The sequence below is a fragment of the Mucilaginibacter agri genome (assembly GCF_009928685.1).
In the GTDB taxonomy this organism is placed as follows: Bacteria; Bacteroidota; Bacteroidia; order Sphingobacteriales; family Sphingobacteriaceae; genus Mucilaginibacter; species Mucilaginibacter agri.
Window position 1 is genome coordinate 1 of the sequence record NZ_WWEO01000038.1, and the last position, 57,671, is coordinate 57,671.

At 41.8% G+C, this 57,671-nt stretch carries 52 protein-coding genes and 5 tRNA genes (1 of these 57 running past the window's edge); 47 read left to right on the forward strand and 10 right to left on the reverse strand.

Annotation, left to right across the window (positions count from 1 at the left end; genetic code table 11):
• Positions 1-347 precede the first annotated feature (347 nt).
• From rpsU to rpoC, 17 genes are all read left to right on the forward strand, one after another.
• A complete protein-coding gene (gene rpsU / locus GSY63_RS03295) occupies positions 348-539 on the forward strand; it encodes a 30S ribosomal protein S21 (protein ID WP_074487938.1) in 192 nt (63 codons plus the stop codon).
• 87 nt (positions 540-626) lie between these two features.
• Entirely contained in the window at positions 627-1,511 is an 885-nt protein-coding gene (locus tag GSY63_RS03300) for a tyrosine-type recombinase/integrase (RefSeq protein WP_166584402.1), read from the forward strand.
• A gap of 13 nt (positions 1,512-1,524) precedes the next feature.
• Entirely contained in the window at positions 1,525-1,878 is a 354-nt protein-coding gene (gene hpf / locus GSY63_RS03305; protein WP_166584403.1) for a ribosome hibernation-promoting factor, HPF/YfiA family, read from the forward strand.
• A 171-nt stretch (positions 1,879-2,049) separates the two neighbouring features.
• A tRNA-Thr gene (locus GSY63_RS03310) sits at positions 2,050-2,122 on the forward strand.
• A 79-nt stretch (positions 2,123-2,201) separates the two neighbouring features.
• A tRNA-Tyr gene (locus GSY63_RS03315) sits at positions 2,202-2,284 on the forward strand.
• Between the two features lie 86 nt (positions 2,285-2,370).
• Positions 2,371-2,443 (forward strand) — tRNA-Gly (locus GSY63_RS03320).
• Between the two features lie 99 nt (positions 2,444-2,542).
• Positions 2,543-2,614, forward strand: a tRNA-Thr gene (locus tag GSY63_RS03325).
• Between the two features lie 67 nt (positions 2,615-2,681).
• Positions 2,682-3,869 (forward strand): elongation factor Tu, encoded by a 1,188-nt coding sequence (tuf, locus tag GSY63_RS03330; RefSeq protein WP_166584404.1) that lies wholly within the window; start codon positions 2,682-2,684, stop codon positions 3,867-3,869.
• 75 nt (positions 3,870-3,944) lie between these two features.
• Positions 3,945-4,015: transfer RNA gene (locus GSY63_RS03335), tRNA-Trp, on the forward strand.
• A gap of 27 nt (positions 4,016-4,042) precedes the next feature.
• Complete coding sequence (gene secE / locus GSY63_RS03340) at positions 4,043-4,237, forward strand: preprotein translocase subunit SecE (RefSeq protein ID WP_166584405.1); 195 nt, start codon at positions 4,043-4,045, stop codon at positions 4,235-4,237.
• Between the two features lie 15 nt (positions 4,238-4,252).
• The gene (nusG, locus tag GSY63_RS03345; protein ID WP_166584406.1) at positions 4,253-4,795 is read left to right on the forward strand and encodes a transcription termination/antitermination protein NusG; all 543 of its coding nucleotides are present in this window, start codon (positions 4,253-4,255) and stop codon (positions 4,793-4,795) included.
• 191 nt (positions 4,796-4,986) lie between these two features.
• A complete protein-coding gene (gene rplK, locus GSY63_RS03350) occupies positions 4,987-5,430 on the forward strand; it encodes a 50S ribosomal protein L11 (RefSeq protein ID WP_166584407.1) in 444 nt (147 codons plus the stop codon).
• A gap of 23 nt (positions 5,431-5,453) precedes the next feature.
• A complete protein-coding gene (rplA, locus tag GSY63_RS03355) occupies positions 5,454-6,152 on the forward strand; it encodes a 50S ribosomal protein L1 (RefSeq protein ID WP_166584408.1) in 699 nt (232 codons plus the stop codon).
• Positions 6,153-6,154: 2 nt separating this feature from the next.
• On the forward strand, positions 6,155-6,676 hold the full coding sequence (gene rplJ / locus GSY63_RS03360) for a 50S ribosomal protein L10 (protein WP_166584409.1): 522 nt from the start codon (positions 6,155-6,157) through the stop codon (positions 6,674-6,676).
• Between the two features lie 57 nt (positions 6,677-6,733).
• Positions 6,734-7,114: a 50S ribosomal protein L7/L12 gene (rplL, locus tag GSY63_RS03365; protein ID WP_166584410.1), complete on the forward strand. Its 381-nt coding sequence runs from the start codon at positions 6,734-6,736 to the stop codon at positions 7,112-7,114.
• Between the two features lie 193 nt (positions 7,115-7,307).
• Entirely contained in the window at positions 7,308-11,111 is a 3,804-nt protein-coding gene (gene rpoB, locus GSY63_RS03370) for a DNA-directed RNA polymerase subunit beta (protein WP_166584411.1), read from the forward strand.
• A gap of 125 nt (positions 11,112-11,236) precedes the next feature.
• Complete coding sequence (gene rpoC, locus GSY63_RS03375; protein ID WP_166584412.1) at positions 11,237-15,526, forward strand: DNA-directed RNA polymerase subunit beta'; 4,290 nt, start codon at positions 11,237-11,239, stop codon at positions 15,524-15,526.
• A 305-nt stretch (positions 15,527-15,831) separates the two neighbouring features.
• Here the strand turns inward: rpoC and GSY63_RS03380 are convergent, their stop codons facing one another.
• Positions 15,832-16,425 (reverse strand): hypothetical protein, encoded by a 594-nt coding sequence (locus GSY63_RS03380; RefSeq protein WP_166584413.1) that lies wholly within the window; start codon positions 16,423-16,425, stop codon positions 15,832-15,834.
• Positions 16,426-16,690: 265 nt separating this feature from the next.
• Between GSY63_RS03380 and GSY63_RS03385 the strand changes: the two genes are divergently transcribed.
• The 15 genes from GSY63_RS03385 to GSY63_RS03455 all read left to right on the forward strand — a co-directional run bounded on the left by GSY63_RS03385 (position 16,691) and on the right by GSY63_RS03455 (position 30,899).
• Positions 16,691-17,002 carry a DUF3467 domain-containing protein gene (locus GSY63_RS03385; protein WP_166584414.1) on the forward strand — a complete coding sequence of 104 codons (312 nt, stop codon included), beginning with the start codon at positions 16,691-16,693 and terminating at the stop codon, positions 17,000-17,002.
• Between the two features lie 364 nt (positions 17,003-17,366).
• The gene (locus GSY63_RS03390) at positions 17,367-17,912 is read left to right on the forward strand and encodes a hypothetical protein (RefSeq protein ID WP_166584415.1); all 546 of its coding nucleotides are present in this window, start codon (positions 17,367-17,369) and stop codon (positions 17,910-17,912) included.
• A 22-nt stretch (positions 17,913-17,934) separates the two neighbouring features.
• Positions 17,935-19,101 (forward strand): glycosyltransferase, encoded by a 1,167-nt coding sequence (locus GSY63_RS03395; protein ID WP_166584416.1) that lies wholly within the window; start codon positions 17,935-17,937, stop codon positions 19,099-19,101.
• Positions 19,102-19,132: 31 nt separating this feature from the next.
• Complete coding sequence (locus tag GSY63_RS03400; RefSeq protein ID WP_166584417.1) at positions 19,133-20,260, forward strand: XrtY-associated glycosyltransferase XYAG1; 1,128 nt, start codon at positions 19,133-19,135, stop codon at positions 20,258-20,260.
• A 117-nt stretch (positions 20,261-20,377) separates the two neighbouring features.
• Positions 20,378-21,163, forward strand: a complete 786-nt coding sequence (locus tag GSY63_RS03405) for a glycosyltransferase family 2 protein (RefSeq protein ID WP_166584418.1) — start codon at positions 20,378-20,380, stop codon at positions 21,161-21,163.
• 1 nt (position 21,164) lies between these two features.
• Positions 21,165-21,734, forward strand: coding sequence for a WcaF family extracellular polysaccharide biosynthesis acetyltransferase (locus GSY63_RS03410; RefSeq protein ID WP_166584419.1), 570 nt, complete (start codon positions 21,165-21,167; stop codon positions 21,732-21,734).
• Positions 21,728-22,996 (forward strand): WcaI family glycosyltransferase, encoded by a 1,269-nt coding sequence (locus tag GSY63_RS03415; protein WP_166584420.1) that lies wholly within the window; start codon positions 21,728-21,730, stop codon positions 22,994-22,996. The genes GSY63_RS03410 and GSY63_RS03415 overlap by 7 nt, the downstream gene beginning before the upstream one ends.
• Before the next feature lie 74 nt (positions 22,997-23,070).
• Positions 23,071-24,186 (forward strand): GDP-mannose 4,6-dehydratase, encoded by a 1,116-nt coding sequence (gene gmd, locus GSY63_RS03420; RefSeq protein ID WP_166584421.1) that lies wholly within the window; start codon positions 23,071-23,073, stop codon positions 24,184-24,186.
• Positions 24,187-24,195: 9 nt separating this feature from the next.
• Positions 24,196-25,143: a GDP-L-fucose synthase gene (gene fcl / locus GSY63_RS03425; protein WP_166584422.1), complete on the forward strand. Its 948-nt coding sequence runs from the start codon at positions 24,196-24,198 to the stop codon at positions 25,141-25,143.
• Between the two features lie 50 nt (positions 25,144-25,193).
• Positions 25,194-26,504 (forward strand): UDP-glucose dehydrogenase family protein, encoded by a 1,311-nt coding sequence (locus GSY63_RS03430; protein WP_166584423.1) that lies wholly within the window; start codon positions 25,194-25,196, stop codon positions 26,502-26,504.
• Between the two features lie 89 nt (positions 26,505-26,593).
• Positions 26,594-27,574 (forward strand): UDP-glucuronic acid decarboxylase family protein, encoded by a 981-nt coding sequence (locus GSY63_RS03435; RefSeq protein WP_166584424.1) that lies wholly within the window; start codon positions 26,594-26,596, stop codon positions 27,572-27,574.
• A 100-nt stretch (positions 27,575-27,674) separates the two neighbouring features.
• Positions 27,675-28,268: a D-sedoheptulose 7-phosphate isomerase gene (gmhA2, locus tag GSY63_RS03440; RefSeq protein WP_208094452.1), complete on the forward strand. Its 594-nt coding sequence runs from the start codon at positions 27,675-27,677 to the stop codon at positions 28,266-28,268.
• A 24-nt stretch (positions 28,269-28,292) separates the two neighbouring features.
• Positions 28,293-29,144, forward strand: a complete 852-nt coding sequence (gene rfbD, locus GSY63_RS03445; RefSeq protein WP_166584426.1) for a dTDP-4-dehydrorhamnose reductase — start codon at positions 28,293-28,295, stop codon at positions 29,142-29,144.
• Between the two features lie 3 nt (positions 29,145-29,147).
• Complete coding sequence (rfbA, locus tag GSY63_RS03450; RefSeq protein ID WP_166584427.1) at positions 29,148-30,008, forward strand: glucose-1-phosphate thymidylyltransferase RfbA; 861 nt, start codon at positions 29,148-29,150, stop codon at positions 30,006-30,008.
• A gap of 144 nt (positions 30,009-30,152) precedes the next feature.
• A complete protein-coding gene (locus tag GSY63_RS03455; protein ID WP_166584428.1) occupies positions 30,153-30,899 on the forward strand; it encodes an HAD-IIB family hydrolase in 747 nt (248 codons plus the stop codon).
• A 9-nt stretch (positions 30,900-30,908) separates the two neighbouring features.
• Here the strand turns inward: GSY63_RS03455 and GSY63_RS03460 are convergent, their stop codons facing one another.
• From GSY63_RS03460 to GSY63_RS03485, 6 genes are all read right to left on the reverse strand, one after another.
• The gene (locus tag GSY63_RS03460; RefSeq protein WP_166584429.1) at positions 30,909-31,757 is read right to left on the reverse strand and encodes a DUF4114 domain-containing protein; all 849 of its coding nucleotides are present in this window, start codon (positions 31,755-31,757) and stop codon (positions 30,909-30,911) included.
• A 316-nt stretch (positions 31,758-32,073) separates the two neighbouring features.
• Complete coding sequence (miaA, locus tag GSY63_RS03465; RefSeq protein WP_166584430.1) at positions 32,074-32,982, reverse strand: tRNA (adenosine(37)-N6)-dimethylallyltransferase MiaA; 909 nt, start codon at positions 32,980-32,982, stop codon at positions 32,074-32,076.
• Between the two features lie 46 nt (positions 32,983-33,028).
• A complete protein-coding gene (locus tag GSY63_RS03470; protein ID WP_166584431.1) occupies positions 33,029-33,694 on the reverse strand; it encodes a plasmid pRiA4b ORF-3 family protein in 666 nt (221 codons plus the stop codon).
• A gap of 35 nt (positions 33,695-33,729) precedes the next feature.
• Entirely contained in the window at positions 33,730-35,148 is a 1,419-nt protein-coding gene (locus tag GSY63_RS03475) for a CCA tRNA nucleotidyltransferase (RefSeq protein ID WP_166584432.1), read from the reverse strand.
• 66 nt (positions 35,149-35,214) lie between these two features.
• Positions 35,215-35,781 (reverse strand): L-threonylcarbamoyladenylate synthase, encoded by a 567-nt coding sequence (locus tag GSY63_RS03480; protein WP_166584433.1) that lies wholly within the window; start codon positions 35,779-35,781, stop codon positions 35,215-35,217.
• Positions 35,774-36,886 (reverse strand): glycosyltransferase family 4 protein, encoded by a 1,113-nt coding sequence (locus GSY63_RS03485; protein WP_166584434.1) that lies wholly within the window; start codon positions 36,884-36,886, stop codon positions 35,774-35,776. Before GSY63_RS03485 ends, GSY63_RS03480 begins: the two co-directional genes overlap by 8 nt.
• Positions 36,887-37,046: 160 nt before the next feature.
• Here GSY63_RS03485 and GSY63_RS03490 point away from each other — a divergent pair, with 160 nt between their 5' ends.
• Positions 37,047-37,466, forward strand: coding sequence for a hypothetical protein (locus GSY63_RS03490; protein ID WP_166584435.1), 420 nt, complete (start codon positions 37,047-37,049; stop codon positions 37,464-37,466).
• An 83-nt stretch (positions 37,467-37,549) separates the two neighbouring features.
• Here GSY63_RS03490 and GSY63_RS03495 read toward each other — a convergent pair whose 3' ends face one another.
• On the reverse strand, positions 37,550-38,368 hold the full coding sequence (locus GSY63_RS03495; protein WP_166584436.1) for a 2,3,4,5-tetrahydropyridine-2,6-dicarboxylate N-succinyltransferase: 819 nt from the start codon (positions 38,366-38,368) through the stop codon (positions 37,550-37,552).
• 55 nt (positions 38,369-38,423) lie between these two features.
• Positions 38,424-38,864, reverse strand: coding sequence for a hypothetical protein (locus GSY63_RS03500; protein ID WP_166584437.1), 441 nt, complete (start codon positions 38,862-38,864; stop codon positions 38,424-38,426).
• An 83-nt stretch (positions 38,865-38,947) separates the two neighbouring features.
• Here GSY63_RS03500 and GSY63_RS03505 point away from each other — a divergent pair, with 83 nt between their 5' ends.
• The gene (locus GSY63_RS03505; protein ID WP_166584438.1) at positions 38,948-39,370 is read left to right on the forward strand and encodes an RNA-binding S4 domain-containing protein; all 423 of its coding nucleotides are present in this window, start codon (positions 38,948-38,950) and stop codon (positions 39,368-39,370) included.
• 13 nt (positions 39,371-39,383) lie between these two features.
• On the opposite strand, the gene GSY63_RS03510 is transcribed toward GSY63_RS03505, so the two are convergent.
• Entirely contained in the window at positions 39,384-39,908 is a 525-nt protein-coding gene (locus tag GSY63_RS03510; protein ID WP_166584439.1) for a DUF892 family protein, read from the reverse strand.
• A gap of 711 nt (positions 39,909-40,619) precedes the next feature.
• On the opposite strand from GSY63_RS03510, the gene GSY63_RS03515 reads away from it, so the two are divergent.
• The 13 genes from GSY63_RS03515 to GSY63_RS03575 form a co-directional block, all read left to right on the forward strand.
• Positions 40,620-41,093 carry a MarR family winged helix-turn-helix transcriptional regulator gene (locus tag GSY63_RS03515; RefSeq protein WP_166584440.1) on the forward strand — a complete coding sequence of 158 codons (474 nt, stop codon included), beginning with the start codon at positions 40,620-40,622 and terminating at the stop codon, positions 41,091-41,093.
• A 9-nt stretch (positions 41,094-41,102) separates the two neighbouring features.
• Positions 41,103-41,453: a helix-turn-helix domain-containing protein gene (locus GSY63_RS03520; RefSeq protein ID WP_166584441.1), complete on the forward strand. Its 351-nt coding sequence runs from the start codon at positions 41,103-41,105 to the stop codon at positions 41,451-41,453.
• A gap of 80 nt (positions 41,454-41,533) precedes the next feature.
• The gene (locus tag GSY63_RS03525) at positions 41,534-44,368 is read left to right on the forward strand and encodes a TonB-dependent receptor (RefSeq protein WP_166584442.1); all 2,835 of its coding nucleotides are present in this window, start codon (positions 41,534-41,536) and stop codon (positions 44,366-44,368) included.
• A gap of 115 nt (positions 44,369-44,483) precedes the next feature.
• The gene (locus GSY63_RS03530) at positions 44,484-45,851 is read left to right on the forward strand and encodes a hypothetical protein (protein WP_166584443.1); all 1,368 of its coding nucleotides are present in this window, start codon (positions 44,484-44,486) and stop codon (positions 45,849-45,851) included.
• Positions 45,852-46,037: 186 nt separating this feature from the next.
• Positions 46,038-46,781 (forward strand): dioxygenase family protein, encoded by a 744-nt coding sequence (locus GSY63_RS03535; protein ID WP_166584444.1) that lies wholly within the window; start codon positions 46,038-46,040, stop codon positions 46,779-46,781.
• 72 nt (positions 46,782-46,853) lie between these two features.
• Positions 46,854-47,366 (forward strand): hypothetical protein, encoded by a 513-nt coding sequence (locus tag GSY63_RS03540; protein WP_166584445.1) that lies wholly within the window; start codon positions 46,854-46,856, stop codon positions 47,364-47,366.
• A 1-nt stretch (position 47,367) separates the two neighbouring features.
• The gene (locus GSY63_RS03545) at positions 47,368-48,063 is read left to right on the forward strand and encodes a pirin family protein (RefSeq protein ID WP_166584446.1); all 696 of its coding nucleotides are present in this window, start codon (positions 47,368-47,370) and stop codon (positions 48,061-48,063) included.
• Positions 48,064-48,480: 417 nt separating this feature from the next.
• Entirely contained in the window at positions 48,481-51,663 is a 3,183-nt protein-coding gene (locus tag GSY63_RS03550) for a SusC/RagA family TonB-linked outer membrane protein (RefSeq protein ID WP_166584447.1), read from the forward strand.
• A gap of 14 nt (positions 51,664-51,677) precedes the next feature.
• Positions 51,678-53,162: a RagB/SusD family nutrient uptake outer membrane protein gene (locus GSY63_RS03555; RefSeq protein WP_166584448.1), complete on the forward strand. Its 1,485-nt coding sequence runs from the start codon at positions 51,678-51,680 to the stop codon at positions 53,160-53,162.
• Positions 53,163-53,348: 186 nt separating this feature from the next.
• Entirely contained in the window at positions 53,349-54,596 is a 1,248-nt protein-coding gene (locus tag GSY63_RS03560; RefSeq protein ID WP_166584449.1) for an efflux RND transporter periplasmic adaptor subunit, read from the forward strand.
• Positions 54,597-54,611: 15 nt separating this feature from the next.
• A complete protein-coding gene (locus GSY63_RS03565) occupies positions 54,612-56,069 on the forward strand; it encodes a TolC family protein (RefSeq protein WP_166584450.1) in 1,458 nt (485 codons plus the stop codon).
• A 22-nt stretch (positions 56,070-56,091) separates the two neighbouring features.
• Positions 56,092-56,757: an ABC transporter ATP-binding protein gene (locus GSY63_RS03570; RefSeq protein ID WP_166584451.1), complete on the forward strand. Its 666-nt coding sequence runs from the start codon at positions 56,092-56,094 to the stop codon at positions 56,755-56,757.
• 21 nt (positions 56,758-56,778) lie between these two features.
• On the forward strand, positions 56,779-57,671 hold the 5' portion of the coding sequence (locus GSY63_RS03575) for an ABC transporter permease (protein WP_166584452.1). The gene runs 340 nt beyond the window's last position; 893 of the gene's 1,233 nt are visible here — the first part of the coding sequence; it begins with the start codon at positions 56,779-56,781; its stop codon lies off the right edge, out of view.

The following is a 57,671-nucleotide window of genomic DNA, read 5'->3' on the forward strand; positions in this document are numbered from 1 at the left end:
AGAATCAAGAATCGAGAGACAAGAATCAAGACAACAGAACTTCAAGCTAATTACCATTTTTCAGCATATGGTTGGTGTTGTCGCCGACCATTCCGCTTTCGCAGGGTCTCTCACGGAGGACCCTGCGCTTCAGGACAGACTTATTGCTAAGTATTGCAGGGTCCTCTGCGAGAGACCCTGCAGGGACAGAAAACACTTCCAATAAGATTCTTCACTATCGTTCTGAATGACAAATGGAGCGGTAATAACTATTCGAATCTCATCTCTAAATTTTACTTCCTGATATTATTTTGAAAATCAAATAATTCACTTATCTTTGCCGTCCCTGAAAGGAGGTATGAGGGTATATGATTATAGTAAACATTAAAGACGGAGAATCTTTAGACAAAGCGTTAAAACGCTTCAAAAAGAAATTTGAGAAAACCGGTGTATTGCGCGAACTACGCAGTCGTCAGGCATTCGAGAAAAAGTCTGTTTCCCGCAGACACGAGATCAAACATGCGATCTACAAACAAAACATGAACTTAGACCAGGCGTAATTTTACAACTTTGTAAAATTTACACTTTGTTTATCTAAATATTAAAACTATTTGTACATTGAATTTCTCAATGTATAAGTAGTTTTTATGTTTTTAGAGCGGTTTATCCACTACATTCAGCACGAAAAGCGCTACTCTGCGCACACGGTGACCGCTTACCAAAACGATCTGGAGCAATTTTTTGCCTTCCTGAGCCAAACTCCCGAACTTGAACTTACCGAAATAACCCATCACCATATCCGCAACTGGATTGTGGAGCTGATGAATGACGACCGCAGCGCGCGTACCGTTAACCGAAAGATTGCCACGCTACGCAAATACTTTAAGTTTCTGGTGCAGGAAAAACTGATTGAGGCAAATCCTGCATCGCGCGTGCAAACACCTAAAATTTCTAAGCAATTGCCCGTTGTGGTAGAGGATGAGAAGCTATCTAAAATGCTGGATGGCGAGGATATTTTTACGCCCGACTTTAAAGGCATGCGCGATAAGCTGGTAATAGAACTACTGTTTGGTACCGGTATTCGCCTGGCCGAGCTTTTGGGCATTAAAGAGACTGATTATAACTCTTACGAGGGTACTATAAAAGTACTGGGGAAGCGTAATAAAGAACGCCTGGTTCCGGTAAACACCCAGCTAAAGGCCCTGCTGGCCGATTACATAGGGTTAAAAAAAAGTGAAATTTTTAATAACAAATCGTTAACGCTAATCGTTACAAATAAGGGAGCCGATGCTTATCCGAAACTAATTTATTTAATAGTGCATAAATATCTGTCAGGCATATCAACACAGGATAAAAAAAGCCCCCACGTGCTCAGGCATACCTTTGCAACCACATTGCTAAATAAAGGAGCCGATTTAAACGCTATTAAAGAATTGTTAGGGCATGCAAGCCTCAGTGCAACCCAAGTTTACACCCACAACTCAGTGGAACGTTTAAAATCTATTTATAAACTGGCCCATCCAAAGGCTTAAACAAGGAGGAAACATGAAAATTTCAGTTCAGTCAATTCATTTCAACGCCGACAAAAAATTGTTAGACTTTATACAGAAGAAAGTAAATAAGCTCGACCAATTTTATGATAAGATAATTAGCGGCGAAGTATACCTGAAATTGGAGAATGTAGAGGATGAATCAAATAAAATAACGGAGATCAAATGCCTGATACCTGGTAGCCAGTTATTTGTAAAAGAAAAGTGCAAAAGTTTTGAAGAAGCCACAGACTTGGCAGTAGAAAGTTTGCGCCGCCAGATTGAACGACACAAGCAGAAAAAAGCCGCTGCAGCAGAAACAGCCGCGAAAGTGGTGCTTACTGCAACAGCACTGGAAGACGAATATTAAAGATAAAAAGGCCTTTAAAATGGCCAAAATCGACGGGTTTTACGCCCGTCGATTTTTTTTGTAAAAAAATTTTGTTCTGGAGTAAAAATGTGTAGATTTGCATTCCCTTTTGAGAAGGTCATCAACGAAAGATGAAGACAACAAAAGGTGTTCTTTAAAATAGTAATAAAAGCCTCCTTAGCTCAGCTGGTAGAGCAACTGACTTGTAATCAGTAGGTCATTGGTTCGATCCCGATAGGAGGCTCAGAAAATTTTGATTTTCGATTTGTAATATGAAATTAAAAGTTCATATTTGCGACCCGAAACACACAAAAGGTTTCGATGGGGAGATTCCAGAGCGGCCAAATGGATCAGACTGTAAATCTGCTGTCTTACGACTTCGGAGGTTCGAATCCTCCTCTCCCCACAAACATCAATGAGTGAGTTGTTGATTGAGTGAGTAAGTGAGTTTTTATTCACTAACCCAGTCCTTCACTAACCCACTCATTGTTTGCGGAAGTAGCTCAGTTGGTAGAGCGATAGCCTTCCAAGCTATAGGTCGCGAGTTCGAACCTCGTCTTCCGCTCGGTAGGTTATTAAGTTACTGAGTTATTAGGTTTAGAAAGATTAGTGTCGAAGTAACTTAATAACATATAATAACTAATAACCTGAGCAAAAAACATAAGCCGACGTAGCTCAGGGGTAGAGCACTTCCTTGGTAAGGAAGAGGCCAAGGGTTCAAATCCCTTCGTTGGCTCGGAGTTTTATAGCAATATAAAGCAACAATTTAAATAGAAAATTAACCTACAAACATTTTATAAATCATGGCAAAAGAAAAGTTTGACCGCAGCAAGCCGCACTTAAACATCGGTACAATCGGTCACGTTGACCACGGTAAAACAACCCTTACCGCAGCTATCACTAAAGTTTTGGCTGACAAAGGTTTTTCAGAAGCTCGTTCATTCGATTCAATCGACTCTGCTCCTGAAGAAAAAGAGCGTGGTATTACTATCAATACTGCTCACGTTGAGTACTCTACTGCTAACCGTCACTATGCACACGTTGACTGTCCAGGTCACGCGGATTACGTGAAAAACATGGTTACTGGTGCTGCTCAAATGGACGGTGCAATTATCGTTGTTGCAGCTACTGATGGTCCAATGCCTCAAACTCGTGAACACATCCTGTTGTCTCGCCAAGTAGGTGTGCCTTCATTAGTTGTGTTTATGAACAAAGTTGACATGGTTGATGATCCAGAACTATTAGAATTAGTAGAAATGGAAATCCGTGAGTTATTATCATTCTACGATTTCCCTGGTGATGATATTCCTGTTATTCAAGGTTCAGCTCTTGGTGGCTTAAACGCAGAACCAAAATGGGTTGAAAAAATTATGGAGTTAATGGATGCTGTAGATAGCTACATTCCAATCCCTCCACGTTTAACTGACCTTCCTTTCTTGATGCCAGTTGAGGACGTATTCTCAATCACTGGTCGTGGTACTGTAGCAACAGGCCGTATCGAGCGTGGTGTTATCAACTCTGGTGACGCTGTGGATATCTTAGGTATGGGTGCAGAAAACTTAAAATCAACTGTAACTGGTGTTGAAATGTTCCGCAAGATCCTTGATAGAGGTGAAGCAGGTGACAACGTAGGTTTATTGTTACGTGGTATTGATAAAGAAACTATCCGTCGTGGTATGGTTATTTGCAAACCAGGTTCAGTAACTCCACACACAGATTTCAAAGCCGAAGTATACGTATTATCAAAAGCTGAAGGTGGTCGTCACACTCCATTCTTCAACAGATACCGTCCACAATTCTATTTCCGTACTACAGACGTTACAGGTGAAATTACCTTAGCAGAAGGTGTAGAAATGGTTATGCCAGGTGATAACGTTACGATCACTGTTTCTTTGATCAACGCAATCGCAATGGAAAAAGGTCTACGTTTCGCTATCCGTGAGGGTGGTCGTACAGTAGGTGCTGGTCAGGTAACTGAAATTTTGAAATAAGAAATTTCAAAAGGTTAATTAGAAACGTAAGTCTGCACGTGTAACAACTGCAGACTTATGTTTTCTTAATAATACACGGGAATAGTTCAACGGTAGAATAGAGGTCTCCAAAACCTTTGATCAGGGTTCGAATCCTTGTTCCCGTGCTTAATAACTTTGAATAAATAACAAAAATGTCTAACGTAGCTGAATATATCAAAGGCTCTTACGAAGAGTTAACGCAAAAGGTAACATGGCCAACCATGCGCGAGCTGCAAAACAGCGCAGTGTTAGTATTGGTTGCAGCTGTTATTATTTCAGCTGTAATTTTTGGTATGGACCAGATTATTGGTTATTTAATCAAGCAGTTTTATAGTTCACTTACTTAATATTAAAGGATACGAATGAGTGAAAATTTAAAATGGTACGTGGTTAGGGCCATTAGCGGGAAAGAAAAGAAAGTTAAACAATATTTAGATGCCGAAATTAATCGTTTGGGCCTTTCGCATTTAGTACCCCAGGTGTTAATACCTACCGAAAAGTACTACCAGATGCGTGATGGTAAAAAGATCGCTAAAGAGCGTAACTTTTTCCCGGGCTATGTATTAATGGAAGCTGCTTTAGATGGTGAGCTTGAGCACATCATTAAAAATATAAACAGCGTTATTGGTTTCCTGGGTGATAAAGCCGGAAATGCAATTCCACTTCGCCAGGCCGAAGTTAACCGTATTTTAGGTAAGGTTGACGAGATGACCACACAAGGCGAAACCATGAATGTACCATACTACGTTGGCGAAAACGTTAAGGTAATGGATGGTCCTTTCAACGGTTTCAGCGGTGTTATCGAAGAGGTGAACGAAGAGAAAAAGAAACTGAAAGTAATGGTAAAGATATTCGGTCGTCGTACGCCGCTCGAATTGAATTACATGCAGGTAGAGAAAGAATAATTAGTAGCGAGTAGTTAGTATCAAGTATCGAGATACAAGGATACTAGTATAAGCGAAGCAAAAAATATAGGTTAAAAGAATAGGTAAAGGGTCTTGATACTTGATACTGAATACTTGATACCAACGAAGAGTGTTTTAAATGTTACAGAGCTTCCACTTACTAACATTAAGTACAAATAAATTTAAGTAAAATGGCAAAAGAAGTCGGTGCGTTAGTAAAGCTACAAGTGAAAGGCGGCGCGGCAAATCCATCGCCACCAATTGGCCCTGCATTGGGTGCAAAAGGTGTTAACATCATGGAGTTTTGCAAGCAGTTTAATGCGCGTACCCAGGATAAACCTGGTAAAGTGCTTCCTGTAGTTATTACTGTGTATGTAGACAAGTCTTTTGATTTTATCATCAAAACACCTCCGGTAGCAATCCAATTATTGGAAGTTGCTGGTTTAAAAGGTGGTTCGGCAGAGCCAAACCGTAAAAAGGTTGCCAATGTAAATTGGGATCAGGTTGAAACTATCGCCAAAGATAAAATGACTGACTTAAATGCATTCACAGTTGAGTCTGCCATGAAAATGGTGGCTGGTACTGCACGCAGTATGGGAATTACCGTATCTGGTACAGCACCCTGGAATAATTAATTAACACAAATCAGTTAAAGAAAGTGGCTAGATTAACAAAAAATCAAAAAGCAGTACTCTCCAAAATTGAGGCTAACAAATCGTACACATTACAAGAAGCTACGGCTTTGGTAAAGGATATAACCACTACCAAATTTGATGCTTCTGTTGATATCGATGTACGTTTAGGTGTTGATCCACGTAAAGCCAATCAAATGGTGCGTGGTATCGCAACTTTACCTCATGGAACCGGCAAAACTGTACGTGTATTGGTGCTTTGTACTCCTGATAAGGAACAAGAAGCAAAAGATGCAGGTGCTGATTTTGTAGGTTTGGATGACTATATTGCTAAAATAGAAGGCGGATGGACTGATGTTGATATCATTATCACTATGCCTAGCGTTATGGCTAAAGTAGGTAGACTAGGACGTATCCTGGGTCCACGTAACTTAATGCCTAACCCTAAATCAGGTACTGTAACCCCTAACGTGGGTCAGGCAGTAACTGATGTAAAAGGTGGTAAAATCGACTTCAAGGTTGACAAAACCGGTATCATCCACGCCTCAATAGGTAAAGTATCTTTCGCACCTGAGAAGATTTATGAGAATGCATTAGAAGTATTGCAGGTTATCTCTAAATTAAAACCTTCTTCAGCAAAAGGAACATACTTTAAGAGCATTCACGTCTCTTCTACAATGTCGCAAGGAATCACAGTTGAAACTAAATCAGTAGCAGGAATTTAATCATGAACAGAGAAGAAAAAAACGACCTAGTTGTTGCTCTTGCTGATCAGATGAGAGAGTTCGGTAATTTTTATATTACTGATACTTCAGACCTGTCAGTTGAAAAGATCAACAAGATCCGTCGCAAATGTTTCGAAAGTGACATTACCATTAAAGTAGCTAAAAATAGCCTTATCCGTAAAGCTATGGAAGCTGTTGGTGGCGACTTTGAAGATGTATACGGCGTTTTAAAAGGTGCATCATCTATCATGTTCTCAAAATCAGCTACTGCTCCGGCAAAACTGATCAAAGAACTTAGAAGAGCAGGTGATAAACCAGTTTTAAAAGCAGCTTACATCGATTCATCAACCTTTATTGGCGATGATCAATTAAATGCATTAGTTGCATTGAAATCTAAAGAGCAATTGATCGGTGAGATCGTTGGCTTATTACAATCTCCTGCTAAGAATGTTATTTCTGCTCTACAATCAGGCGGAAACACAATTGCAGGACTTGTTAAAACATTACAAGAAAGAGAAGGTTAACCGAACACCTATAAAGTTCGATTTAAAAATTACGTAATTAAGAAAAATTTAAATAAAATGGCAGATTTAAAATCGTTTGCTGAACAGTTAGTAAACTTAACAGTAAAAGAAGTTAACGAATTAGCTCAGATCCTTAAAGATGAGTACGGTATTGAGCCAGCTGCTGCTGCAGTAGCTGTTGCAGCTCCTGCTGCTGGTGGCGATGCTCCTGCAGCTGCTGCTGAGCAAACATCTTTTGATGTTATCTTGAAAGAAGCTGGTGGTCAGAAATTAGCAGTTGTAAAACTTGTTAAAGACTTAACTGGTTTAGGCTTAAAAGAAGCTAAAGATTTAGTTGACGGTGCACCTAAAGAATTAAAAGCTGGTGTATCTAAAGAAGAAGCTGAATCACTTAAAAAGCAATTAGAAGAAGCAGGCGCTGTTGTTGAAGTTAAATAATTTTAACTTCAGGCGTTAGCCTTAAGCATAAGACTCCGACCTTTTTTGGTCGGGGTCTATTGCTATTTATATGGTTCTCATTTAATGAGATATGAGATTTTGAATGTGAGATGTGAGTTAAACAAGATGTTTTCTCCAGGCTCATATCTCACATCTCAAGTCTATCGAATAAATAAACTTAAATTATAATCCCTTGGCAAACAACAATAATCAAAGAGTAAACTTTGCAACCAGCAGGCACGTAATTGATTACCCTGATTTTCTGGATGTTCAGTTGCAATCTTTCAGGGAATTCTTTCAGTTGGAAACCACTTCAGACAACCGTCATACCGAAGGCTTGTTTAAAGTGTTTGCTGAGAACTTCCCGATCTCAGATTCAAGAAACATCTTTGTTTTAGAGTTTCTTGATTACTTTATTGACCCGCCACGTTATGATATACAAGAGTGTATCGAACGCGGATTAACTTACAGTGTTCCGTTAAAAGCCAAGCTGCGCTTATCATGTAATGATGAAGAGCACGAAGACTTTGAAACCATTGTACAGGACGTGTACCTGGGTACTATCCCGTACATGACTCCTAAAGGTACATTCGTTATCAATGGTGCCGAGCGTGTAATCGTATCTCAGTTACACCGTTCACCAGGTGTGTTCTTTGGTCAGAGCCGCCACACCAACGGTACTAAATTATACTCTGCCCGTGTTATCCCTTTCAAAGGTTCATGGATTGAGTTTGCTACAGACGTTAACAACGTAATGTATGCTTATATCGACCGTAAAAAGAAATTCCCGGTTACTACCTTACTTCGTGCTATCGGTTACGATTCGGATAAAGACATCTTAGAATTGTTTGAACTTGCCGACGAAGTTAAAGTAAGCAAATCTGGCCTGAAGAAATTCATCGGCCGTAAGCTTGCTGCAAGGGTGCTTAAAAAATGGGTTGAAGACTTCGTGGACGAAGATACTGGTGAAGTAGTATCTATCGACCGTAACGAGATCATCCTTGAGCGCGAAACCGTGCTGGAAGACGACCATATTGACATGATCATCGATGCAGGTGTGAAAACCATTATCCTTAATAAGGAAGATGCTTCTACCAGCGGTGATTATACCATTATATACAACACTTTACAAAAAGATACTTCGAACTCGGAGAAAGAAGCGGTTGAGCACATCTACCGTCAGTTACGTAACGCCGAACCACCTGATGAGGAAACTGCTCGTGGTATCATCGATCGTTTATTCTTCTCTGATAAAAGATATGATCTGGGCGATGTAGGTCGTTACCGCATCAACCGTAAACTGAAGTTAGAAACTTCAAACGAAACTAAGGTTTTAACCAAGCAGGATATTATTGCTATCGTTAAATACCTGATCAAACTGATCAACTCTAAAGCTGAGGTGGATGATATCGATCACTTGTCAAACCGTCGTGTTCGTACGGTAGGCGAGCAGCTTTATGCACAGTTTGGTGTAGGTTTAGCACGTATGGCACGTACCATCCGCGAGCGTATGAACATTCGTGATAACGAGGTGTTCACACCAACAGACCTTATCAATGCACGTACACTATCTTCTGTGATCAACTCGTTCTTCGGAACTAACCAGTTATCACAGTTTATGGACCAAACCAATCCACTGGCAGAGATTACGCACAAGCGTCGTCTGTCAGCTTTAGGTCCAGGTGGTCTGTCACGTGAGCGTGCAGGTTTCGAGGTTCGTGACGTTCACTACACCCACTACGGTAGGTTGTGTACTATCGAAACTCCAGAGGGACCAAACATCGGTTTGATCTCTTCACTTTGCGTACACGCTAAGATCAACAACTTAGGCTTTATCGAAACTCCGTACAAACGCGTAGTTGATGGTAAAGTTGAAGTTCAGGAACCAGTAATTTACTTATCGGCAGAGGATGAAGATGGTAAAACCATCGGCCAGGCTAATGCCCATTATGATGATAACGGTGTTTTTGCTAACCCACGTGTTAAAGCACGTTTCGAAGGTGACTTCCCGGTTATTGAGCCAGAGCGTCTGGACTTAATGGATATTGCACCTAACCAGATCACCTCTATCGCGGCTTCGCTGATTCCGTTCTTGGAACATGATGATGCTAACCGTGCCTTGATGGGATCTAACATGCAACGCCAGGCAGTGCCTTTGTTGCGTCCGGAAGCTCCTATCGTTGGTACTGGTTTGGAAGGCCGTGTAGCAAAAGACTCTCGTACCCTTATCAACGCCGAAGGCGATGGTGTGGTTGAGTATGTTGATGCTAACGAGATCCGTATTAAATATGATCGTAACGAAGACGACCGTTTGGTGTCTTTCGATGGCGATAGCAAAAGCTACCGCTTAACCAAGTTCAAGAAAACCAACCAGAGCACAACCATTAACTTGAAGCCAATTGTTAAAAAAGGCGAAAGAGTTTTAAAAGGACAAGTATTGTCTGAAGGTTATGCTACCCAAAATGGTGAGCTTGCACTGGGCCGTAACTTAAAAGTCGCGTTCATGCCTTGGCAAGGATATAACTTTGAGGATGCGATCGTAATTTCTGAGCGTGTTGTATCGCAGGATATCTTTACTTCTATCCACGTAGAAGAGTTTGAACTTGAAGTTCGTGACACTAAACGTGGTGAAGAAGAGTTAACTGCTGATATCCCTAACGTATCTGAAGAAGCTACTAAAGACCTTGACGAAGACGGTATCATCCGTGTAGGTGCCGAGGTTAAAGAAGGCGATATCCTGATCGGTAAGATCACCCCTAAAGGTGAATCAGACCCTTCACCGGAAGAGAAACTTTTACGTGCCATATTTGGTGATAAAGCGGGCGATGTTAAAGATGCGTCTTTAAAAACTCCTCCATCTATCGCAGGTGTGGTTATTGATACCAAATTATTCTCTCGTGCTAAAAAGACTTCAAAATCTGAAGAAAAAATGCAGCTGGAGAAATTGGATAACAAGCACGATAAAGCGATCAAAGATTTAAAGAATACGTTGATCGAGAAGTTGTTCGAAATCGTAAACGGCAAAACATCACAAGGTGTATTTAACGTTTATAAAGAACTGCTTGTACCGAAAGGCGTTAAATTCACTCAGAAAATTCTGGTTGAGCTTGCATATGAAAATATCAACCCAACTAAATGGACTACTGATGATGATAAAAACGATCAGATCAAATTATTACTGCATAACTACGGTATCAAAGTAAACGAAGAGCTTGGTGCTTACCGTCGCGATAAATTTGCGATCAGCGTAGGTGATGAGCTTCCATCTGGCATTGTTCAAATGGCTAAAGTTTACATTGCTAAAAAGCGTAAGTTAAAAGTAGGTGATAAAATGGCGGGCCGCCACGGTAACAAAGGTATCGTTGCACGTATTGTACGTGACGAGGATATGCCGTTCCTGGAAGATGGTACGCCGGTTGATATCGTGTTGAACCCACTGGGTGTACCTTCACGTATGAACTTAGGTCAGATCTATGAAACCGTATTAGGCTGGGCAGGTAAAGAGCTGGGCATGAAATTCGCAACTCCTATCTTTGATGGTGCAAGCTATGCAGAGGTAGAAGAGTGGATTGCTAAAGCAGGCTTACCGGCAACAGGCCGTACTTACCTGCACAATGGTTTAACAGGTGAGCGTTTCGATCAGCCAACTACCGTAGGTATTATCTACATGCTGAAACTGGGTCACATGGTTGATGATAAAATGCACGCCCGTTCAATCGGTCCGTACTCACTTATCACACAACAGCCATTGGGTGGTAAAGCACAGTTTGGTGGTCAGCGTTTTGGTGAGATGGAGGTTTGGGCACTGGAAGCATTCGGTGCGGCTAACATCCTTCAGGAAATCCTGACTGTGAAGTCGGATGACGTAATCGGACGTGCTAAAACTTACGAAGCCATTGTTAAAGGCGAAAATCTACCAACTCCTTCGGTACCAGAATCATTCAACGTATTGGTTCATGAGTTAAGAGGTTTAGGTTTAGATATTACATTAGAATAATGAATTGAATTAGTGGAGGATCGGGTAAGCAATTATCCGATCCTTTGTTAACTTCTACGTGCAAATAGTGATTAGGTCACTTATTCGCTAAATCAGTCATTCAAATATTAAAACAAAGGGAGACTATGTCTTACAAAAAGGATAATAAAATCAAAAGTAACTTTACCAGCATTACCATCAGCTTAGCCTCTCCGGAGTCTATTCTGGAGCGTTCAAGCGGTGAAGTTTTAAAACCCGAAACCATCAACTACAGGACTTACAAGCCTGAGCGTGATGGTTTGTTTTGCGAGCGTATTTTTGGTCCGGTTAAAGATTATGAGTGCCATTGCGGTAAATACAAACGTATCCGTTACAAAGGTATCGTGTGCGACCGTTGCGGTGTTGAAGTAACCGAGAAAAAAGTACGTCGTGAGCGTATGGGCCACATTAACCTGGTGGTTCCGGTTGCGCATATCTGGTATTTCCGTTCTTTACCAAACAAGATCGGTTATTTACTGGGCTTGCCAACTAAAAAGCTCGACCTGATTATTTACTATGAGCGTTATGTAGTTATCCAACCTGGTATTAAAGAAGCAGACGGAATCTCTAAAATGGATTTCCTGACTGAAGAAGAGTACCTGGATGTTTTAGATACATTACCAAAAGAAAACCAATACCTTGACGATAAGGACCCACAGAAGTTTGTGGCTAAAATGGGTGCCGAAGCGTTAGAAGAATTATTAAAACGCCTTGATCTTGACCAACAGTCTTACGACTTACGTCACCAGGCTGCTAATGAAACTTCTCAACAACGTAAAAACGAAGCTTTAAAACGCTTACAAGTTGTTGAAGCATTCCGTGATGCGCGTACACGTATCGACAACAATCCAGAGTGGATGATCGTTAAGATCGTTCCGGTTATCCCGCCAGAGTTACGTCCATTAGTACCTCTTGAAGGTGGCCGTTTTGCTACTTCGGATTTGAATGACCTTTACCGTCGTGTAATTATCCGTAACAACCGTTTAAAACGTTTGATCGAGATCAAAGCACCGGAAGTAATTTTACGTAACGAAAAACGTATGCTTCAGGAAGCGGTTGACTCTTTATTTGATAACTCACGTAAAGTAAACGCCGTTAAAACTGAGGGTAACCGTGCCTTAAAATCACTTTCAGACATCCTGAAAGGTAAACAAGGTCGTTTCCGTCAAAACTTACTGGGTAAACGTGTCGATTACTCTGCACGTTCGGTAATTGTTGTAGGTCCTAACTTGAAACTGCACGAGTGCGGTTTACCAAAAGATATGGCTGCTGAGCTGTTTAAACCATTCATCATTCGTAAAATGATCGAAAGAGGTGTGGTTAAAACGGTAAAATCTGCCAAAAAGATCGTTGACCGTAAAGACCCATTAGTTTGGGACATTCTGGAAAACGTATTAAAGGGTCACCCTGTGTTATTAAACCGTGCGCCTACGTTGCACCGTTTAGGTATCCAGGCTTTCCAACCTAAATTGGTTGAAGGTAAAGCGATCCAGTTACACCCATTAACCTGTACAGCATTCAACGCGGATTTTGACGGTGACCAGATGGCAGTTCACGTACCACTAGGTAACGCTGCAATTTTGGAAGCCCAGATCCTGATGCTTGCTTCGCACAACATTTTGAACCCTGCCAACGGTACACCTATTACAGTACCTTCACAGGATATGGTTTTAGGTCTTTATTACATTACTAAAGGCCGCAAAACTGACGAGAAACGTGTTGTTAAAGGACAAGGTTTATCTTTCTACTCTGCAGAAGAGGTTATCATTGCTTACAATGAGAAACAAGTAGACCTTCACGCCTTTATTAAGGTTAAAGCAAATGTTAAAGAACGCGATGGCAGCATCGTTAATAAATTGATCGATACTACTGTAGGTCGTGTATTGTTTAACCAACACGTACCAGAAGAAGTAGGTTACATCAATGAGTTGCTGACCAAAAAATCGCTTCGTGATATTATTGGTGAAGTTGTTAAAAACACCGGTATGGCACGCGCAGCCCAGTTCCTTGATGATATTAAGGAGTTAGGTTTCCAAATGGCATTCCGTGGTGGTTTATCATTTAACTTACAGGATGTTAACATCCCTGAGCAAAAAGTTACTTTGATCGCATCTGCTTCTAAAGAGGTAGAAGAGGTTATGGGTAACTATAACATGGGTTTCATCACCAACAACGAGCGTTACAACCAAATTATCGATATCTGGACACGTATCAACAACCGCTTAACTGCGAATGTAATGGACATCCTGTCTAACGATAACCAAGGTTTCAACTCTGTTTACATGATGCTTGACTCTGGGGCACGTGGTTCTAAAGAGCAGATCCGTCAGCTTGCAGGTATGCGTGGTTTGATGGCTAAGCCTCAGAAATCAGGTTCAGGTGGCGAGATCATTGAAAACCCGATCTTATCAAACTTTAAAGAAGGTCTGTCGGTATTAGAGTACTTTATCTCTACCCACGGTGCTCGTAAAGGTTTGGCGGATACGGCGTTGAAAACTGCGGATGCTGGTTACTTAACCCGTCGTTTGCATGATGTTGCCCAGGATATGATTGTTGGTGAAACAGATTGCGGAACTTTACGTGGTATTTTCACTACAGCATTAAAAGATAACGAGGATATCGTTGAGCCATTATACGATCGTATTTTAGGCCGTACCTCTCTGCACGATGTGCATGATCCTATCACCGGCGATTTATTAGTTGGTGCAGGTCAGGACATTACCGAAGAGATTGGTAAAGCTATCGAGAACTCTCCGTTAGAAGGTATCGAGATCCGTTCGGTACTGGCATGCGAAAGCAAACGCGGTGTTTGCGCCCTTTGTTACGGACGTAACCTGGCATCAGGTAAACGTGTACAAAGCGGTGAAGCTGTGGGTGTAATTGCAGCACAGTCAATCGGTGAGCCGGGTACACAGTTAACACTTCGTACATTCCACGTGGGTGGTACCGCATCTAACATCGCGGCCGAGTCTCAGATCAATGCTCGTTACGAGGGTATCATTGAATTTGAGAACGTACGTACTGTTGAATACCAAACTGCTGAAGACGGACCGGTACAGGTTGTTTTAGGTCGTTCGGGCGAGTTCCGCATCATCGAAGAAGGCAGCAATAAAGTAATTGTAACCAACAATATTCCATACGGTTCATACCTGTATGTAAATGATGGTGCTAAAGTTACCAAAGGCGACCGTATCTGTTCATGGGATCCGTACAACGCGGTTATCATCTCAGAATTTGCGGGTAAAGCTTCGTTTGACGCCGTATTAGAGGGTATCACTTTCCGTGAAGAATCTGATGAGCAAACCGGTCACCGCGAGAAAGTAATCATCGATACCAGGGATAAAACTAAAAACCCTGTGATTCAGATTACCGATACCATGGGTAACATTATTAAAGGTTACAACATTCCGGTAGGCGCACACATTGCGGTTGACGAGAATGAGAAAATACAAACCGGACAGGTAATTGCTAAAATTCCTCGTTCAACCGGTAAAACACGAGATATTACAGGTGGTTTACCACGCGTAACAGAATTGTTTGAGGCTCGTAACCCATCTAACCCGGCCGTTGTGACCGAGATTGATGGTGTGGTAACCTTAGGCGGTGTAAAACGTGGTAACCGTGAAATAACTATCGAATCAAAAGACGGACAGGTTAAAAAATACCTGGTACCACTTTCTAAGCACATCCTGGTACAGGATAATGACTTTATCAAAGCTGGTATGCCATTGTCAGACGGTTCTATTTCACCTGCCGATATCTTAGCTATTAAAGGCCCTGCTGCTGTACAAGAGTATCTTGTTAACGGTATTCAGGAAGTTTACCGCTTACAGGGTGTGAAGATCAACGATAAACACTTCGAGGTTATCGTACACCAGATGATGCAGAAAGTACAGATCGAGGATCCGGGAGATACCCGTTTCTTAGAGAAAGAAGCAGTAGATGGTTGGGATTTCATGACCGAGAACGACGATATTTTCGACAAGAAAGTTGTTGTTGAGCCGGGTGATTCAACTAGCCTGAAAGCTGGCCAGATAGTATCATTACGTAAACTGCGCGATGAAAACTCTGTGCTGAAACGTAAAGACATGAAACTGGTTGAAGTACGCGACGCCATTGCAGCAACATCAAGTCCGTTGTTACAAGGTATCACCCGTGCATCATTAGGTACTAAATCGTTTATCTCAGCAGCATCGTTCCAGGAAACTACTAAAGTACTTAACGAAGCCGCCATCGCAGGTAAACGCGATAAAATGCTTGGTCTGAAAGAGAACGTGATCGTAGGTCACTTAATCCCTTCAGGTACAGGTATGCGTATCTACGACAACGTACGTGTAGGTTCACAAGAAGAATTTGATCGCCTGATGGCTTCTAAAACAGAAGACGTAGAGGCTTAATCAAAAAGCTTATAATAATTAAAAGGCTTCCCGATTTACCGGGAAGCCTTTTTTTGTTGGAAAGGGATTGGGCTTTGGAGTTAGTTTAACAGCAGCCGCATCAATCAATTCCGTAATAGTAAGGCAGAATACTCGCCATCAGAATCAGCCGGAGATGGTCTTTAATAGTGTGCAGAACCGTTTCGAATCAAAGGAAGCTCTGACAGTTATAAAAATGTTGCCTCTGTTAGCTTATAATATAGCCGAAAACAAAAGCGCCCAGTAGTATTTACTACCGGGCGCTTTTGTTAATTAAGAAAAATATTTTAATATCCTTTTGAAAGATCGAAGGAGTAAGCTACATGCAATCCAAACATGCTCATATATTGATTTTTGCCGTGCATTACTTCATAGCGAAGGTTGATATCCCAACCTGTATCATTATCATTATAACCAAGCTGAGGAGACACAAGTAATGGTCTGTGCGAATCTTTATAAGCCACACTCGCATAAGCGATACCCGCTTCTGCACCAAGATACCACGACTGGGAAAAGAATGCTTTAGCGCCAATTTTTACCGGAACCAGAAACAGATCCTTAACATCACTTCTGTTATTTGAGGCTGCAGGGATGAACTCTCCTCCAGTACCAATAGTAAGTCCTACAAATGGACTTGGGTAATATTCAGCATGAATACTGCCTCCAATACCTAAGCGACTATAGTTTACAACCTTAGTTGTAGAACCCGCGCTGGGAGGATCGATAGCCTGCGAAGTGGGGTTAACTATCGCTAAGAAATCAGGTCCGATAGTAACATGCCAACTATCTTCTCTATAAGTATTATTATAATGTTGAGCTTTGACTTTACTAGTAAATATGCTCAAAGCAACTATTGTAATTAAAAAGAAAGATTTTTTCACAGGCATTAATTTTTTAGTAAAATTATATATGTTTAAATGATAAAATGCAAACGAAACGTAATGATAGATAAATTTTTTGTAAAAAATAGCCTGTAACGATATAATCGGGCATTTTTAACATATTCATAAATAAATTTTAACGCAAAAAACCTATGAAATATAATGTTGATGATTAAAAAGCAATTTTTAAGTAAAATTATAAAGAAAGTTCACTTTAATTGATAAATTTGTGAAATAAAGGCGATTAAAAGAGCCAATTCTATGTATGGAAGAGCAAAATGAATCTCAGTTAAATATTGAACTCTCGGAAGAAATATCAGAAGGGATTTATTCTAATTTGGCTATCATTACACATTCAAATGCGGAGTTTGTACTTGATTTTATTCGGGTAGTTCCTGGCGTACCAAAAGCCAAAGTCAAGTCTAGAATTATCGTCACCCCTGAACATGCGAAGAGGTTGTTAACGGCGTTAAAAGAAAATATCGAGAAATTTGAAGCCGCTAACGGGCGCATAAAAGTTCAAGACGAAAACTCAGGGTTTTCTATGAACTTTGGTGGGACTATTGGACAGGCGTAAATTTTAATGCGCGATAATATCGCTTGTTCCTTTATTAACTATAATTTAATTGAGCCCATTCTCAAGGAATATTTATATATCAAATGTATAAAAAGAGTAGATTTAAGATAGTACTATATCTTTTCGTGTTTATATTGTTTTCTTCTTGTTTCAATGAGAAGAAAATTACTTATTTTCAAAAAACAGCAGACCAGAAGGATACAGTTGACGTTGCCAAGGCGTATGTACCTAAGATAGGGCAAGGGGATATACTCTCTATATTTGTAAATTCATTAAGTACAGACGCCAGCTCTTTTTTTCTGTTTTAGTTGTCGCTTTTTTTGTAGTGGTGTCAACAACCAGAAAGCCTAAGTATTTAATTAGGTTGTTAGGCGCATTTGTTGGATTATTGACCTTGATTGCAATTTTAAATCAGTTACCTTTTTTTCAAACTGCAACGAATGCATTTATAAGCCGTTTTAACACTGCTAGCGAACAGGAAGGCGGGGTACAGGGAACTTTAGGGGGGCGGTATTTGGGGGGGATGCTTAATATATTTTCGTCTTCATCAAACATTCCCTTTTTCGGTTATGGGGCAGGAATATTTACTAATGTCGGAAGTAAGCTGCTAACCGGTACTTTAATTTCTGGTATTGCTGAGGGAGAGTGGGGTAGAATGATTGCAGAGTTGGGAACATTAATGGGGGTAACCGTTATTTTCGTTAGGTTTTCTTTGAGTTTAGAGACCGTTTTAAAGGCATATAGAAGACTTTCTATTGGAGATGTTTTGCCTTGGACACTACTTGGATACAGCCTGCTTCAGGGGCCGCAGGCTAACTGGGCTCAACCAACATCATTAGGTTTCAGTATCTTAAGTATTGGATTGGTGTTGGCAGCCTCAAAAAGTTCTAATCAACGAAAGCTTAACTAATAAAAGCGGTTCATATAGATATATGCGAATTTTTTTCTTTACCCACCCGTCTTTTCTCGGTTCACAAAGCATGCCGCGTTTTGCCAATATGCTGGCCGATGGCATGCAGAAGAGAGGGCATGCTGTTAAAGTTCTGATGCCCGAGGCAAGATTCTTCAAGTTGCCGGTTCCGCAAAGTTTAAAAAAGTGGATGGGCTATATAGATCAGTACATCTTGTTTCCAATGCTGGTGCGAAAGCTGAAGAAAGAATCGGGTAAAGAAACACTTTTTGTATTTACCGATCATGCCTTAGGCCCGTGGATACCATTGGTTGCAGATAGGCCGCACGTAATACATTGCCACGATTTTCTGGCTCAGCGCTCGGCATTGAATGAGATTCCTGAAAACCCGACAAGTGCGAGCGGTAAAAAATACCAGGCCTATATTCGTAGGGGGTATCAGCGGGGTAAGAACTTTATTTCGGTATCACAGAAAACACAGTATGATTTGCACCGATTTTTAAAAGCAGCACCGCAAATTTCGGATATGGTCTATAATGGCCTCAACCCTTCATTTGTACTCCAAGATGTAAATACCGCACGTGAGGTTATCGGTAAGCACATCAACGTCGACCTGAGTAAGGGCTATATTTTGCATGTGGGGGGCAATCAATGGTACAAGAATAGAATGGGCGTAATAGAGATCTATGATGCTTGGTGTAAAAAATATGGCGGCGGCATCCCTTTGTTGATGTTTGGGCCTGAAGCTAATGTAAAATTGGCTACTAAGCGGGAGGCATCGCCCTATAAAAATGATATTTATTTGCTGAGTGGTAAGGATGATGCCTTTGTAAAGCAAGCCTACACCGGTGCATCGCTATTTTTGTTTCCGTCGCTTGCGGAAGGATTTGGTTGGCCTATTGCCGAGGCAATGGCATCTGGAGCACCAGTTATTACAACGGGCGAGGCGCCGATGAACGAGGTTGGGGGCAATGCAGCCTTTTATATTTCTAGGCGACCTTCGGCTAATGTTGGCGACTGGGATAACGAAAGCGCTAAAGTGCTGGACAAGGTTCTTAATCTTGATGTCGAAAGTAGGAAAGAAATCATCGATGCCGGGCTCGAAAACGTAAACCGTTTTAATCTGCAAACTGCTATTCAACAAATAGAAGCTATTTATCAAAAGATTGTTGATGGGTGTACGAAATAATCCATAGACAATATCCATCTATCTTACCATCATGAAAATTCTGTATATAGTTCCTTCCTATAAACCTGCATATGTTTACGGCGGGCCAATTGAATCGGTAGCCAAACTTTGTGAAGGTATTGCCGAAGCGGGAAACGAAGTACATGTGTATACCACAACTGCCAACGGAGCAACGGAGCTTCCAGTAAATGTGAATGAGGAGGTAAATGTGGATGGCGTTTTAGTAACTTACTTTAAACGCATCACCAAAGATCATACACACCTTTCGCCTGCCTTGTGGAGGCAATTACGTAAAACTGTTAAACAATATGATCTGGTGCATATCCAGTCGTGGTGGAATCCTCTGGTTGTTTACGCAGCTTATATCTGTTATAAAAAGGGAGTGAAATTTATAGTCTCACCGCGAGGTATGCTGAGTAATTACATTATAAATTCGGGGCAAAGCGCGGCCAAAAAGCTTATTCATAACACAGTTGGTAAGTCAACCCTGGGCAAATCTTATTTTCATGCAACTGCAGATACGGAGTACAAAGAGTGTGAAGAAATAATACCCGGCTGGAAAGGTTTTGTAATACCCAACATATTGTCTCTTCCCAACGTAGAAATCAAACCGGCCGATAATGTTGTATTTACGATGATCTTTATGTCGCGTATTCATCCCAAAAAGGGTATAGAACTTTTGATGGAAGCGATTAGCAGGCTTAGTTTCAACGTGCTGCTTAAAATTGCTGGCTCTGGAGACGACGCATACATTGAAGAACTGAAGTCGCTGGCAGAAAAATTGGGCATAACATCAAAAATAGAATGGCTAGGCTGGCAAAATAGAGAACAGAAATTCACGGAATTGATGAATGCCGATTTGTTTGTGCTTACGTCCTACAATGAAAATTTTGCCAACGTGGTAGTCGAATCCTTACATATGGGTACCGCTGTGCTGGTATCGCATGACGTTGCTTTATCAAGCTTCGTGGCGAAAGAGAACATGGGGTGGGTAACCTCGCTGCAGATGGAAAGTATTTTGTCTAAAATAGATGAGGCACACCGGGATAAAACAAAGCGGTTAAGAATTCGAGAAGAAGGGAGAACAACCATTGCAAAAGTTTTTGCAGAGAAAAAGCTTATCAATGATTATATAAGAGAATATCGCAAAATATTATAAATTCTGTTTGTTGCAAGTTGATTAAGAAAAAGTCGAAATAGGGTTGTAAATGATAATTTTGAGTATTATTTCTTGACGTTTTTATAATCTAAACCATTTATTATTATCTTTGGAACAATGGATACCGTACAGCCGGAGTTATTACAAGCACTAATTCTGACAAAAAATGAAGAACCAAACCTTAAAAGAGTTCTCGATAAACTAACCTGGTTAGATAAGGTGGTTGTTTTGGATAGTTTTAGTACTGATGGCACCTTAAAAATTGCTGCACAATATCCCAACTTACAGGTTCACCAGCGCATATTTGATACCCACGCAAATCAATGGAATTATGGATTGGATCTTCTTGAAACCAAATGGGTACTAAGTCTCGATTCAGATTACGTACTTCCTGAAGATTTTATCGCCGAGACAAAGCAAATCATTGCAACCGGCGAAAAAGCTGCATATGAGGCTGGATTTGAGTTTTTGGTTTTCGGTCACCGTCTTAAACGTAATAATACACAACCAAGACCGGTGCTATTTACAAAAGCAGATTGCAGATATTTTGACGACGGCCATACACAACGATTGCGCATTAACGGCGAAACGGGGTCATATAAAACCTTAATATGGCATGATGATCGTAAGGCGTTAACCCGGTGGCTAAGCAACCAATCGGGGTATTCATTAAAAGAGTGTAAAATGCTTTTGGAGACTGATAATAGCAAGTTAGGCCTCAATTCTAAATTAAGAAAAACTAAGATATTTGCCCCCTTCCTCGTATTCTTTTATTGCTTGTTCGCAAAAGGATTAATATTTAAAGGTTGGGCCGGCTGGCACTATACATTGCAAAGAACGATGGTTGAAATGCTGTTAGCCATCAGGCTGATTGAAGCGGAAAAATTAGGAGAGACAGCGTAATATGTCAGTTGCCACAACGGATCCGATATCAAAAGTTAAGTTAGGGGCCTTTAGCGCAACAGGCTTTAACCGTGGCGCCGGCAAGATTAAAGAAACCATTTGGTATCTTTTTAAAATGTTATTCTTTTTGAGTGCTTTCCCATTCCCAAGCAGTTTAAAATGTTGGTTGTTGAGAATGTTTGGTGCCAGGGTGGGTAACGGAGTGGTAATTAAACCACGTGTTAACATTCATTTTCCGTGGAAATTGGATTTAGGTAACGATGTTTGGATAGGCGAGGAGGCCTTGTTGTTGAATTTCGAATTACTAACAATAGGGAATGACGTGTGCGTTTCGCAGCGTGCATTTTTGTGTGGAGGTAATCATAATTATAAAGATCCTGCCATGCCGTACCGAAATGGTGCCATCACGTTAAAAGATGGTGTATGGGTAGGGGCATGTTGTTTTGTTGGTCCGGGGGTCACTGTTGGTGTAGACACCGTAGTTTCGGCCGGTTCTGTTGTAACAGGTGATTTGAATGCAAATAGTATTTATAAAGGCAATCCGCCAGTATTTATTAAGGAACGATGGTGATTAAAAAAGTTCTGTTAATAGGTCATAATTTTGCACCGGAACCAACTGGTATCGGTAAGTACAATGGCGAAATGATATCCTGGTTATCATCACATGGATATGATTGTACAGTAGTAACCACATTTCCGTATTATCCACAATGGAAGGTGCAAGCACCTTATCATAATAGTTGGTGGTGGTATAAAAAAGAAGTTATAGAGCAGCCGGGCAAATTGCCCGTTACTGTTTACCGTTGCCCGTCCTATACACCGGCTGATCCAACCGGAAAAAAGAGAATGGTTCAGGATATGTCTTTCTGGACATCCAAAATTTGGCAGGTATTTAAGCTTATACTTTTTAAGAAGAAATTTGATCTGATTATAACAGTTGCGCCTCCTTTCCATTTAGCCTATTTGGGGTTAATGTTGCGCAAGCTGAGTGGGGGAAAATTGGTTTATCACATTCAGGATTTGCAGATTGAGGCAGCTCAAGACCTTAATATTCTGTCGAACCAAACAATGTTCAGCCGTTTGTATAAAATGGAGAAGACCATTCTCGATAGTGCCGATTTTGTGAGTAGTATATCCGATGGAATGATTAAAAAGATCGAAGAAAAGGTAGATAAAAAGGTGTTGTTTTTTCCAAACTGGGCAGACACCTCTTTCTTTTCGCCATTGGACGACCGTAAAATGCTCAAGATGGATTGGGGGTTTTCGTTAGATGATGTTATATATTTATATTCGGGTGCAATTGGCGAGAAACAGGGGCTGGAAAATATTATTTTCGCTGCAGAAGAGCTTCAGCACGATGCCAATATCAAGTTTGTAATTTGTGGCTCCGGGCCTTACAGAGAAAAACTGATAGAACTTGCACAAGCGAGATCATTAACTAATGTTAGCTTTTTGCCTGTGCAGGATAAAGAAGTATTCAACAAGTTTTTAAATATGGCAGATTTTCACCTCGTTCTGCAAAAATCAAACGCAGGTGATCTGGTTATGCCATCGAAACTTACAACCATACTTGCGGTTGGTGGAGTAAGCATTGTTACTGCAGCTGAGGATACCTCGCTTTATAACGTTATTAACAAATATGATGTGGGGTACATTATTCCGCCTGAAGACCGTAAAGCGCTGGTAGAAAAAATACAGGCGGTAAAAACAGCCGCCGATGTGGAGGCTAAAAGAACCAACTCGAGAGAATACGCCATCAAATATTTAAATATCGATGGTATTATGCAGACTTTTATGAACGATGTGTCTGCAGAACAAAAAGAGCTGGTATAAATATAAATAAGTAAATTAGAAGCTGATCTCGTCGGCCCGACATATTTTCGGCAAAGAAAACATAGTTACCATAAATGAAAAAAAAGGCATTAATAACAGGAATTACCGGACAGGATGGAGCTTACCTGGCTGATCTATTATTATCAAAAGGATACGAAGTACACGGTATAAAACGTAGAAGTTCTTTGTTTAATACCGATAGGATTGATCACCTGTATCAGGATCCTCACGAATCAAACAAGAACTTTTTTCTTCATTATGGAGACCTGTCAGACTCTACCAACATCATCCGTATAGTACAACAGGTACAGCCAGATGAAATCTATAACCTGGGTGCAATGTCGCACGTACAGGTAAGTTTCGAAACGCCTGAGTACACCGCTAATGCCGATGGTATTGGTACGTTAAGAGTTTTAGAAGCCGTTCGTCTGTTAGGCTTAACAAAAAAGACTAAAATATACCAGGCATCAACTTCCGAACTGTATGGTTTGGTACAGGCAGTGCCTCAATCAGAAACTACGCCGTTTTATCCCCGTTCACCGTACGCAGTGGCTAAATTATATGGCTATTGGATTACAGTTAACTATCGCGAAGCTTACGATATGTATGCTTGCAACGGTATCTTGTTCAATCACGAGAGTCCCTTAAGAGGCGAAACCTTTGTTACCCGTAAAATCACCCGTGCGGTGGCTAAAATTGCGTTAAATCTGCAAGATAAACTTTACCTGGGTAACCTGGACGCTCAACGCGATTGGGGCCATGCTAAAGATTATGTTGAGGCAATGTACCTGATTCTTCAGCAAGAGAAACCTGAGGATTTTGTAATTGCTACCGGTATCACTACTCACGTGCGTGATTTCGTGCGCATGGCATTTGCCGAAGTAGGTATTACAGTTGAATTTAGAGGTGAAGGTGTTGACGAAAAAGGATATATAGTAAGCTGCAGCAAAGCAGAGTACCAGGTAGAAGTTGGTAAAGAGGTTGTTTGTGTTGACCCTAAATATTTCAGACCTACAGAAGTTGATTTGCTAATTGGCGATCCGAGCAAGTGTAACGAGAAACTGGGCTGGAAACCGAAATACGATTTGCAGGCGCTGGTTAGCGAAATGGTTGTAGCCGATGTGGAATTATTCCAACGCGAGAAGTTGTTAAAGGCTTCTGGTTATGCAATTAAAAATCAGTACGAATAACAGGCATTTATGGAAAAAAATGCAAAGATCTATATTGCTGGCCACCGTGGTATGGTTGGTTCGGCAATATACCGAAAGCTAGAAAAGGAAGGTTATCACAATTTCGTCACCCGTGTTTCGTCAGAACTTGATCTGCGTAACCAGGAGGCCGTAGCAGAATTTTTTGCGCAAGAGAAGCCCGATTACGTTTTTCTGGCAGCTGCAAAAGTGGGGGGTATAGTTGCTAATAATACTTACCGCGCTGAGTTTTTATATGACAACCTGCAGATACAGAATAACGTTATTAACTCGTCTTACGTAAACGGGGTAAAAAAACTGATGTTCCTGGGCTCGAGCTGTATTTACCCCAAAATGGCGCCTCAGCCGCTGGAAGAAGATTATCTGCTAACCGGCCCGCTAGAGGAAACGAATGAGCCTTACGCAATTGCTAAAATTGCGGGTATTAAAATGTGCGATGCTTACCGCGATCAGTACGGGTGTAATTTTATATCGGTAATGCCTACTAATTTGTATGGTTACAATGATAATTATCACCCTCAAAATTCGCATGTATTGCCGGCATTAATCCGCCGCTTTCATGAAGCAAAAGATACAGGTGCTGCTGATGTAACAATTTGGGGAACCGGATCGCCAAAACGTGAGTTTTTGTTTGCCGATGATCTGGCCGAGGCATGTTTCTATCTGATGGAAAACTACGACGAAAAAGGTCTCGTAAATATCGGCACCGGCGAAGACATCTCCATCAAGGATCTCGCATTGCTAATTAAAAAGATAGTTGGTTACGAGGGCGAAATTAAATTTGATACCTCTAAGCCCGACGGTACACCACGCAAGTTAATGGACGTAACCAAGTTGCACAGCAAGGGTTGGAAACATACTATAGAGTTAGAGGAAGGTATTGCGCTGGCGTATCAGGATTTTTTAAAAAAATGGCAGGTTACATCAGCCACTAAATAACGACACTCAAAAAAATATATAATAGAATCCTATTTTAAAACGAAACAATCATGAAGATAGCAGTAGTAGGCACAGGCTATGTAGGCCTTGTAACAGGTACTTGTTTAGCAGAAACGGGAAATGATGTAACCTGCGTTGATATCAACGTACAAAAGGTAGAAAAAATGAAGGCAGGCGAACTGCCCATCTACGAACCTGGTCTGGAACAATTATTTCATCGCAACATTAGCCAGGGTCGGTTACATTTTACAACCGATTTGGCCAGTGCAATTGCAGATGCTAAAATTATTTTCCTGGCATTACCAACCCCTCCGGGTGGTGATGGTGCTGCAGACTTAAGCTATGTATTAGGAGCTGCTAAAGACATCGCCAAAATTATCACCGACTATAAAGTTATCGTAACCAAATCAACCGTGCCTGTGGGTACCGCAGATAAGGTTAGAGCGGTAATGGCTGCCGAAACTACTATCGAATATGCTGTGGTGTCAAATCCTGAATTTTTACGCGAAGGTGTTGCGGTTGAGGACTTTATGAAGCCAGATAGAGTTGTTGTAGGTACTACAGATGAGCGTGCCCGCAAATTAATGGCTGAGCTTTATGGCCCATATGTTCGCCAGGGAAACCCGGTTATTTTTATGGACGAGCGCTCTTCGGAGTTAACTAAATATGCGGCTAACTCTTTCCTTGCCACCAAAATATCTTTCATGAACGAGATCGCCAACATGTGCGAGCTTGTTGGTGCCGATGTGGATATGGTGCGCCGCGGTATCGGCGCCGACGAGCGTATCGGTAAGAGATTTTTATTTGCAGGTATTGGTTATGGCGGTAGCTGTTTCCCTAAAGATGTACAGGCTTTAGCAAAATCTGCAGAAGAAAATAACTACGATTTTAAGATCCTTAACTCTGTAATGAGCGTTAATGAGATCCAGAAAAAGGTATTAGTTGAAAAAGTAAAGAAATATTATAACGGCGATATCAAAGGCAAACACTTTGCACTTTGGGGCTTAGCCTTTAAACCGGAAACCGATGATATCCGCGAAGCACCGGCTTTGTACATCATTGACGAATTAATTGCTGCCGGAGCAACTGTTAAAGCTTTTGACCCTGAGGCTATGCCTAATATCAAAGGCGTTGTTGGCGATAAAATTGCTTATGGTAACAATCCTTATGATACATTAGAAAATGCCGATGCCTTGTTGATCTTAACCGAGTGGTCTTTATTCAGAACGCCTGATTTTGATAAACTAAGCAGTGCTTTAAAAGCCAAAGTTGTTTTTGATGGTCGTAACCTTTACGATCTGGAAAAAATGATCGACTGCGGTTTCTACTATAACAGTATCGGTAGAAAAGTAGTAGGATAATTATAGAATTACAGACCATGGGCTATAGACAATAGGCCATGGTCTGATTGACAAATCAACAAATTACCTCATCAACAAATTAGGGTTTTATGTCAAGAAAAAGAGTACTGATTACCGGAGCAGCCGGTTTTTTAGGATCGCACCTGTGCGATAGGTTTATCAAAGAAGATTACCATGTAATTGCGATGGATAACCTGATCACCGGCGACCTGCGCAATATAGAGCATTTGTTTAAACTGGAAAACTTTGAGTTTTACAATCACGATGTGTCTAAGTTTGTGCATGTGCCTGGCGAGCTGGACTACATCCTGCACTTTGCGTCGCCGGCCAGCCCGATCGACTACCTTAAAATCCCAATCCAGACATTAAAAGTAGGTTCATTAGGAACCCACAACCTGCTGGGTTTAGCGAAAGCTAAGGGAGCGCGGATGCTTATCGCTTCAACTTCTGAAGTATATGGCGATCCGAATATCAATCCTCAGCCTGAAGAATACTGGGGTAATGTGAACCCGGTAGGTCCGAGGGGAGTATATGACGAAGCTAAACGTTTTCAGGAAGCTATAACCATGGCTTATCATACCTTCCACGGTGTTGAAACCCGCATTGTAAGGATCTTCAATACTTATGGCCCAAGGATGCGCCTGAACGACGGACGCGTATTGCCGGCATTCATCGGCCAGGCTTTGCGAGGCGAACCATTAACTGTATTTGGAGATGGTTCACAAACCCGTTCGTTCTGTTATGTGGATGATCTGATAGAAGGCATCTACCGCTTACTGCACAGCGATTACGCCAGCCCTGTAAACATCGGTAACCCCGATGAGATCACTATTCGCCAGTTTGGAGAAGAGATCATTAAGTTAACAGGTACAGATCAGGAACTGATCAGTTTACCGTTGCCAACAGACGATCCTAAACAAAGGAGACCGGATATTACCAAAGCGAAAGCTTTACTGGGCTGGGAACCAAAAGTGGGCAGAGCAGAAGGCTTAAAGATCACTTACGAGTATTTTAAATCGCTGCCTGAGCACGAGATCAAACATAAAGACTTTACTTACTACAACAAATAGCCGAAAATTTGGTTAACTGTATAAAATGAAGAGACAAAAAGCTGGGTTTACCCGGCTTTTTGTCTTAAAGATATTATACATTTACTGCTTTTTAAATCATATGCTGTCCTTAATAGAAGCGCACATAAGTGCATCAATAGATACCAAGAAGAGGCTTTTGAACGATAAAGCATTAGTTAACACAATTCTGCAATCAACAGAATTAGTTATACAGGCTTATCGCAATAATAATAAAACGCTTGTTGCCGGTAACGGCGGCAGCGCTGCGGATGCCCAACACATTGCTGCCGAGTTTGTAGTAAGGTTTAATTTTGATCGCCCCGGCATACCGTCTATTGCGTTAACTACCGATACGTCTATGCTTACCGCAACTGGTAATGATTATGGTTTCGAGCGTCTTTTTGCCCGCCAGGTGCAGGCGCAGGGCAATGCAGGCGATGTTTTTATAGGCTTATCTACCTCTGGCAATTCACCAAATATTATTAAAGCCCTGGAAGCTTGCAAAGAGAAGGGCATTAAAACCATTGGCCTTACAGGCGAAAGCGGCGGTAAAATGGCCGATCTGTGTGATATTTGTATCAAAGTACCATCGTCTGAAACCCCGCGTATACAGGAAGCACATATACTTATTGGGCATATTATATGCCACATTGTTGAAGATACGCTTTTTGGTCATCTCAATGCAAAATCCTAAATTGTTAAACTACGTATATTAATAATGACTAAAACCTTAGTATTTGGTGGTTCGGGGCAATTAGGCCAGTGCCTCACAGCTGTAGCCGAACGAACGGGATTTGAAGGTATTATATTTCCTGCCGAAGGTGAGGCAAATATTCTAAATATTCCAGCACTAACCGAACTGTTCAAAAGGCATCAGCCTCAATACATTATCAATTGTGCTGCCTATACTGCGGTTGATAAAGCCGAAGATGAAGCCGACGCAGCCCGAAAGGTAAATAGAGACGGGGCAGAAAACCTGGCAAAGCTTTGTAAGCAGTACAACAGTACACTTGTTCATATTTCTACCGATTTTGTATTTCAGGGAGACACACCGAAATTGTTAAATGAGGAGGATGAAACCCTTCCCATCAGCGTTTACGGCCTTACCAAGTTGGAGGGCGAGCAGGTTATTGAGGAACATACCGAGCAGTACTATATATTGCGCACCAGTTGGTTGTACTCAGAATTTGCCAATAATTTTGTAAAAACAATGTTAAAACTAGCTTCGGGAAGAACCGAGCTTAACATTATTGCCGACCAGGTTGGCACACCAACATATGCCATTGATTTAGCCGCCGCGATACTACACATTATTAAAAATGATAATCAGCAATATGGTGTTTACCACTACAGTAATGAAGGGGTAACATCATGGTATGATTTTGCTGTGAATATTTTTGATATTGCAGGAGTAGAGATCAAGGTAAACCCGATCAAAACATTTGAGTATCCCACCAAGGCTACCCGGCCTAAATTTTCGGCAATGGATAAATCGAAAATAAAGTCAACATTTAACCTCAACATTCCGTATTGGAGAGATAGTTTAATAGCGTGTATTAAAGCATTATAATAAATGAAAGGAATTATACTTGCCGGTGGATCCGGCACTCGTTTATACCCCATTACAAAGGCAATAAGTAAGCAATTAATGCCTATTTATGATAAGCCCATGATCTATTATCCGCTATCGATATTAATGATGGCAGATATTAAAGAAATATTGATTATTACTACTCCTGAGGATAATGCTGGTTTTAAGCGTTTACTGGGAGATGGTAGCGATCTTGGCTGCCGCTTTGAATATGCAGTGCAGGAAAATCCTAACGGTCTTGCACAGGCCTTTGTTATCGGTGCCGATTTTATTGGCGACGATAAGGTGGCACTGATATTAGGCGACAACATTTTCCACGGTACCGGCTTTGGCGAACTGATCCGCAGCTTTAATGATGTAGATGGTGCGGCCATATTTGCATATGCAGTATCTGACCCTGAGCGTTACGGCGTAGTTGAGTTTGATAAAGATTTTAAGGCGCTATCTATTGAAGAGAAACCTTTAAAGCCTAAATCATACTATGCTGTGCCTGGTTTATATTTTTACGATAACAGTGTAGTTGAGGTGGCCAAAAATATTAAACCTTCGCCACGTGGCGAATACGAGATTACGGACGTTAACAAATATTACCTGGAGCAAGATAATCTGCACGTTGGGGTAATGGACCGTGGCACAGCATGGCTGGATACCGGTACGTTTGATTCACTAAGTGATGCAACAGAATTCGTCCGGGTGATAGAGAAACGCCAGGCAACTAAAATTGGTTGCATCGAGGAAATTGCTTACCGTCGTGGTTTTATAGATCGCGAGCATTTAACTAAAATTGCTCAAAAGTATGTAAAGAGTGGCTATGGGCAATATTTGCTAAATCTGCAAGACTAAGCTTAATAATAAAAAACAGCGAAGCCGGTATTAAAGCCGGCTTCGCTGTTTCCAGGCGAGCCACTAAAATTTTAACCTTAACGAAAACAATAAACCCGGATAAGTATTGATTGTGTAGTATGGCTACCAGCCTGCACGCAGTGAATGAAAAAACTAATAGTATTTGATCTGGACGGAACGCTTGCCGAAAGTAAGGCAGCTATTGATACGGAAATGGCCCAATTGTTTAACCAGTTATTAAACGTGGCGCAGGTAGCCATTATATCGGGTGGCGACTGGCCTCAGTTTGATAAACAGGTGATAGCACATTTGCCGGCCGACAGTAAACTCCAAAAGCTATCGATATTGCCAACCTGTGGTACTAAGTTTTATCAGTATGACCCTGCGGGTTGGAAGAAGCTTTACTCCGAAGATTTTACCGATGCCGAGAAGAAAAAGATCATCGATTCACTAAATAAAGCCGTAGAAGAATCGGGTTTTAAGGCGGAGAAAATTTGGGGCGAACAGGTAGAAGATCGCCAAAGCCAAATCTCGTTTTCTGCTCTTGGCCAGCAAGCGCCGCTAGAACCTAAAAAGGCCTGGGATCCCGACTTTGCGAAGCGCAAAAAGATTAAACAAATACTTGATAAGTTAATTCCCGAATTTGCAGTACAACTGGGCGGTGCTACCTCTATTGATATAACTAAGCCGGGTATTGACAAAGCATACGGTATGTATAAATTGCGCGACGTACTAAAGATCTCTATTGATGAAATGTTGTTTATTGGCGATGCACTGTTTGAAGGTGGTAATGATCATCCCGCTGTAACAACCGGAGCTAAATGCATCCAAACCAAAGACCCGCAAGAAACCAAGCACCTCATAGACGCTATTGTGGCTTGTTTAAGTTAAGAGAGTACGTTAGTTTTCGCCGCTGTTAAAGAGGGCAATATTTGCCGAAGCAATGCTATTCTTTTTGTTTGATGTTACGTAGAAAATTTCATCACAGAAATCACTGTCCGAAAATTCTCTGCTGGCGCGTTCAAAAGCTACAATATATAGGTCTTTCGATTTATCGTAAAATAATATAGAATGTCTCTTTAGTGATGGCTTTTCTGCGTTCAACGTATCCTGGCTGTAGTATTTTATCCCTTTAGTATCTATCGAACTGCCGTTCCAGCTATTGTATAATAATACAAAGCCTATAGACATCCCTGCGGCTAGTGTTCCTATCTTAAATTTGTCGCCTGCTTTCATTGAAAGGGTATTTGGAAAAATATAGGTGATCGTATCCATCGCCCCATGATCGCTACCTCCAAACGTTGTTTTCGGTGGATTGGCAGTTTTGAAAATGTAGTAAGCTATTGAGTTTTTGTACCCTCCTTTGGTAAGTAAAAACGTTACATACATATCAGATGTGGCAGTAACGTTAATTATATTAACGGCACTCGTTTTCAAAAGCTCGGGGTGACTTTTAGTTAGCGATACAGCCGTTACCAGAGTACTTTTTAAGGCAGGGATAAAATTGGCGTCAATAATATCTTTTGTAGGGGTAAGATAAGCGGGCACCCCCAAATGTAACGGTTTTAAAAAGGCATTTTCTTCAGTGTAGCCCTTTGGATAAACATAATAGGTAGAATCATGCGGAACAGGGGCAACAGCGACACCCGGGCCGGGCTCGAATTTAATTGGGTTAAGCGGATCTCCTTTTTGACAGGCGGTGAAAATTACCATGCAGGCAATTAAACCGCAGATAAAGTGATTTTTCATAGAAGGTCGGGTTTGAAGCGATTTTTCTATGATTTACGCCGTGTTTAGAGCGGTTGGTTTTAGAGCGAAATTGCCAGTTTACTGTACACGGAGTTGCAATTTAATTGTCTGTAATTGCATTTTTTATATTTAATTACCTGATTTGCAGTGTTTTGTAAAATATGAATATGGGAAATTAAAAAGAAAGTTTACGATTTGTTCAGGATATTCATTCGCGAAGGATACCTAGCTGCACAAAATGATTAAAAGGCCAATAAATGAACCGATATTTTAAAAACAACTACGAAAGTAAACAGGTTATTGGCGGGCAATGAGGTTATTTGCCCATTAGTGTTTCTGTTAGTTTAATCAAATCATCCTCAAACGGGTTAGCCCAAACTATCTCTTTATCTTTATTAAACCAGGTAAGCTGGCGTTTGGCAAATTGCCGGGTATGTTGTTTAATGAGCTCTATTGCGGTGTGCATATCCGTGTTGCCGTCGAAGTAATCGAATAGCTCGTTATAGCCAACTGTTTTTAAAGCATTTACATCGCGGTAGTGTGTGAGATCTTTGGCTTCTTTTATCAAGCCCTCGGCCACCATGATATCTACACGCTCATTAATGCGATTATATAGTTGTTCGCGCGGCAGGTTTAAACCTATTTTAATGATGTTAAAAGGCCTGCGGTGCTTGCCTGCGGTTCGGTATGATGAGAAAGGCTTCCCCGTTGTTTCAAACACCTCTAACGCTCTTATTAGGCGTTGCGGATTGCTGCGGTCTACCTCGTTATAGTAAACAGGATCTGCGGCTGCTAATTTCTCTTGCAGATACCCTATTCCTTTTTCAGTAAGTTCAGAATTCAGCCGTTCGCGGGTTTCGGGTGTGGCCACGGGGAGTTGGTCAAACCCTTCGCATATGGCTTTGATGTACAAGCCAGAACCTCCTGCCATTATTACTACATCATGGATTTTAAAAAGCTCATCTAATAGTTTTAAGCCTTCCGTTTCAAAATCGCCGACGTTAAATGAGTCTGTGATAGAATGCGAATCTACGAAGTAATGTTTTGCTGCGGCCAGTTCAACAGGGGAGGGCTTTGCCGTGCCGATAGACATCTCTTTGAAAAACTGCCTCGAGTCGGCAGAGATGATGGCGGTATGGTAATGTTGTGCTAATTTAATTGCAGCAGCCGTTTTGCCAACGGCAGTTGGGCCGGCTACTACAATTAAAGTTTTATTGTTATGCATTTATGGTTGATAAATGAATGTATAGGTTCATTTACCGATCTTAAAATTAATAATCGTCGTGACTACCGCCTTTGCGACCACCACCGTATTCGTCGTCGTCGAAGCCTTCGTTATCAGAAAATTCGTTGCCAAATTCATCTTCCTCTTCCTCAGAGCTCTCTTCTTCTTCCTCTTCGGCCATCCCTAACCCGGTATCTTTAACTTCCGAAAAATCTTCTGCATCCTCGGGGTTAAATTCCATCTCGTTCAGGAAATCAAATTCTTCGCTGGTTGGAGGTATAACGGTAGAGCCCAAAACGTTTCCAAATTGTTTAGGTGCTTCGCCTACGCTTTTAAATACGCTCGGATAAGTTACGCCTGCGGTTTCGTTCAGGATTTTGATCAATTCAACATGGAAGTCAAAAGGCCTGTCGAAATTAAAGGTATAATAGAATTTTTGATGTGGGTCGTCGATGAAGTTGCTCAGTTTAGATTTTTCCATTAAAGCAACGCCTCGGTTAACTTTGCGTTCGTTGGGTTTATAGGCAATTTCTTCGCCTTTGGTCCACTGATCATTGCTTACATAAAATGAAGAAGAATAATCGGGGTTATAGCCCGTTGCCTGATGTATAGCAGCGTGCAACTCTTCGAAAGTTTGATTCGATTTTACATCTATCTCTCTCGAAACATCATCATAATCTTCAAATGTAACCTTGAACCTATATATTGCCATTTTGTGTTTTGTGGATTTTTGCCAAAAATAATACTTTAATTCAAAAATGTGTTTGCCACAACTTTTAAGCCAATTTCTGTTCCTTTTGCAATTGTGAAGGCAATTGCCGCTTCACGGGTGTTGGCAATGTCGCCTTCGAGTATGGCTTCGCGTATCTGATTTTTGATAATACCTACCTCGCGTCCTTCCTTAATGCCAAATAGTTGCATAATATCGGTACCTGTAACCGGAGGCTGCCAGTTACGTACCTTGTCACGTTCTTCAACGTCTTTTAATTTTTGCTGAACAAGCTCAAAATTGTTACGATACTTCTTAACCTTGTACTCATTTTTGGTGGTTACGTCTGCTTTACAGAGCATCATCAGGCTCTCCACATCGTCGCCAGCCTCAAAAAGCAGCCTGCGTACCGCCGAATCTGTGATCACATCCTGCGCCAGCACAATAGGGCGAAGGTGCAACTGTACCAGCTTCTGCACAAATTTCATGTGCTCATTAAGCGGTAGTTTAAGTTGCGTAAATATCTTGGGCACCATGCGGGCACCGCGGTCTTCGTGGCCATGGAAAGTCCAGCCGTGGCCGGGTTCAAAGCGCTTGGTAGCGGGTTTGGCAATATCGTGTAATATGGCAGCCCAGCGTAACCAAAGGTCGTTTGTATCGATAGTAATATTATCCAGTACCTGCAGCGTGTGGTAAAAATTGTCCTTATGCCCTTTTCCGTTAATGTATTCTACACCATACAGATTGGTCATTTGCGGAAAAATTATGTGCAGTAAACCAGTATCAAATAAATAATTAAAACCGATGGACGGTTTGGGCGAAAGGATGATTTTGTTCAGTTCGTCCGTAATCCGCTCTTGCGAAACGATTTTAATACGATCTTTATTGAGCTTGATAGCCTCGATCGCATCCTCCGCGATATCAAAGTTAAGCTGTGATGCAAATCTTACAGCCCGCATCATCCGCAATGGATCGTCAGAAAAAGTCTCGGCAGGATCGAGCGGTGTACGGATCAGTTTATTCTCCAGGTCGCCGATGCCATTAAAGGGGTCGATCAGTTGACCGAATGTATCCGGATGCAACGATATGGCCAGCGCATTGATCGTAAAATCGCGGCGCTTCTGATCATCATCCAGGGTGCCGTTCTCTACAATAGGTTTGCGCGAGTCGGCCCGGTATGATTCTTTTCGTGCCCCAACAAACTCCACTTCAATGTCCTGATAGCGAAGCATGGCAGTGCCGAAATTTTTAAATACCGAAAGCTTTACTTTAAGCGCCGCAGCAACCTGTTCGGCAAAATCGATACCGTTGCCCAATATCACAATGTCGATATCTTTAGATGGGCGGCTTAAAAAAATGTCGCGAACAAAACCACCAATAGCATATACCTGTAAGTTGTTTTTACCAGCAAGTTTGGAAATTATAGAAAATACAGGATGTTTAAGATGGTTTTTCATGCAAATGGATGGCATTACCATGCCGTTGCAAATTTAGCGATTATAGATTTGCAATAACAGTATAAATTAACGGCGGATAAATTCGAACCGGCCGGTAGGGTCTAGGCTCATAATGGTTGATGGTTTCTTCTCCGACAGGTCGTGCTGGTCTACATCAACAACGTAATCAACACCATCTATAATTTCCTGGCTTACAAAGCCAAAGTTTTTTGGAGAAGGCTCACCGCTGATGTTGGCCGATGTTGATACCAATGGCCTGCGCATACGCTGTATCAGCTGCTGGCAAAACGGATGTTTGCTTACCCGCATAGCAATGCTGCCGTCGGGAGCTATCAATGCCGGCGAAATACCTTTCGCTCCCGGCATGATCAGTGTAAGCGGGTTTTCGGCAAACTCAATCAGATCGTACGCCAGGGCCGGTACTTCGGCCACGTAGCGCTCCATTTGATGGTCGGCGTCCAGCAAAATAATCATGCTTTTGCTTTCCTCACGTTGTTTAAGGGCGAAGATTTTTTTTACAGCCTCTGTATTGGTTGCATCGCAGCCTATGCCCCAAATGGTATCGGTAGGATAGAGGATGATGCCACCCTCCTGTATTACTTTATAAGCCTTGGCTACTTCGTCTCTAAGCATTGTTTAGTACTTTTTTATACAATTCGGCATGTTGTGCTGCCAGTTTATCATCGGCAAAGTTAAGCGAATATTGTAAACCCTGCGCAATCATGTTTTGCCGCAAACTTTCGTCGGTTAAAACACGATGAATATGCCCTGCAAGCTGAAACTCATTATCCGGGTCGGTGTACAGGCTATCGGGTCCGCCGGCTTCTTCCAAACACGACCCTGTTGCCCCAATTACCGGTACGCCAGAGCTTAGTGCTTCCAAAATTGGGATACCAAAACCCTCGTATCTGGAAGGATAAATAAAGCAGATAGCCTGCTGATAAATAGCCGGCAACTCATGAAACTGTACCTGGTGGAGAAATATCACGCGATCTGCAAGGTCATTTTGATTGATGTAAGTTTTTACCTCGTCGAGGTAAGCTGTAGGTTTACCTACTACCACCAATTTAATATCCTCCGTTTGCGCAAATGCCTTTACAGCTAACAGCAGGTTTTTGCGGGGTTCGATAGTACCTACATTCAGCAGATATTGATTGGGCAGGTTATATTTAGTTTTTACAGCCTGCTTTTGTTCGGCAGACTGGGGCTTTCTAAAACTATCGTCACAACTTTGATAAATCACCTCAATTTTATCGGGCGAGGTGCCAAGCAATTCGATGAGGTCGTCTTTGGTTTTTTGGCTGATGGCGATAATTTTATCTGCTACCCGGCAGGCGTGAACGAGTTTGTTTCTATAGATCCACCGGTTAATGCGACCAAAATACTGAGGAAACCGCATAAAGATCAGATCATGCACTGTAACAACAGATTTGATCCCCGTTTTATTAATACCAATCGGCAGTTCGTGGCTTAATCCATGGTAAAGTTCAACATCATCACGTTTCAGATCTTTTACAATACCACTTGAGCGCCATTTAGAGGTGAAGAATTTTGATTTGGGTGTCCTGGTTTGTGTAGGCTGATCAGGCGAGTAAATACCAGGCTTAACCTTGGGAGTATAAAGCAAATATTGATTCGCGGGCTGATACTTAACTAAGGCATTAATAAGCCACCTGCTATAGTTTCCTAAGCCGGTACGATTTAAAAAACCCCGCTTTGTATCAAAACCTATTCGCATAAACTATGGCAAAAGTAACACCATCTGGCAATAAAACAAGTAATGTATTTCGTGTAAACATCAACAGTAGTAACGGTATGTTGTCTGTGATTTAGCAAACTAAATTGCTGGATGATTGTTTAATTTTTAGTTAAATCAATTAATTAATACGTGAGAAGTTATGAAAAGTGCAATTATTATGATCGCTATCGCAACATTCTGTTCGGTAGAAGTTGCTATGGCAGCGGGTCACAAATCAATTTTTAATCAAAGGCCGACAATAAATATGCAGCAGGACACTGTTCCGGTAAAGAAAACGAAGAAAATACCAACTAGCCCTACATCACCTACTACGCCGCCGAACACGCCTACACCAACAAACCCTAATCCTACTGTGCCTACAACGCCTACCAACCCTACCGTTCCAAACCCAACTTATCCAAGCCCGACTACGCCAACTACGCCGACCAATCCTACCACGCCAACGACACCAACAAACCCAACTACGCCAACAATGCCGACTACACCAACAAGTCCTACCACACCAACTAGCCCAACAGTTCCAACCACACCAGCTAATCCAACAAGGCCTCCGCAATAAAGAAACTTGTTTAAATAAAAAAGATCCGGTAACATATGCTACCGGATCTTTTTTATAACCCTTTTGGATAATGTAACAAATAACTACACCGCCACATTATTCTCTCTCAACGCATCGTTAAGAGAGGTTTTTTTGTCAGTTGATTCTTTACGCTGGCCAATGATCAGGGCGCATGGTACCTGGTATTCACCTGCAGGGAATTTCTTAGCATACGAGCCTGGGATAACTACCGAGCGGGCAGGTACATAACCTTTATATTCAACTGGCTCTTCGCCGGTAACATCAATAATTTTGGTTGAAGCCGTTAGTACTACGTTTGCACCTAACACAACCTCGTTTTCTAAACGAACGCCTTCTACCACGATAGCGCGTGAACCAAGGAAACAGTTGTCGCCGATGATAACCGGGGCAGCTTGCACTGGCTCTAACACGCCACCAATACCAACACCACCGCTCAGGTGTACATGCTTGCCGATTTGCGCGCACGAACCTACAGTAGCCCAGGTATCAACCATAGTGCCTTCGCCTACGTAAGCACCAATGTTTACGTATGAAGGCATCATGATAACACCTTTCTCCAGGTGAGCTCCATAACGGGCAATACCATGAGGTACAACTCTAACACCGGTTTTTTTGTAGTCGGTTTTAAGCTTCATTTTATCATGGAACACAAACGGACCAACCTTAATTTCCTCCATTTGCATAATAGGGAAATACATCAGCACTGCTTTTTTAATCCATTCGTTTACATGCCAGCGGCCGGCAATGCACTCTGCAACGCGTGCTTCACCTTTGTCGAGGCGCTCGATAATGGTTTCAACAGCATTGATATATTGGTTTTCACCTAGCAGGGCACGGTCTTCCCATGCTTGTTCGATTAGTTCTTTTAAATCTAAATACATGATAAAAATTTTCGCAAAGTAACGGTTTTTTGAGTAAAAATCTTGCTTTAAATAGCTATTTGGCAGGCACTAGTCCATGCGATTGTGCATATATCATAAAAATAACTATTGGTATGCAAATCAAAAAGGATATCAGCAATGGTGTAGCAATGCTTTTCGGATAATAATCTTCTTCGGGGAAATAGCGGTTAAAAAAGTACTCCGTTAATATAGCTGCGCCTATGCCGTTAAATATTATGGCAAACGCCCCACTGGTTGCGCCTATAATGCTTAAGGCAATGCTCCCTAGTAGTGTATATAGGATAGAGAACAGCAGTACCAGATTAGCGGCACTTTTATAGCCCGCAGCACGGAGGTTTATCATTAGCAGTACCCCGCCAAATATAGTTGAGAAAAATATCGAAAATCCCCAGATAGCCCGTTTCGAGTAAATCTCGATATCATAGCCTTCGTCCTGTGGCTCTTCGTTATAATCGTCGTTTTCTTGTAGTTCCATTGCTGCAAATATAATTTAAAACAACACTTGACGCTGTGCAAATTATTTAGCCATTTTGTAATACCGTATAAGTGTGAATAATTATGCCAGAGAAAGAGAAATTACGTATAGATAAATACCTGTGGGCTATCCGCATTTTTAAAACCCGTACCCTTGCTTCCGAAGCTTGTAAGGCAGGCCGGGTAAAACTGGCGGGGCAGAATATTAAACCGGCTCACGAAGTAAAAGTTGGCGAAGTATACCAAATATCCAAAGGCCCGGAACGCAAGATTATTATGGTGACCGACCTACTGGAGAGCCGTGTAGATGCCAAAAAAGCAGTCGCATACTACGAAGACCAAACCCCTGTAGAAGAGCAGGGGAGTTTTCAATCTATGTTCCAGGCGCCGCAGTTAAGACGCGACCGTGGTGCTGGTCGCCCAACCAAACGCGACCGCCGCGAAATTGACGACCTGCAACAGGATTTCTTCAACAAAAACACCCAAACGGGAGCCGAAGAGGAATAGTGCAGTAGACGACTTAATTAATATATTCCTTGGAGATTAACTCGTAAAGCTCTTTGTTGTCTTTACACATGTCGAGGTTTTGTTGCAATAAAAAGCGAAGGTCTTTTTGAGGCAAAGAGTCGGCAAGGTTATAGAGGTTTTTAAAACAGGATATTTCCAGGCTTACTAGGGCATCTAAGAAGCACAGCATAGTTAGATCCGATTCAAGGGGCGTCATACCCTCTGCTTTAATGGCTACATAAGCTTCGATAGTCAGAAAGCGCACGCCAAGGCACTGCTGGGGCTCATATAGTTCGCCAAGGATGGTGAAAATCTCATCCATGCGGAGTAATTGGATCTTAATTTCATCTACAGTTTCGAGGATAGCCATTTTAAGATCTGCAAAAGATGCGTTTTCGGCCATTACTGGCAAATTAGCTACCAGATAGCTTTTAACGCAGTATATATTGTTAAGCTGTATCAGAAATACCTTTTTTAATGATGCTTCGTCCATTTTTAGACTGCCATTAAAAAGACGCATGTTTGATTTAGAGGCCATTGATGGGGTGGTTTTAATATGTTAATGTGCTTGATAAATACATAAGATAAGGGATATTAATTCCCTCCGTTAGTTAAAACGCAAACACCTATATAAGTGTTTTGTTGGTTAAAACAACCATCGCTAATGTTGAATTAATATTAAATTTCAATTAAGCTTTTTGTGAACGCGTAATTATGTGAGGCCGATAGTTCAAATTTGCCCCGGCGAATTAAACTACAGTTGCTGACCCTAATGGCGAAAACTACTATAATGCGGTACTTATTATTGTTACTCAGTATATTTTTACTGGTAGCAAGCCCGCTTATATCTGCCTTTACAACAGGCTCCGATCACATGCACGCCAAAAATTCGCGGCATACCCATCACGTGGGTAATGCATATCTGCATAGTAGTAGCTGGAGCATTATCTCTAATCGGCAGTTAACCACACCTCCGCACTCCGTAACAGTAAGCGCTGCCGTTGTTTTGCTGTTTTGCGCCGGATTCTTATTTTTCTTCTTAAACGTCCCTGTCCAAACCGTCAAGGTTTGGCTCAACCATCATTTCCGCATACCGCCCCTCGGGCATCTTTATCTTTTGATTCGTAGCCTTCTCATCTGATCTTTAAACAATAAAACGCATTTAATACCCCGCGAGCGTATTTTATTGTTTTATCGTGATCCTTATGTTGCCGTAAATGGTAATTGAGGGTCTTTATTCATCATCAAAATGAATTTCGGAGAAGAATTTAGCCTGCAGGTAATGCTGGCTAATAAATCGTACCATCAATATCTATATAAATTTCTAGAGCAGATAGACGTACAGCACCACTACCAGATTATACTACTATTAACCCGTTTTAACGGAAAGGCTACCCAGAAGATGCTTTGTGACCACCTGTGTATCGAAAAATCAAACATGGCAGCCATTATAGATTCGTTGGAAACCAAAGGTTATGTAACCCGCGAGGTGAATTTTAAAGACCGACGTGGCAAGCTGGTTTCGTTAACCCCAAAAGCAACCGAGGTGATAGAAAGCCTGGAAACAACTTTTCAGCATTTTGAAAGTAACGTTACCCACGAAATTACCTGGCAGGAAATGTACAATTGTTTGCGTGTGCTTAAAACCATTAACCACAACTTGCTGAACCTTAATAACCACCCTGTTGATGTAAATGAGCAGGCTGCACTTGTTAACCACTAATCTGATACAATGGCTAACAAACATATATTCACTTTTGGCGAGTTTATAAAACAACGTAGAAAAAGCAGCGAACTTTCGCAGACAGAACTGGCGGACAAATTAGGTATAGAACGTGCACATTTAAGCCGGATAGAAACCGGCAAAAAAAAGTTTAAGGTAGAAAAGCTGGAAAGCCTTGCTTTAGTACTGAGAATAGACCTCGCCGAACTTAAAAAGGAATTTTACAGCGATGTATTTGCCGAGCAGATCTGCATTCATAATTGCCCCGAAGGTGTGCTGGAAATAACGCGGCAAAAGATTGCCAATATCCGCTCATCTATAAATGGTTATTTGGTTGAACCATTGGTAACCATGGATTAAGAAACACTTGTTTTATTGGTAATGATAATTTATCGTTAAACGGTTTGGTGCAAAATATTTTTGCACCAAACTTTTTTAGCGTGAAAAAACTACTCCACATTTTTCTTTTCGTACAGCTTATAACACTGGGCATTAATACAGTAAAAGGACAATCAACAGGGAAAATATCTGGTAAAATTACCGACAAAAAAACAGGCGAAACCTTAATTGGTGCAACCGTATTGATACAAGGCAGCACTAAAGGCGCAGCCACTAACGTAAACGGTAACTACATATTAAGCGGGCTGGCGCCGGGCACCTATACCTTATTAGTAAGATATGTAGGTTATAGCACCAAATCTATAACCGAAGTTGCAGTTAAAGGTAACGAGGTTACAGCACTTAATGTGATACTGGAAGAAAGTGCAGGCAATGCCCTTAGCGAGGTTACTGTAACCGCAACTTACAAGCGCGAATCTGTAGCTGCATTGTATGCACAGCAGAAAAGCAATGTGCAGATAAGCGATGGTATCTCGGCAGATGTGATCAAACGTTCTCCCGACCGTAATACCGGGGAGGTGTTGAAACGCGTGAGCGGTACCACTATACAAGATGGCAAATTTGTAGTAGTACGTGGTTTGGCCGACAGGTATAACAGCAACTTGCTTAATAATGCTACTCTGCCTAGCACCGAGCCGGATAAAAAAGCTTTCTCGTTCGATATTATCCCGGCAACTTTTGTGGATAACATTGTGGTGTATAAGACAGCTACACCAAACCTGCCTGGCGATTTTGCCGGTGGCGCCATCAATACTATCACCAAAGATTTACCCGATAGCAAATTCTTAGATGCATCGGTTAGCATTGGGTACAATTCAAAAACAACATTTAAAAGCAATTTCATAGACCCGCAGCCACATGGTAGCTTAGACTTTTTGGGTTATGATGATGGTTCGCGTAAACTGCCCGATGCCTACAGCAATGTAAAATCTAACTATACGTCTGGCCAAACCAGCGCGCAGAAAATAGCTATCGCCCAGCAGTTTCCGAATACATTCGGTTACGAAACAGGCAAATTTAACCTCCCTAACGTGAGCTTACAGTTATCAATGGGTAATAGTAAAACTACCAAAAACGATAATCGCCTGGGTTATCTGTTTGCATTTAACTATCGTACCGCGCATCAGGTTACAGATGGTTACCGTACAGAGTATAACCCGTCTAACACGGGTACTGCCAATAATCTGATCAACTATCAATATGATCGCGAAAACTTCGCCAATACCAAAACCTTAGGTGCTATATTTAACCTGGCCTATGTATATGGTAAAAGCAAAATCGTTTGGCGCAACTTATACAACAACGATTTTACCATCAACTTTGAGCAAACTAATAATGCTTTAAATTACGAGGCCAGTAATGATGATCCGCTGAGATATCGCGGCTACTCTAACCAAACCACTCAAAATGGTTTATACTCTTCGGTATTGGAGGGTAAGCATACGCTGGGTAGCAAAAGCAACTGGATTGTGGATTGGAATGCTTCTTACGGTCTATCATATCGTAACCAACCCGATCAGCGTATCGTAACCATCTATACGCCATTAAACTCGCCGGAGTATATTTCACTTTCGAGCGAGAACAGCCCTAAGCCTAATGACCTGGGCCGTGTTTATTCAACCCTGCACGAGAATATTTTTGGCGGTGCAGCTAACCTTACCTATAAATTCAACTGGTTTAATAAAAATCAGCAGTTTAAAGCAGGGGGCTTAATTAATTACCGCGATCGTAATTTCTCTATCGATGCGTTGGGTTATGTAGACCAGGTGGGCTTTGGCAATAAATCGATACCATTTACCAATGGTGTAAATATCGATAACATATTTAGCCCTTCAAGCATCCAAACAAATGGTATCGCTTTGGCGCGCTTAGATCTAAGCTCTACCGACTATAAAGGCAAAGCCAATCTGGATGCCGGGTATTTGATGCTCGAGAATAACTTCAGCGATAAATTGCATTTAACCTGGGGTGCCCGTTTAGAATATTACGATCAGCAATTAAGGGCGACGGGTAAAAGTCAGCAGGATTATAAAAATACCGACGTATTGCCGTCTGCCAACTTAACTTACAACCTTACAGAGAAAACCAATCTGCGTTTATCATACTACAGTTCGGTTAATCGTCCCGAGTTTAGAGAGCTTGCCGATTACCAATATTACGACTATCAAAATAACTTTAACATCCGCGGTAACCCGAACCTGGTGCGCAGTACTATTAATAATGCCGATTTCAGGTTTGAGTACTATCCTTCAGGTGGCGAGATCTTATCTGCTTCGGTGTTCTATAAAAAGTTTAACAACCCGATTGAGCAGATCAACCTGGGGAATGATAACCTGTCGTTCGCCAATGCCAACAGCTCGCGCGATTACGGGGTGGAAATGGAAATACGCAAAAAGCTGAACTTTATTAGTGATGTTAATTTCCTCCGCAATCTTAGTCTGTATGTAAATGCATCATACATCAATGCTACGGTAAGCCTGAAAAACCGTAACGTGTCTACCCCGCTACAGGGTCAGTCGCCTTATATTATTAATAGCGGATTGTATTACACCACTGGTAGTGGTTTATCTGTAAGTGCCTTATATAACCGCAGTGGCGAGCGTTTGGCCTTCCGTGGTCAGGATGATGCCATTGATATTTATGAACGCCCGAGAGATGTGCTGGACTTCCAAATCGGCAAGACTTTAATGAACCGCCGCGCCGAATTGAAGCTTACCGTATCAGACATGCTGCACCAGGCAACCTCTCTGTACTATAACTACGGATCGCTTGATAAAACCGCGTTTAAAGCTGGTGAAGACAAGATTATCCAGAGCCGTTACGCCGGGTTTGGAACCTCATTATCATTCAAATACAATTTTGGTTCAACCAAATAACCATTGGTAACTATAGGGATACGATAAGTAAAGTGAATGGTAATTGTGTGTTAAACTACCGTTAACAGCATGCCGGCAACTTTGTAACGAGAAAATCAAAAACAGATTCATGTATATGAAAAAACAACTTCATTTTTTATTAGGGTGCGCCGTTGCAGCAGGCTTAGCTTCTTGTAGCAAAAGCAACAACGATACCCCGGTTACCCCGCCAACCAGCACCAATGTTGATGTGCGTGGTTCTATTACCACCAGCCAACACTGGACCAAAGACAAAACTTACCGTTTAAGAGGTTATGTGTATGTTGACGGTAACTCAACCCTGACCATTGATCCGGGAACTAAAATTGTAAGTAATAAAGATTCTGCAGGTGTATTGGTAATTTACAAAGGCAGCAAAATATCTGCTATCGGTACTGCTTCCGAGCCAATCGTTTTCACTTCTAACGAGACTGATAAAAAACCAGGCGACTTAGGCGGTTTGGTAATTGTTGGCCAGGCAATCGGTAACGGTAACCACTCTGTATTAGAAGGTGGTGTTGATGCTGCTCACCAGGCTTTTGGTGGTAATAATGATACTGATAACTCTGGTACTTTACAATATGTACGTATTGAGTATGGTGGCAAAGCTGTTAACCCGGGTGATGAGATCAACGGTTTAAGTATGTACGCCGTAGGTAGCGGTACTACTGTAGATCATATTGAAATTGTACGTGGTTTAGATGATGCTTTCGAATTCTTCGGCGGTTCGTTTAATGCTAAATACCTTATTGCTTACAACTGTGCTGATGATGACTTTGATATGGATGATGGATACCACGGTAAAATCCAGTTCGCGGTTTCTGTTAAAGACCCTGCATTTACTGACAATAAAGGTACTACCGGTGATATTTCAAACAACTTTGAGGTTGATAACACTACCGATGCAAAAGGTTACCTGAGCACTCCGGTTACTTCACCTACAATGTCAAACTTTACGGCTATCGGTCCTAACAATGCAACCGGCACATCAACTGATTATGGTTACGGTATGCGCTGGAGAAGAGGTTCTAAATTTATCTTAGCTAACTCCATTGTAATGGGTGGTCAAAAGGCAGGTTTAGATATCGATAACGATCCTACTGCTACTTTCTACATTAATGGCGAAAGTGGTTTCAGAAACAGCTTATTACACGCTGTAACTGCTACTTACAAAACTGATAAATTAACTTCTGTAGCATTTACCGACGTTACTTTAAAAACACTTGCAGAAGGCAGAGATGGTTCTAAATCATTTACTTCTGCTGCCGATATCGGTTTAACAGATCCGTTTAACAACGCTGCTCCTAACTTGTTACCAAAATCAGGTTCGGCTGCTATCACTAACGTTGCTAAGTTTGAAGGTACTGCATTATCTGATGCTTTCTTTACTAAAGTTGCTTACTTAGGCGCAGTTGACCCTGCAAGCGATTGGACCAAAGCTACCTGGGTATCTTGGAACAGATAGTCTGATATAGGTTTTAAGCTTTAATATATGAAGCCGGCTATTTTTAAAATAGCCGGCTTTTTTGTGCCCAAATGTTACTTAGTCGTTACAAAGCGTTGCTTAGTCGATACATGCTTTCTATCGCAGGTGTGTTGCCGTACTTTTAATTTAAGTAACCAAGCAAAACTTTACAAGGAGGATAATATCATGGAAAGAAAGAGGTTTTTACGCAGCCTGATGGTCGGAGCGGTATCCACAACGGTACTCGCAGGTGCCTGCAAAAAAGATTCGGATACGGTTGATGCATCGGGCAGCGGCACCACCACATCGGGTTCGAGCTCGGGTAGCAGCAGTAGTGGCAGTACAAGCGGCTGCAGTGTAATAGAAACCGAAACCGAAGGGCCATATCCCACACATACACCAGCATCGTACGTGCGCAGCGATATTACAGATGGGCGCAGCGGCTATAAGCTTACTGTTAAAATTAACGTTAATAACAGCAACAATAGTTGTAATGCATTGGCCAACGCGATAGTTGATATCTGGCATTGCGATGCCGAAGGTAACTACTCCGAATATGGGGGCAGCGGTTCTCAAAGCACCAACTATACGTCAGTGCACTTTCTTCGCGGCCGCCAAACTACAGATACCAATGGTTTGGTAACTTTTACTAGTATTTTTCCTGGTTGGTATACAGGTAGGGCCACCCATATCCATGTGCATATCTACAACTCTTCGGGCACGTCGCTGAAAATTACTCAAATAGCATTTCCCGAAACCACGGGCAGCGCATTACTAGCGGTAAATGGTTATTCGAAAGGGATGTCGGGTTATACTTACAACGCTAAAGATGGTGTATTTAGCGATGGCACCACTTTAGAAATGGCTACCGTTACCGGCAATACAACAGATGGCTTTGCGCTAGCCATCAGCATGAGCGTACCTGCTTAATCATCTATATAAACAGTTAATGGTTGAAGGCGTTGGAGAGTAATCTTCAGCGTCTTTCATTATTTATAGTATATGGCTAAAAGTGTTATTACCCTTTGTTATCGCAAAATTATCGACGGCAGCTGTACCAAGCCCTGGGATAAATTGGTTTTTGAAGCTTCTTATATGGAGTTTAAAATGCAGGCGCAAAATTTCAGCGCAGGTACTTCGTATAATTCTTATGCACAGTTGCTTGCTTCTGTGCCGAATGTAAATCGGTTGGCGGGGCTGGTTACACCTGCTATTACAGGTTACGTTAGCCAGTTAAATAATGTGATGCCAGATCTGTTGAATAACATCGGCAAGCGCTTCATTAAGTTCAACGATTTTCAGCTCGAAATCATCAACTCGGATATAAACGATAAAGCCAAACATCAGATAGCAGTAAATTTTTTCAGCGCACCACTTATTTGGCACAAAACCATAAGTAATTTGTTGTTGGTATCAGAGTTTAATAAAGAAGCGCAGCAGGAGGGAGGTTTAACTGGGAGTAATCTTTTTCAATTGCAGCCTTACGTAAATATAGTTACTATATCCCAATTGTAAAATGGCGGTACTTACACCCGGCAGAATATACCTTGCAGACCAGCGGGGTATAAAAGAGAACGCTGCTATAAAACAATTTAGTACATTTAATTACGGCACCTATCAAGACGATAGCCGTACGCCCTTTGGTAGGCTAAAGTTGGTAAACGATAGTGTGCTGGCTGCAGGCAGGTCGGTATTTATTGGCGGTAATACAGCATCGTATATTATACTCGTGCCCATCACTGGCGAATTGATTTTTAAAAATGCTTACGACCACCCGATTACGTTAAATGTGGGTAATATTTACGTAAGCTATTTACCCGAGGGAGGTTTCTTCGAACTCACTAATCCTTATGATACCGACTGGATCAATTTTCTGCACTTGCAAATCGTTTCAACCGAGGAGGTATTAGGCTCCGTGTCGGCCTTATACAGTTTCGACTTTGCAATTCATTCCGATGAGCTAATTCCGGTTATACATTCAGACAGTGGTTTGCCATTTTTGATTCAGATAGGGCAATTTAGCGGACGCTCCGAAGCGCTTTACCATTTAAAAGACGCTAAATCTAAAATATTTGCCTTTGTCATAGCCGGTGCCTTCGAAATGGAGGGACGTTTACTGCATCAGCGCGATTCCCTTGCGCTTTGGGATACTACCAGCACAGATATCGAAGCATTAAGCAATAATGCCGTGATATTGACCGTCGAGATCTGAAAATCCTTTCAATTTCCATTCATTTTATTCATTCTGATCGTCGCGGCAAGCATGTGTTTTGCTTTGTTATTTCGGATTTTGTATATTACAGATCGGTAAATTCTCAGTCAACGAATTTTCTCATTATTTGTTCGGATTTTTTTAAAAAAATACTCTATAAGTCAGTGTTTTTACAATTTTGATAGTTTGAATTCTTTAAAAATGCCATTTTTTAAGTGTTTTGTTTGTTAAATGGTGTAAAAAGTGAAATATTCTTAATGTTTTTCATTTCTTAATAAGAAAATGTTCTATTTTTTTAAATATTTTACCTGTTTGTAACTAAACTGTTAATTTATATATATCAAATTGTTAGTTTTTTTTTGTTTATTGCAATAAATAAGGTGTTCATTAACTTAATTAAACAAAACTTTTTGATGTATGAAGAGATTTCTACGTAATCTTTTGTGGGGATTAGTACTTGTAGGCTCAACAGCCTATGCCCAAACCCGCACAGTTACCGGTACCGTTGTTGGTAAAGACGACGGCCTTCCATTACCGGGAGTAAGTGTTGTTGTAAAAGGTTCTAAAACCGGTACCCAAACCGGCCCCGACGGATCTTATACCATTAAAGTTCCTCAAGGGGGCTCATTAGTATTCAGTTTTATCGGGTTTACCGCACAAACCCACGTTCCATCTGGCGAGCGGTTAAATGTAACTCTTGCTGGTGGCGCCAGTCAATTAAATGAAGTTGTGGTAATTGGTTACGGTAGCCAGGTAAAACGCGACAACAACGGTAGCATCAGCGCTGTAAAAGGTGCGGAAATTGCCGAAGCTCCGGTACAAAACTTCCAGCAGGCGCTGGGTGGCCGTGCATCGAGTGTGCAGGTTACTGTGCCAAGTGCTACGCTCAACCAAAACCCGGTTATCCGTATCCGCGGTATCAACTCGGTAGCTTTGAGTTCACAACCTTTATATGTAATAGATGGTGTGCCAAGCTTCGAGGGTAACCAAAACGGTGGTACTGCAGGTGGTGGTTCTCCACTGGGTAATCTTAACCCAGAGGATATCGAGAGCATCGATATTGCTAAAGATGCATCTGCAGGTGCTATTTATGGTAGCCGTGCTGCTAACGGTGTGATTTTCGTTACCACTAAAAAAGGTAAAAGAGGAAAAGCTGTAGTTACTATTGATAGCTGGATCGGTCAGAACAAGGTGTATAACCTGCCGCAGATGTTAAATGCACAACAGTACACTGATATCAAAAACGAAGCATTGCGTAATGCTGGCTTATATAATGCCAACACTACTTATTTCGCAACGCAAATCGGTGCCGACGGTCAGCCTGTTAATACAAACTGGTTCGATTATATCTACCGCACAGGTACTTCTTATAATACTACTGCAAGTATTTCTGGCGCAAGTGAATCTACTAACTACTATTTATCTGCCAACTGGGCAAAGCAAGACGGTATCTTAGCTAAAAACTCATTCGAAAAGAAAGGTATCTTAGCTAACATCGATCATAAAGCCAATAAATACATTAGCATTGGTGGTAAAATTGCTTACACAAATTCTCAAAACAAAGCAGCTACTGGTTCTGGTGCTCAGGATGATGGTTTCAGCATCACAGGTTTAGGCCGTATCGGTTTAGTTTCTCCTCCAAACGTATCTCCATACAATAACGATGGTAGCTACAACTTAAGCAGTAATACTTTAGGTATCCAGGCTAATAAAGGTGTTGCTTTCTCTTACTATAACATTATGCCTATCCTGGATCTTAACCGTTCTAACAACGAGTTAAACCAGATCAGCTCAAATGTTTATTTCCAGGTAAAGCCATTATCATGGTTAACATTGAAAACCACTTACGGTATCGATTATCTGTTAAGAGATGTTGATATTTATCAGAACCCAATTCAGGGTGATGGTGTAAGCGGCGGCGGTTCTGTAACCGATACTTACGCAAACCAAAAAAGATGGGTATGGGATAATACCTTACAAATCGACAAATCATTTGGCAAACACACTATCAATGCCGTATTTGGTAACGAGCAAGACCGTAGAACTGTAAGAGGTTTCGGTATTAACCGTACTGCGGTTTCGGATGCTGGCTTTAACACTGTACAAGCAGGTTGGGCAAACAATGCATCGTCTGGCTCTCTTTATCAGGATTTTTACCTGGTATCATTCTTCGGTCGTTTAAATTATGACTTCGACAAAAAATATTACATCAGTGGTACCCTCCGTCGTGACGATTATTCAGCATTTGGTCCAAGCAACAAAAAAGGTTACTTCCCAGGTGGTTCAGTAGGTTACGAGATCACCCGTGAAAAATTCTGGACTGAAATCGGTGCCGATAAAATTTTCAGCAGCTTTAAACTACGCGGTAGCTACGGTAAAGTAGGTAACGCTCAAGGTTTCGGTGCTTATGACTCTTATGGTTTATATGCCAATGGTCTTTACAACGGTAGTGCTACCTTGCAATTTAACCAGACAGGTAACCCTGACCTGAAATGGGAAACTATCTTCAAAACAGATATCGGCTTTAACTTCGGTATCCTTGGCGATAAGATCACAGGTGAGGTTGCTTATTACAAGAACAACATCAAAGACCTGATTTTCCAGGTTCCAACTATTCCATCTGCAGGTTTACCAACCAACCCATATGTAAACATTGGCAGCATGTACAACAAAGGTTTGGAGATCACGTTGAACGCTCGCGGTGTTAACACTAAAGATTTCAGCTGGTCACCATCTTTCAACATCAGCTTTAACCAAAACAAGCTTACTTCTATTGTACCGGGTATAACTAAATTAACCAACTCTACATCAGGTACCGAGGTAACTAACATTAACGAGGTTGGCCACTCTTTAGGTAGCTTATACATTGTACGTACCGCAGGTGTTGATCCTGCAACTGGTCGTCGTATTTTCGTAAATGCGTCAGGTCGTCAAGTTTTATACTATCCTACAGGTGCTATTCCAACCGGTCGTAACCAATGGGAATATTCAGATGGTACCCGTGCCCCAGCTATTACCCAGGCTGCAGACGCGGTTAACTATGCAAATACTGCTCCTAAAGTGTTAGGCGGTTTTAGCAACACCTTCCGTTACAAAGGTATCGACCTAAACGTATTGTTCACTTACCAATTAGGTTACTCTATTTACTACGGTACCCGTGCTGGTTTACATGATCAACGTTTCTGGAACAACTCAACCGATATCATAAGCGGTCGTTGGACTACACCAGGTCAAACCGGAGCTGACTTCGCTAAAATTGTTTACAACGATAACGTATCAAACGGTTCATCACTTCCTTTGGATATCAACGTATTCAGCGGTAACTTCGTGAAACTGAAAAGCTTAAATTTAGGTTACACTTTACCTAAAGACCTGGTTGGCAAAATTGGTTTATCAAACCTACGTTTCTATGCAAGTGCTTTCAACTTGTTCACAATCACCAAATACCCTGGTCCGGATCCTGAGATCTCTTCTAACAGCGGTAATGGTTCTGGCTCAACAGGCGCAAGTCTTGCAACTTCTAACAGCACCCAAGGTGTTGATAGAAACCAGCCAGGTTTGCAGAGAACATTCACTTTAGGGTTCAATGTTAAATTTTAATTAGCGATTCAAAAATGAAAAAGAAAATATTAGTAATTATGTTGGGGATGGTAGTTGGGTTCAACTACTCGTGTCAGAAAAGCCTTTTAGATCCAGTGAGCCAAACACAGGTTGCTGACCAAAACGGGCAGCCCTTCTCTACTTCAGCGCGTATCCAGAGCCAGGTATTGGCGCTGTATGCTAACTTGCGCAGCGGGCAGTTACAAGGTGGTAGGTTCCAGGTTTACAACGATGTAAAGGCCGATAACTGGATCAACCTTTCAAATAACCAGATCACTGCATCAAATACATGGTCTGCAAGCGTTAATACCACCAGTACCGAAGTATTAAATCTATGGTCGCAGGGATATTACACCATCAACTTATGTAACTTGTTTATTGATGGTATGGCTAAGTATGGCACACCAGTAGTTGGTTCGGCTCTGGCCGCTAACTATATTGCCGAAGCTAAGTTTATCCGTGCTATTTGCTATTACGATTTGCTACAGCTTTATGCACGCCCTTATGCAGATGGCAACGGTGCTAAACCAGGTTTACCTTTACGTTTAACCGGTTTGTCATCATATTCAGATCAATCATTAGCAAAAAGCTCGGTAGCCGATGTATATGCTCAAATTATTAAAGATTTGAACGATTCAGAAACCGGTTTGCCGTTAACTAATGGCTCGGCGTTAAATAATACGATTCGTGCACACCGCAACAGTGCTATCGCGTTTAAAACCCGTGTATACCTAACTATGGGTAAATATGCAGAGGTTATTACTGAAGCTAATAAAATTGTAAGTACAGCTGCGCCGTTCACAGCAACAACTGGGGTAGCAAACGCTTTACAATCTAACGTACTTAACGTGTTCCGTGCACCATATACTACAACTGAGTCTATATTCTCAGTTCCGTTTGTGGTATCAACCGAGCAGGTAGGTACCCAAAACGCTTTAGGTTACTATTACTATGCTAACGGTACTAACCCAGGTAACGCTGAGTTTTACTTAAACCCAGCTGGCGTAATAGCCGATGCAAACTGGAAAGCTACAGATGCACGCAGAACTAACTTTATCTATTTATCTACCATCGCTGCTAATAACACCAAATACTTCCTGGCTAAATGGAATGCACCAGGCCCTTACCTGGATTATGCACCGGTTATCCGTTATGCAGAAGTACTGTTAAACTTAGCAGAAGCACGTGCCCGTACAGCAGGTGTTGATGCACAAGCTTTAGCATTGTTAAACGCAGTGCGTCAGCGTTCTGATGCTACTACCACCTTCACTTCTGCAAGCGTAGGTAATGCAGCTGGTTTAATTGCAGCCATTATGCAAGAGCGTAATATCGAGTTCTTGGGCGAAGGTTTACGTAACATCGACTTTATGCGTACTCTGGGTACTATCCCTGCAAAATCAAACGTGCAGGCAATAGACCCAAGCAACCCGCAATACATTTGGCCATTATCAAATGATGAGTTGCTTTACAATACTTTAATTGGTGGTTCTAATAACTAAGAATCAGTAAACAAAATACTGTAATTGGAAAGCCTCCCGATTTATCGGGGGGCTTTTTTTATACCGTATCCAAACAGTTTGTCCGATACCGGACGTTTTTTTGTTTTAAAAATATCATAATAATTTAATAATCAATAATTTAACAACGGAATGCAGCTTGCAAAGCTATAGGCAAACAAGCTAAAAATGGATACAGAAATACCTGCCGAAGTAATATCACAAAGACGAAGAAAAAATGGTCTTATCATAATACTTTGCATTGCTTTGCTCCTCATCGCATTGTGGGGGGTAAGGGTAGTTTTTAAATCATCAGTAAGCCGCAGCGATATTAACATTGCCAGGGTAGAGGTTGGTAGCGTAGAAAATACCTTAAATGCTTCTGGCGAAGTATTACCCGAGTTTGAGGAGGTGATCACCAGTTCTATTAATGCTTCTGTAAAGAGCGCCATAATGGATGCAGGTACTAAAGTTAAGGCAGGCCAATCCATCCTGATCCTCGATAAATCGGCCACGGAGAATGAGTACACCAAACTTAAATTTCAGTTAGAGACCAAACGCAACGAGATCAGGAAACTCAAACTCGATCTGGATAAAAGCTTCTTCGATATCCAATCTAACAACGCCATTAAACAACTACGCATAGCCAACCTGCAGGATGCGGTAGAAAATGCCAAACGCCTTTACAAAGCAGGCGGTGGTACCCGCGAGGGTATTGAACAGGCTGAGCTAAACCTCAAGGTTGCCCAATTGGAAAAGAAGCAGTTAGAGAACGAGATTAAAAGCAAACAGCAAACCATGCAGGTTGAGGCAAAGGAGGGTGAAATTGCCGCAGCCATTCAGGAAAATGATCTGGCAGAGCTGGAACGCAAGCTGAAATTGGCCAATGTAGTGGCTACCCGCAATGGCGTAATTACCTATATCAATAAAAACATAGGAGCATCTGTTAAGGAAGGCGAAATTGTTGCCCGCATTGCCGATCTGGGGAGTTTTAAGGTGGCGGGTAGCATTTCCGATAATTACCTTTCCGAATTGCACGCCGGTATGCCTGCCATTGTGCGCTTTAATGATACTCAACTGCGCGGGCATATTGTAAATGTGTATCCGTCTGTACAAAATGGTGTGATAAGCTATGATGTTCAATTGGACGAACGGAATAACAAACAGCTTCGTCCTAATATGAAAGTGGACGTTTTTCTGGTTACCGCCGCGCACAGCCAGGTGATGCGCGTAGTCAACGGCCCCGCGTTTAAAGGTGTAGGCGCACAAGATGTTTTTGTAGTAAATGGCGATAAGGCCGAACGCCGTACCGTACATCTCGGCCTCAGCAATTTCGACTACGTAGAGATCAAAGACGGTTTAAGACCCGGCGATATGGTGATTAGTTCGGACATGAGCGAGTTTAAGAATGCTCAGGAACTCAGCATTAAAAATTAAGAGATAGTAAGTATCATGAAACCACTATACTACATCTTGTTTTTTATACTCTGCATAACATCGGTTAGTAATGCCGCCACGCCCGACACGCTGCGCCTAACCTTAACGCAGGTGATAGAGCTGGCGCGCAAAAACTCCATAGCCGCTAAACAGGCCATTGCCGTAAAGGAAACCAAATATTGGCAATGGCGCACCTATAAGTCAAATTACCAACCGCAACTATCATTAACCGGCATATTGCCTGGTTATAGTAAAACGTATACACAGGTGCAGCAGCCCAATGGTACGGTGTTGTTTCAGCCGATACATAATGATAATTCGAGTCTGCAACTGGATTTCAGCCAGACGATTACAGCTACTGGAGGTACTATTTATGGTACAACCAACCTACAGCGTTTTGATGATTTCGACCGCAATAATGTACTGTACAACGGGGTGCCTTATGCCGTAGGATTTAGTCAGCCGTTGTTTCAATACAATAGCCTCAAATGGGACAAAAGGATAGAACCGTTAAAGTATAATGAAAGTAAGCAGGCCTTTATAGAATCACAGGAGCAGATTGCTGTAACGGTTGAGGGGTATTTCTTCGATTTACTATTAGCACAGGTAAATCAGCAGGTGGCCGAAATAAATCTCACCAATACCCAGCAGATACTAAAAGTTGCCAAACTGAAATTTGAACTAGGCAAAGTTTCTAAAAACGAGATCCTGCAGTTACAACTCGAATTGCTAAACGCGCAAAAAGCGGTTGGCGTGGCTAAGCGTAATATCCAGATTGCAACGCTTACCCTGCGTAGTTACATGGGCTTTGATGGGGAAACCAATATTGCCTTGATTGTACCGGAGGAGATCAGCCGGATGGAGGTAAATACCGAAAAGGTTTTAGCGGAAGCCTTTGCCAATCGCTCGGATGCTATTGCATTTATGCGCCGCATAGCCGAGGCCCAGCGTGATGTGGCTAAGGCCAAAGGGCAAACGGGATTGACCGCCAGTTTAACAGCTAATTTAGGTTTCTCCAACAGTGCATCAAACATACCCGATGTTTACAAATCGCCGCAGAACCAACAGTTGTTGCAACTGCAATTCTCTATCCCGGTGTTGGACTGGGGTCGGAGTAAATCAAAAACCAAAACGGCCGAAGCCAACGAGCAATTTACCGTGTATGCCGTAGAGCAGGATAAGCAAACCTTTCGCCAACAGATTATTACCCAGGTAACGCTGTTTAATATGCTGAAAGAGCAGATTGCATCCAACGCGCAGGCCGACAGCATTGCCGGAGAAAAGTACCAGATAGCCCGCGAGCGTTACGTACTGGGCGACCTAAGTATCACTGACCTGAGCATCGCATTTCAGGAAAATGACCAGGCTAAGCGCGACTTTATTAATGCGCTGCGCGATTTCTGGGGCGCTTACTATCAGCTGCGTTACTTGTCGCTGTACGATTTTGAAAAGAACAAGAAAATAACTTATTAAAAAATACTATAATCAACCAATCATGATCAGTTTACAAAACATAGAAAAGGTTTACCGTACCACCAATATCGAAACTCTGGCGCTTAATAACATCAGCCTCGATATAGCTAAAGGCGAGTTTTTGTCTGTTATGGGGCCATCGGGTTGTGGCAAAAGTACGCTACTAAATATTATGGGCTTGCTGGATGCGCCGTCTCGCGGGCAGATTAAAATATCCGACCAAACCACCGATAATTTGAATGATAAGCAGCTGGCTAAATTTCGTAATCAAAAGTTGGGCTTTATATTTCAGAGCTATCATTTGATCAATGACCTGCAGGTGCTGGATAACGTGGAGCTACCCCTGCTATACCGCGACACCACCGCCAAAGAAAGACGCCAACTTGCTGCCGAAGCCTTAGAAAAAGTAGGACTGAGTAATCGCATGAAGCACTTCCCAACGCAGCTTTCGGGTGGGCAGCGGCAACGTGTGGCTATTGCCCGGGCCATTGTTGGTCGTCCCGAAATTATCCTGGCCGATGAGCCTACAGGTAACCTGGATAGTGCTATGGGTAACGAGATTATGGAGATCTTACTTCAGCTGAACCAAAACGACGGTACTACCATAGTAATGGTTACGCACGATGAGCATATGGCGCAAAAGACCCACCGTTTGGTACGTTTATTTGATGGTTCGCAAGTTTTATAAATCTGCCTAAACACTAAAGCCATGTTAAAAAACTACTTTAAAATAGCCATAGCGGTGTTGAGGCGCCGCAAGTTTTTCACCTTTATTAGCCTATTTGGTATCAGTTTTACACTAACCATTTTGATGGTAGCTACGGCTTTTATCGATAAAGTTGTTAATGATGACTATCCCGATAAAAAGCGCGATCGTTCGCTCTACATTTCGCACATGGAAATGGCAGGTAAGGATGCCATGAACTCTGCTGGCCTATCTTTTGGTTTTCTGGACCATTATGTTGGCCGCATGAAAACACCCGTGGCAGTGGCTATCTCGTCTAATTTTAATGCAACTAACACTTACGTAAACAATCGCAAAATTGTAATCAATTACAAATACACCAACGCAGCATACTGGGATGTGCTGGAGTATAAGTTTTTGGAGGGCAAGGCTTTTTCGAAGCAACAGGTAGCCAATGCCGAACGTGTTACAGTGATATCTGAGGATATGAAAAAAGAATACTTTGGCGATGATACCGGCCCTGTGGTAGGTAAATATTTGGAAGCCGACAATGTAAAATACCGCATTTGCGGAGTGGTTAAGAACATCCCCATAACTTGTTATTCGTTTTATGCCGATATCTATCTGCCTTATACCGTATCCAAAAACGATTTTGGAAATTATAATAACTACATGGGCGATTTTAACGGTGTTATTTTGGCTAAGAATACAGCAGATGTACCTAAAATGAAAAGGGAGTTTGATGCGATAATCCCCAAATTACCAATACCAGATAAGCAATACAACAAAATTTATAGCCATGCCGACACTTATTTGGAAGGTTACGTACGCACAGGCAATGAAACCAAATCAGGGATCCTATATGTTACGCTGGCCCTATCGTTATTCGCGCTGTTTGTAATGTTGCTGCCTACACT

What these genes read in the sequence shown, in the direction of transcription:
- rpsU (WP_074487938.1), top strand. Translation starts at nt 348, where the DNA reads ATGATTATAGTAAACATTAAAGACGGAGAATCTTTAGACAAAGCGTTA.
- GSY63_RS03300 (WP_166584402.1), top strand. Translation starts at nt 627, where the DNA reads ATGTTTTTAGAGCGGTTTATCCACTACATTCAGCACGAAAAGCGCTAC.
- hpf (WP_166584403.1), top strand. Translation starts at nt 1,525, where the DNA reads ATGAAAATTTCAGTTCAGTCAATTCATTTCAACGCCGACAAAAAATTG.
- tuf (WP_166584404.1), top strand. Translation starts at nt 2,682, where the DNA reads ATGGCAAAAGAAAAGTTTGACCGCAGCAAGCCGCACTTAAACATCGGT.
- secE (WP_166584405.1), top strand. Translation starts at nt 4,043, where the DNA reads ATGTCTAACGTAGCTGAATATATCAAAGGCTCTTACGAAGAGTTAACG.
- nusG (WP_166584406.1), top strand. Translation starts at nt 4,253, where the DNA reads ATGAGTGAAAATTTAAAATGGTACGTGGTTAGGGCCATTAGCGGGAAA.
- rplK (WP_166584407.1), top strand. Translation starts at nt 4,987, where the DNA reads ATGGCAAAAGAAGTCGGTGCGTTAGTAAAGCTACAAGTGAAAGGCGGC.
- rplJ (WP_166584409.1), top strand. Translation starts at nt 6,155, where the DNA reads ATGAACAGAGAAGAAAAAAACGACCTAGTTGTTGCTCTTGCTGATCAG.
- rplL (WP_166584410.1), top strand. Translation starts at nt 6,734, where the DNA reads ATGGCAGATTTAAAATCGTTTGCTGAACAGTTAGTAAACTTAACAGTA.
- rpoC (WP_166584412.1), top strand. Translation starts at nt 11,237, where the DNA reads ATGTCTTACAAAAAGGATAATAAAATCAAAAGTAACTTTACCAGCATT.
- GSY63_RS03385 (WP_166584414.1), top strand. Translation starts at nt 16,691, where the DNA reads ATGGAAGAGCAAAATGAATCTCAGTTAAATATTGAACTCTCGGAAGAA.
- GSY63_RS03395 (WP_166584416.1), top strand. Translation starts at nt 17,935, where the DNA reads ATGCGAATTTTTTTCTTTACCCACCCGTCTTTTCTCGGTTCACAAAGC.
- GSY63_RS03400 (WP_166584417.1), top strand. Translation starts at nt 19,133, where the DNA reads ATGAAAATTCTGTATATAGTTCCTTCCTATAAACCTGCATATGTTTAC.
- GSY63_RS03405 (WP_166584418.1), top strand. Translation starts at nt 20,378, where the DNA reads ATGGATACCGTACAGCCGGAGTTATTACAAGCACTAATTCTGACAAAA.
- GSY63_RS03410 (WP_166584419.1), top strand. Translation starts at nt 21,165, where the DNA reads ATGTCAGTTGCCACAACGGATCCGATATCAAAAGTTAAGTTAGGGGCC.
- GSY63_RS03415 (WP_166584420.1), top strand. Translation starts at nt 21,728, where the DNA reads ATGGTGATTAAAAAAGTTCTGTTAATAGGTCATAATTTTGCACCGGAA.
- gmd (WP_166584421.1), top strand. Translation starts at nt 23,071, where the DNA reads ATGAAAAAAAAGGCATTAATAACAGGAATTACCGGACAGGATGGAGCT.
- fcl (WP_166584422.1), top strand. Translation starts at nt 24,196, where the DNA reads ATGGAAAAAAATGCAAAGATCTATATTGCTGGCCACCGTGGTATGGTT.
- GSY63_RS03430 (WP_166584423.1), top strand. Translation starts at nt 25,194, where the DNA reads ATGAAGATAGCAGTAGTAGGCACAGGCTATGTAGGCCTTGTAACAGGT.
- GSY63_RS03435 (WP_166584424.1), top strand. Translation starts at nt 26,594, where the DNA reads ATGTCAAGAAAAAGAGTACTGATTACCGGAGCAGCCGGTTTTTTAGGA.
- gmhA2 (WP_208094452.1), top strand. Translation starts at nt 27,675, where the DNA reads ATGCTGTCCTTAATAGAAGCGCACATAAGTGCATCAATAGATACCAAG.
- rfbD (WP_166584426.1), top strand. Translation starts at nt 28,293, where the DNA reads ATGACTAAAACCTTAGTATTTGGTGGTTCGGGGCAATTAGGCCAGTGC.
- rfbA (WP_166584427.1), top strand. Translation starts at nt 29,148, where the DNA reads ATGAAAGGAATTATACTTGCCGGTGGATCCGGCACTCGTTTATACCCC.
- GSY63_RS03455 (WP_166584428.1), top strand. Translation starts at nt 30,153, where the DNA reads ATGAAAAAACTAATAGTATTTGATCTGGACGGAACGCTTGCCGAAAGT.
- GSY63_RS03460 (WP_166584429.1), bottom strand. Translation starts at nt 31,757, where the DNA reads ATGAAAAATCACTTTATCTGCGGTTTAATTGCCTGCATGGTAATTTTC.
- miaA (WP_166584430.1), bottom strand. Translation starts at nt 32,982, where the DNA reads ATGCATAACAATAAAACTTTAATTGTAGTAGCCGGCCCAACTGCCGTT.
- GSY63_RS03470 (WP_166584431.1), bottom strand. Translation starts at nt 33,694, where the DNA reads ATGGCAATATATAGGTTCAAGGTTACATTTGAAGATTATGATGATGTT.
- GSY63_RS03475 (WP_166584432.1), bottom strand. Translation starts at nt 35,148, where the DNA reads ATGAAAAACCATCTTAAACATCCTGTATTTTCTATAATTTCCAAACTT.
- GSY63_RS03480 (WP_166584433.1), bottom strand. Translation starts at nt 35,781, where the DNA reads ATGCTTAGAGACGAAGTAGCCAAGGCTTATAAAGTAATACAGGAGGGT.
- GSY63_RS03485 (WP_166584434.1), bottom strand. Translation starts at nt 36,886, where the DNA reads ATGCGAATAGGTTTTGATACAAAGCGGGGTTTTTTAAATCGTACCGGC.
- GSY63_RS03490 (WP_166584435.1), top strand. Translation starts at nt 37,047, where the DNA reads ATGAAAAGTGCAATTATTATGATCGCTATCGCAACATTCTGTTCGGTA.
- GSY63_RS03495 (WP_166584436.1), bottom strand. Translation starts at nt 38,368, where the DNA reads ATGTATTTAGATTTAAAAGAACTAATCGAACAAGCATGGGAAGACCGT.
- GSY63_RS03500 (WP_166584437.1), bottom strand. Translation starts at nt 38,864, where the DNA reads ATGGAACTACAAGAAAACGACGATTATAACGAAGAGCCACAGGACGAA.
- GSY63_RS03505 (WP_166584438.1), top strand. Translation starts at nt 38,948, where the DNA reads ATGCCAGAGAAAGAGAAATTACGTATAGATAAATACCTGTGGGCTATC.
- GSY63_RS03510 (WP_166584439.1), bottom strand. Translation starts at nt 39,908, where the DNA reads ATGGCCTCTAAATCAAACATGCGTCTTTTTAATGGCAGTCTAAAAATG.
- GSY63_RS03515 (WP_166584440.1), top strand. Translation starts at nt 40,620, where the DNA reads ATGAATTTCGGAGAAGAATTTAGCCTGCAGGTAATGCTGGCTAATAAA.
- GSY63_RS03520 (WP_166584441.1), top strand. Translation starts at nt 41,103, where the DNA reads ATGGCTAACAAACATATATTCACTTTTGGCGAGTTTATAAAACAACGT.
- GSY63_RS03530 (WP_166584443.1), top strand. Translation starts at nt 44,484, where the DNA reads ATGAAAAAACAACTTCATTTTTTATTAGGGTGCGCCGTTGCAGCAGGC.
- GSY63_RS03535 (WP_166584444.1), top strand. Translation starts at nt 46,038, where the DNA reads ATGGAAAGAAAGAGGTTTTTACGCAGCCTGATGGTCGGAGCGGTATCC.
- GSY63_RS03540 (WP_166584445.1), top strand. Translation starts at nt 46,854, where the DNA reads ATGGCTAAAAGTGTTATTACCCTTTGTTATCGCAAAATTATCGACGGC.
- GSY63_RS03545 (WP_166584446.1), top strand. Translation starts at nt 47,368, where the DNA reads ATGGCGGTACTTACACCCGGCAGAATATACCTTGCAGACCAGCGGGGT.
- GSY63_RS03550 (WP_166584447.1), top strand. Translation starts at nt 48,481, where the DNA reads ATGAAGAGATTTCTACGTAATCTTTTGTGGGGATTAGTACTTGTAGGC.
- GSY63_RS03555 (WP_166584448.1), top strand. Translation starts at nt 51,678, where the DNA reads ATGAAAAAGAAAATATTAGTAATTATGTTGGGGATGGTAGTTGGGTTC.
- GSY63_RS03560 (WP_166584449.1), top strand. Translation starts at nt 53,349, where the DNA reads ATGGATACAGAAATACCTGCCGAAGTAATATCACAAAGACGAAGAAAA.
- GSY63_RS03565 (WP_166584450.1), top strand. Translation starts at nt 54,612, where the DNA reads ATGAAACCACTATACTACATCTTGTTTTTTATACTCTGCATAACATCG.
- GSY63_RS03570 (WP_166584451.1), top strand. Translation starts at nt 56,092, where the DNA reads ATGATCAGTTTACAAAACATAGAAAAGGTTTACCGTACCACCAATATC.